The sequence below is a fragment of the Flavobacterium frigidimaris genome (genome assembly GCF_002217275.1).
In the GTDB taxonomy this organism is placed as follows: Bacteria; Bacteroidota; Bacteroidia; order Flavobacteriales; family Flavobacteriaceae; genus Flavobacterium; species Flavobacterium aquidurense.
Map to the genome: position 1 here is coordinate 1 of NZ_MUGV01000031.1, position 57,671 is coordinate 57,671.

Annotated in this window: 42 protein-coding genes (1 of these 42 running past the window's edge); 29 read left to right on the plus strand and 13 right to left on the minus strand. The window is 33.9% G+C overall.

The features are described from left to right. Positions 1 to 169 precede the first annotated feature (169 nt). Positions 170 to 1,183, minus strand: a complete 1,014-nt coding sequence (locus B0A65_RS17130) for an LLM class flavin-dependent oxidoreductase (RefSeq protein ID WP_074659983.1) — start codon at positions 1,181 to 1,183, stop codon at positions 170 to 172. A gap of 96 nt (positions 1,184 to 1,279) precedes the next feature. Then, positions 1,280 to 2,374 (minus strand): polysaccharide deacetylase family protein, encoded by a 1,095-nt coding sequence (locus B0A65_RS17135; RefSeq protein ID WP_207556450.1) that lies wholly within the window; start codon positions 2,372 to 2,374, stop codon positions 1,280 to 1,282. Between the two features lie 360 nt (positions 2,375 to 2,734). Between B0A65_RS17135 and B0A65_RS17140 the strand changes: the two genes are divergently transcribed. Beyond that, positions 2,735 to 3,520, plus strand: a complete 786-nt coding sequence (locus tag B0A65_RS17140) for an alpha/beta hydrolase (protein ID WP_074659981.1) — start codon at positions 2,735 to 2,737, stop codon at positions 3,518 to 3,520. Here the strand turns inward: B0A65_RS17140 and B0A65_RS17145 are convergent. Continuing rightward, complete coding sequence (locus B0A65_RS17145; RefSeq protein WP_074659980.1) at positions 3,517 to 5,490, minus strand: sigma 54-interacting response regulator; 1,974 nt, start codon at positions 5,488 to 5,490, stop codon at positions 3,517 to 3,519. The two genes, B0A65_RS17140 and B0A65_RS17145, sit on opposite strands and share 4 nt — an antisense overlap. 207 nt (positions 5,491 to 5,697) lie before the next feature. Here B0A65_RS17145 and B0A65_RS17150 point away from each other — a divergent pair, with 207 nt between their 5' ends. The 5 genes from B0A65_RS17150 to kdpA all read left to right on the plus strand — a co-directional run bounded on the left by B0A65_RS17150 (position 5,698) and on the right by kdpA (position 12,378). Then, positions 5,698 to 8,139: a tetratricopeptide repeat-containing sensor histidine kinase gene (locus tag B0A65_RS17150; protein WP_074659979.1), complete on the plus strand. Its 2,442-nt coding sequence runs from the start codon at positions 5,698 to 5,700 to the stop codon at positions 8,137 to 8,139. A gap of 51 nt (positions 8,140 to 8,190) precedes the next feature. Further along, positions 8,191 to 9,540 carry a sigma-54-dependent transcriptional regulator gene (locus tag B0A65_RS17155; protein WP_074659978.1) on the plus strand — a complete coding sequence of 450 codons (1,350 nt, stop codon included), beginning with the start codon at positions 8,191 to 8,193 and terminating at the stop codon, positions 9,538 to 9,540. Positions 9,541 to 10,007: 467 nt separating this feature from the next. Further along, entirely contained in the window at positions 10,008 to 10,289 is a 282-nt protein-coding gene (locus B0A65_RS17160) for a DUF7674 family protein (RefSeq protein WP_059116045.1), read from the plus strand. Between the two features lie 190 nt (positions 10,290 to 10,479). Continuing rightward, positions 10,480 to 10,557, plus strand: coding sequence for a K(+)-transporting ATPase subunit F (gene kdpF / locus B0A65_RS17165; protein WP_072975519.1), 78 nt, complete (start codon positions 10,480 to 10,482; stop codon positions 10,555 to 10,557). A gap of 102 nt (positions 10,558 to 10,659) precedes the next feature. Next, on the plus strand, positions 10,660 to 12,378 hold the full coding sequence (kdpA, locus tag B0A65_RS17170; RefSeq protein WP_074659977.1) for a potassium-transporting ATPase subunit KdpA: 1,719 nt from the start codon (positions 10,660 to 10,662) through the stop codon (positions 12,376 to 12,378). Positions 12,379 to 12,449: 71 nt separating this feature from the next. Here kdpA and B0A65_RS17175 read toward each other — a convergent pair whose 3' ends face one another. Then, positions 12,450 to 12,809, minus strand: a complete 360-nt coding sequence (locus B0A65_RS17175) for a four helix bundle protein (RefSeq protein WP_074660000.1) — start codon at positions 12,807 to 12,809, stop codon at positions 12,450 to 12,452. A gap of 67 nt (positions 12,810 to 12,876) precedes the next feature. Here B0A65_RS17175 and kdpB point away from each other — a divergent pair, with 67 nt between their 5' ends. From kdpB to B0A65_RS17205, 6 genes are all read left to right on the plus strand, one after another. Further along, positions 12,877 to 14,934, plus strand: a complete 2,058-nt coding sequence (gene kdpB / locus B0A65_RS17180) for a potassium-transporting ATPase subunit KdpB (protein WP_074659976.1) — start codon at positions 12,877 to 12,879, stop codon at positions 14,932 to 14,934. Between the two features lie 95 nt (positions 14,935 to 15,029). After that, positions 15,030 to 15,581 carry a K(+)-transporting ATPase subunit C gene (locus tag B0A65_RS17185; RefSeq protein WP_074659975.1) on the plus strand — a complete coding sequence of 184 codons (552 nt, stop codon included), beginning with the start codon at positions 15,030 to 15,032 and terminating at the stop codon, positions 15,579 to 15,581. A gap of 333 nt (positions 15,582 to 15,914) precedes the next feature. After that, positions 15,915 to 16,991, plus strand: coding sequence for a porin (locus tag B0A65_RS17190; protein ID WP_074659974.1), 1,077 nt, complete (start codon positions 15,915 to 15,917; stop codon positions 16,989 to 16,991). Positions 16,992 to 17,200: 209 nt separating this feature from the next. Next, entirely contained in the window at positions 17,201 to 18,328 is a 1,128-nt protein-coding gene (locus B0A65_RS17195; RefSeq protein ID WP_074659973.1) for a histidine kinase, read from the plus strand. A gap of 80 nt (positions 18,329 to 18,408) precedes the next feature. Beyond that, a complete protein-coding gene (locus tag B0A65_RS17200; RefSeq protein WP_074659972.1) occupies positions 18,409 to 20,127 on the plus strand; it encodes an ATP-binding protein in 1,719 nt (572 codons plus the stop codon). 444 nt (positions 20,128 to 20,571) lie between these two features. After that, the gene (locus tag B0A65_RS17205; RefSeq protein WP_074659971.1) at positions 20,572 to 21,333 is read left to right on the plus strand and encodes a phosphatase PAP2 family protein; all 762 of its coding nucleotides are present in this window, start codon (positions 20,572 to 20,574) and stop codon (positions 21,331 to 21,333) included. A 385-nt stretch (positions 21,334 to 21,718) separates the two neighbouring features. Here B0A65_RS17205 and B0A65_RS17210 read toward each other — a convergent pair whose 3' ends face one another. Next, positions 21,719 to 22,492 (minus strand): XRE family transcriptional regulator, encoded by a 774-nt coding sequence (locus B0A65_RS17210; protein WP_074659970.1) that lies wholly within the window; start codon positions 22,490 to 22,492, stop codon positions 21,719 to 21,721. An 84-nt stretch (positions 22,493 to 22,576) separates the two neighbouring features. Here B0A65_RS17210 and dinB point away from each other — a divergent pair, with 84 nt between their 5' ends. The 6 genes from dinB (at position 22,577) to B0A65_RS17240 (ending at position 30,351) form a co-directional block, all read left to right on the plus strand. Then, entirely contained in the window at positions 22,577 to 23,758 is a 1,182-nt protein-coding gene (gene dinB, locus B0A65_RS17215; protein WP_074659969.1) for a DNA polymerase IV, read from the plus strand. Positions 23,759 to 23,760: 2 nt separating this feature from the next. Beyond that, positions 23,761 to 26,820 carry a DNA polymerase III subunit alpha gene (locus B0A65_RS17220; RefSeq protein ID WP_074659968.1) on the plus strand — a complete coding sequence of 1,020 codons (3,060 nt, stop codon included), beginning with the start codon at positions 23,761 to 23,763 and terminating at the stop codon, positions 26,818 to 26,820. Between the two features lie 50 nt (positions 26,821 to 26,870). Beyond that, entirely contained in the window at positions 26,871 to 28,250 is a 1,380-nt protein-coding gene (locus tag B0A65_RS17225) for an exonuclease domain-containing protein (protein WP_074659999.1), read from the plus strand. Positions 28,251 to 28,321: 71 nt separating this feature from the next. After that, complete coding sequence (gene xth / locus B0A65_RS17230; RefSeq protein WP_074659967.1) at positions 28,322 to 29,098, plus strand: exodeoxyribonuclease III; 777 nt, start codon at positions 28,322 to 28,324, stop codon at positions 29,096 to 29,098. Positions 29,099 to 29,107: 9 nt separating this feature from the next. Then, a complete protein-coding gene (locus B0A65_RS17235) occupies positions 29,108 to 29,734 on the plus strand; it encodes an alpha-ketoglutarate-dependent dioxygenase AlkB family protein (RefSeq protein ID WP_074659966.1) in 627 nt (208 codons plus the stop codon). A gap of 155 nt (positions 29,735 to 29,889) precedes the next feature. Beyond that, positions 29,890 to 30,351, plus strand: a complete 462-nt coding sequence (locus B0A65_RS17240; protein WP_074659965.1) for a DUF1810 domain-containing protein — start codon at positions 29,890 to 29,892, stop codon at positions 30,349 to 30,351. Positions 30,352 to 30,642: 291 nt separating this feature from the next. Here B0A65_RS17240 and B0A65_RS17245 read toward each other — a convergent pair whose 3' ends face one another. Further along, on the minus strand, positions 30,643 to 32,061 hold the full coding sequence (locus tag B0A65_RS17245; protein WP_074659964.1) for an APC family permease: 1,419 nt from the start codon (positions 32,059 to 32,061) through the stop codon (positions 30,643 to 30,645). Between the two features lie 674 nt (positions 32,062 to 32,735). Here B0A65_RS17245 and B0A65_RS17260 point away from each other — a divergent pair. From B0A65_RS17260 to B0A65_RS17290, 7 genes are all read left to right on the plus strand, one after another. Continuing rightward, positions 32,736 to 33,119 (plus strand): DUF5958 family protein, encoded by a 384-nt coding sequence (locus tag B0A65_RS17260; protein ID WP_074659961.1) that lies wholly within the window; start codon positions 32,736 to 32,738, stop codon positions 33,117 to 33,119. Positions 33,120 to 33,221: 102 nt separating this feature from the next. Next, positions 33,222 to 33,656, plus strand: a complete 435-nt coding sequence (locus B0A65_RS17265; protein ID WP_074659960.1) for a hypothetical protein — start codon at positions 33,222 to 33,224, stop codon at positions 33,654 to 33,656. 204 nt (positions 33,657 to 33,860) lie between these two features. After that, on the plus strand, positions 33,861 to 34,199 hold the full coding sequence (locus B0A65_RS17270; RefSeq protein WP_074659959.1) for a hypothetical protein: 339 nt from the start codon (positions 33,861 to 33,863) through the stop codon (positions 34,197 to 34,199). A gap of 88 nt (positions 34,200 to 34,287) precedes the next feature. Then, complete coding sequence (locus tag B0A65_RS17275) at positions 34,288 to 34,812, plus strand: hypothetical protein (RefSeq protein WP_074659958.1); 525 nt, start codon at positions 34,288 to 34,290, stop codon at positions 34,810 to 34,812. 70 nt (positions 34,813 to 34,882) lie between these two features. Then, entirely contained in the window at positions 34,883 to 35,404 is a 522-nt protein-coding gene (locus tag B0A65_RS17280) for a hypothetical protein (protein ID WP_074659957.1), read from the plus strand. A 517-nt stretch (positions 35,405 to 35,921) separates the two neighbouring features. Beyond that, complete coding sequence (locus tag B0A65_RS17285; protein WP_074659956.1) at positions 35,922 to 37,346, plus strand: sensor histidine kinase; 1,425 nt, start codon at positions 35,922 to 35,924, stop codon at positions 37,344 to 37,346. Next, positions 37,336 to 37,731, plus strand: a complete 396-nt coding sequence (locus tag B0A65_RS17290) for a response regulator (RefSeq protein ID WP_074659955.1) — start codon at positions 37,336 to 37,338, stop codon at positions 37,729 to 37,731. The genes B0A65_RS17285 and B0A65_RS17290 overlap by 11 nt, the downstream gene beginning before the upstream one ends. Here B0A65_RS17290 and B0A65_RS17295 read toward each other — a convergent pair. Next, positions 37,728 to 38,870 carry a C40 family peptidase gene (locus tag B0A65_RS17295; RefSeq protein WP_074659954.1) on the minus strand — a complete coding sequence of 381 codons (1,143 nt, stop codon included), beginning with the start codon at positions 38,868 to 38,870 and terminating at the stop codon, positions 37,728 to 37,730. The two genes, B0A65_RS17290 and B0A65_RS17295, sit on opposite strands and share 4 nt — an antisense overlap. A gap of 243 nt (positions 38,871 to 39,113) precedes the next feature. Between B0A65_RS17295 and B0A65_RS17300 the strand changes: the two genes are divergently transcribed. Continuing rightward, entirely contained in the window at positions 39,114 to 40,508 is a 1,395-nt protein-coding gene (locus tag B0A65_RS17300) for a Kelch repeat-containing protein (RefSeq protein WP_074659953.1), read from the plus strand. 115 nt (positions 40,509 to 40,623) lie between these two features. Here B0A65_RS17300 and B0A65_RS17305 read toward each other — a convergent pair whose 3' ends face one another. Both B0A65_RS17305 and B0A65_RS17310 read right to left on the minus strand, forming a co-directional pair. Continuing rightward, complete coding sequence (locus B0A65_RS17305) at positions 40,624 to 42,888, minus strand: aconitate hydratase (RefSeq protein WP_074659998.1); 2,265 nt, start codon at positions 42,886 to 42,888, stop codon at positions 40,624 to 40,626. Between the two features lie 121 nt (positions 42,889 to 43,009). Continuing rightward, entirely contained in the window at positions 43,010 to 45,781 is a 2,772-nt protein-coding gene (locus tag B0A65_RS17310) for a bifunctional aconitate hydratase 2/2-methylisocitrate dehydratase (protein ID WP_074659952.1), read from the minus strand. Positions 45,782 to 46,214: 433 nt separating this feature from the next. On the opposite strand from B0A65_RS17310, the gene B0A65_RS17315 reads away from it, so the two are divergent. Continuing rightward, a complete protein-coding gene (locus tag B0A65_RS17315; RefSeq protein WP_074659951.1) occupies positions 46,215 to 48,710 on the plus strand; it encodes an XrtN system VIT domain-containing protein in 2,496 nt (831 codons plus the stop codon). A gap of 1 nt (position 48,711) precedes the next feature. After that, positions 48,712 to 49,947, plus strand: coding sequence for an exosortase N (gene xrtN / locus B0A65_RS17320; RefSeq protein ID WP_074659950.1), 1,236 nt, complete (start codon positions 48,712 to 48,714; stop codon positions 49,945 to 49,947). Positions 49,948 to 50,005: 58 nt separating this feature from the next. Here the strand turns inward: xrtN and B0A65_RS17325 are convergent, their stop codons facing one another. Further along, entirely contained in the window at positions 50,006 to 50,959 is a 954-nt protein-coding gene (locus B0A65_RS17325) for an AAA family ATPase (protein ID WP_074659949.1), read from the minus strand. Between the two features lie 78 nt (positions 50,960 to 51,037). Beyond that, positions 51,038 to 52,468 (minus strand): peptidylprolyl isomerase, encoded by a 1,431-nt coding sequence (locus B0A65_RS17330; RefSeq protein ID WP_074659948.1) that lies wholly within the window; start codon positions 52,466 to 52,468, stop codon positions 51,038 to 51,040. A gap of 420 nt (positions 52,469 to 52,888) precedes the next feature. Here B0A65_RS17330 and B0A65_RS17335 point away from each other — a divergent pair, with 420 nt between their 5' ends. Continuing rightward, entirely contained in the window at positions 52,889 to 54,478 is a 1,590-nt protein-coding gene (locus B0A65_RS17335; protein ID WP_056190737.1) for a peptide chain release factor 3, read from the plus strand. Positions 54,479 to 54,726: 248 nt separating this feature from the next. Here B0A65_RS17335 and B0A65_RS17340 read toward each other — a convergent pair whose 3' ends face one another. Next, entirely contained in the window at positions 54,727 to 55,038 is a 312-nt protein-coding gene (locus B0A65_RS17340; RefSeq protein WP_059116017.1) for a DUF3467 domain-containing protein, read from the minus strand. Between the two features lie 10 nt (positions 55,039 to 55,048). Then, positions 55,049 to 57,671 carry the 3' portion of a DNA-directed RNA polymerase subunit beta' gene (rpoC, locus tag B0A65_RS17345; protein WP_074659947.1) on the minus strand. The gene runs 1,688 nt beyond the window's last position, so the window shows 2,623 of its 4,311 coding nt (coding positions 1,689-4,311); its start codon lies beyond the right edge, outside the window; its stop codon occupies positions 55,049 to 55,051.

The following is a 57,671-nucleotide window of genomic DNA, read 5'->3' on the forward strand; positions in this document are numbered from 1 at the left end:
GAAACAGCTCCTTATTAAAACAATGGTTCTTCTTTAAAAAATCCTTCTTATATATTATAGTATAAAACCATCCTTTTTTATATATGTAGAAAAAAGACAAACCCGACAGGTTTTAAAAACTTGCCGGGCTGGAATAATGTACCTTATATATAATAGTAGAAAAATGTACTTATATATGTATACTATTTAAACTATCAATTACCTCTTTTGTGATTTGGATACTTTTTAGCTTGGCCTGATGATCATAGATTGGGCTCGTTACCATCAGTTCATCTATTCTGGCGTAGTTAATAAACTTTTTAAGATCGATTTCTAATTGTTCTTTGTTTCCTGTAAAAGTGCAAGCGGTCATTTGATTGACATGGAAACGTTCTTCTTCGCCCATAATATCATCCAATGACGGAACGGGTGGCTGAAGACCTTTTCTATCTCCGCGAATTAAGTTTAGAAACATTTGATACAAACTGGTTGAAAGTAATTCAGCCTCTTCATTTGTATCTGCAGCAATGATATTAACGCATGCCATTGTCTTTGGTTTATCTAAAACCGTTGATGCCTGGAAATTCTCACGATAGAATTCAAATGCCTGTATCATTTGTCGTGGTGCAAAATGTCCGGCAAAAGCATATGGCAAACCATAAGCAGCGGCCAAAGCAGCACTTTCCATACTTGAACCTAAAATCCAGATTGGAATGTTTGTTCCTTCAGCCGGAAAGGCGCGAACTTTTGCTGTCGCATTTTCTTCTGAAAAATAATCCTGAAGCTTGGTTACGTTTTGAGGAAATCGTTGTGCCTGCTCAAAAAAGTCTTTTCGAATGGCTTCGGCAGTTGGCTGATCTGTCCCGGGTGCTCTACCTAAACCTAAATCGATTCGGTTTGGATAAAGCGTCTCCAAGGTTCCGAATTGCTCAGCAACTATTAAAGGAGAATGATTTGGCAACATGATTCCACCAGAACCTACACGGATGTTTTGAGTCTGACTGGCAATATAACCAATTAATACCACTGTTGCTGTACTTGCAACATGTGCCATATTGTGATGTTCGGCCAGCCAAAATCGCTTATATCCTAATTGGTCAGCGAGTTGGGCGATGTCTTTTGTTTTTTGAAATGTTTCGGTGGGATTGCTACCTTGTGTTATGATAGCGAGTTCTAGTATTGAGACTGAAATTGGATTTTTCATGTAAATAAATGCTTTTTACAAAATTACTTCATTTAAGACAAAGCATAAATTCTTTGATGTTAATAGAATTATAATATTTGTAACTACAAATGTTCCTTACTTCAAATGAATATTAATGAGTTTATGTTTTGTTTTTCCGTCGCTGGAAATTTTAAAATCTGGTGAATTGGATTCAATTTCAAATTTGGAGGAAGTTTCTACCGCTAATGAAATATCCTTATTACGGAAATTTTTCGGAATTTCAGGAACTTCAATCGTTACAATACCTTCTTTATTATTCTGAGTATACTTTATTTTTATTCTATCACGAAGCCAGATATATTCGTAAACTTCCTGCCAGGGTGCCATCCAGATTGAATCATTTCCGTTTGTACCATATTTATTTGCAATTGTAGTCATATAATATTTGAAGTCAGGAAAACGCATACTTAAATTCCAAAGATTTGAATTTCCTACACCATGTGTAAATTCGTTATACCAAATGGGTCCTGATAATTTTGCAACGGAATCAAAAGTTGCCAAAAAACGATCCATAGTTTTAAATCCGACTGTATCTTTTGAGCTTTGAACAAAAGTTCTGGCATAAATCATCTTGTCTAAATTTATTTTATTACCAACTTTAATAACTGGTCCGGCACCAACATAAGATGCTACCGAAAAAGAGCCATTTGCCAAAGCGTCTCTTTCATATTCTAAATGATATCCCGGATCACTTTCTCCGCCAGGCACAACAAAATGCGACATAGTAAAACCTAAATTTTGTTGTATTGAAGTTGTATTCTCCGTTACCTCTGTCAGGAAATTAGTCCCATGTTTGGTAGCGTGATGAAAACCGTGATTCAAAATATCCCAACCTGCGTTGTATAATTCCTTCACTTCTAACCAGGAAAGATGTCCACGATTTGTTGGCAAATCACCAATTGCTCCCCCATTTATTGCTAAACCTAACTTAAAAGGAATTTTACTCTCTAAACCATCTGAATAAAAAAGCCCTTTTGAAATTGTTCCGTCTCCACCCTGATCGTTTTTCCACTCGTTTATCATTGGCGGACTAATTTTTCCTCCATTAAATAATGGAAAAGCTGTTAAATACACCGATCTATAACCGTCATCAACTGTAAAACTGTAGGCTAAATGTTTATTGAATTTTAAATCGGCAGCCTGAATTTTTACTTTCTCTGTTGATTTCAATTTTATTTTAAAAGATATGGTTTTCGTTTTAGACGAATCTATTTTAGAATTATTTCCAAAACAAAACGAGACAGAACTGATTGTAAAAGCAAAAATGAATAAATGCATCTTTATTTGTAAACGTGGTATTTTCATTTGGAGGATCTGATATTGAGATTTTAAAGGTACATCTCTTTGCAAAAAGTCCATTAAAAAAAATGATATTTCAAGAGTCTAAAATAATTTTTAACGAAATATAATAAGTACTGAATCGTCATCCTTTAACAAACGTTTAATATCAAAGGCTTTTACAAAAAGGCACATGCTTTGTGTTTTGAAAGTATTATCATACTATTATTCAAAAAACTCAAACTGCTTTTTATGTACTTGTCTAATACAAAAACCATTGTGTTTATTACGGGAGCATTTGTCAGCCACTCTTGTTGGGAGAAATGGATTGTTTTTTTTGAAAATCAAGGCTACAAAACAGTTGCCCCGCCATGGCCTTACAAAAATGAAAGTGTTGAAACATTACGCAATCAACATCCGGATTCAAAAATTGCACTTCTACGTTTATCCGTTGTACTCGACTATTATGTAGAAATCATAGAGAAACTACCTGAAAAACCCATTTTAATAGGGCATTCATATGGTGGCCTTTTAACGCAATTACTGGTTCAGAAAGAATTGGCTTTTGCCGGAATTTGCATTCATTCTGTTGCTCCAAAAGGTATGTTTACGGCGAAATTCTCTTTTTATAAAGCGATCTGGAAACCTTTAGGCTTTTTTACTTCTGCAAAAAAAACGTATTTGATGACTTTTAAAGAATGGCAAACCGCATTTACAAACGAAATGTCATTTGAAGAACAAAACTATTCTTATGAAAAATTGGTTATTCCGGAATCGAAATCGGCCTTACGAGATATTTTGACTAAAACCGCACGCATCAACTTCAAAAAGAAACACGAACCATTACTGTTTTTATCAGGATCTAACGATACATTTATTCTGACTTCGCTCAATTATTCTAACTTTAAAAGATACACCAACATTCATTCTATAACTTGTTATAAAGAATTTAAAGGTCGTAATCATTTTGTAATAGAGCAATCTGACTGGCCTGAAGTTGCCGCATTTATTGCAAGATGGCTCGAAAAAATCAGTTAATTTAATTCTCTTTTTATTTCCAGTTTTTTAATTTTTGAATTTAAAGTAGAGGGATGTATGTCTAAAATTTCGGCTGCGCCACCTGCTCCGGATATTTTTCCGTTACATTTTTTCAGGATATACAATATATAGTCTCTTTCGTTTTCGAGAATTGTTTTTATAGAGAATGATTCACTTGCTTGTTCTGCATGCATTTTTGATGATGTCGAAAGCTCAATTTCTTTGATTGTATTTCCGTCTGTCAATAAAATGGCACGTTGCATTACATGTTCGAGTTCTCTAATATTTCCCGGCCAATTGTAATTTATAATTTGCTCCAAAGCAAAATCAGAAAGATTTGGTGCTTTTCGGCCCATTTTTTCACTGTATACTTTTATAAAATGATTTGCCAAATCAGGAATATCTTCTTTTCGTTTTTTTAATGATGGAACTAAAATCGGAAAAACATGCAAACGATAATACAAATCCATTCTGAATCTTCCGGCTGCCACTTCTTCTTCAAGATTTTTATTGGTAGCTGCAATAATTCTAACGTCAATTTTCATTGAAGATCTTCCTCCAATGCGTTCAATTTCTCTTTCCTGCAATACACGTAATAATTTTACCTGAAGTTCCAGAGGCATTTCTCCTATTTCATCCAGAAATATTGTCCCTCCGTCAGCCAATTCAAATTTACCAATTCGCTTGTCTACTGCTCCTGTAAAAGCACCTTTTTCATGACCAAAAAGTAAAGATTCAGCCAGATTCTCAGGAATTGCTCCACAATTAATAATAATTAGGGGTTTATCTTTTCTTGGCGATAATGCATGAATCCCCTGGGCGATTTTCTCTTTTCCTGTTCCGCTTTCGCCTAAAACTAAAACTGATGTGTCTGAGGGTGCCACTTTTCTGATATAATCAAATACTGTAATCATTTGCGGACTATTACCAATAATACCTTCAAAACCAACCGATTTATTTAACTGTTTTACCTCTTTAATAATAGTTTCTTTTTGATCTGTATCAGAAGTTGTTTTTGGATACATTTTGGTAACAAATTGTGCAAATGTATTTTCGAGATTAGACAAGAGTTTTAAATTTTCTGCCGAATAGACATTAAAATTTCTGCTATAGAAAGTAAAATAAAATCTTTGAATTGTTTCAATTGAAACCGGAAATACCAAATAGGATTTAATTCCGAAATTATGAGAAATCAGGCTTTTTATTGGCGCTGTCTGAAAGTTGTTTATTAAAGATTCTTCGCTGTAAATAACAGGTTCTAAATCTATTTTTGATTTTCTATAGGTCTCGTTTAATTCTTTAATGGAAATGTCTGCTATTTTCGAGAACTTTTCTGCGCTGATGATTTGATAATCATCAATATTTCTACGCATAATTCCAATGTTCGCATAATGTGTAGTGTTTGCAAAACCAACTTCTGCATAATCAAACGAAATGTAATTTTGTATCATTCTTCCGAATGCCAATAGTGCATTTTCCCACTTAAGATTTGAATTTAAAATCTCATTCATATCTTTTTGCAATTGCATTTGCTGCATTAATTGCGATTCTAAGCTATATTCCTGACGATAAAAAGCGATTTCAAGAGTGGTCAAAACATCCTGCTCTCTAAAAGGCTTCACAATAAATCCGTAAGGTTGTGTAATTTTCGCCTGATCTAAAATCTTTTTGCTGGAATTTGCTGATATAAATATAAAACCGATATAATTTTCTTTGAGAATTTGAGCCAAATCAATTCCGTTACGATTTCCCTTTAGCATAATATCCAGAAAAACTAAATCCGGCTTTTCTACCTCAATTTGTTCCAATGCCTGATCAACTGAACGTGCAATTCCAATCACTTCATAATTTGCTTTTTCAAGAATTAATTGCAAATCATGTGCTTCTATAAATTGATCTTCAACAATTAAAATTCTTTTTTTAGAAACAGATTTAGGGAGAGTAGTTGCATCGTTGGACACGGTTTTCATAATTGTGGTACTTTTACTGTTATAATACTTCTAATAGATTGGTATAAAATTAGTTAATTATTAGAAGTAAAACAGTAAAACTTCAAAATTTAAATCAAAAAAAATCGCTTTTATGTGAATTTTCCTGATATTATTTCAAAAATCAGGAAGTGTTTATTTCTATATTTGTTTACCAAAACACAGTAACCATTTAATTGTAAGTGAAATATGAAAAAATTATACTTTATAGGTTTTATACTTTTCATTGCATTTCAAACATTTGCCCAAACCCCTCCTTCTGTCAGCAAATACGATTTAAAGAAGAAAAGACTTTTGATTCAGGCCTGTTCTATGTATTTATACAATTCTAATCAAGGTGCTATTGATGTTGACAGCTCTGTAGTTTTGGCGTGTAAGGCCTATAAACTGCCCGTTTCATTAGCTTATGATGAAGGATATAATGATGGCGCTGCTTTGATTGGAAAAGATTTGATCGATAAAGGAAATATCGATTCTGTTAAAAAACTTCTGAATAAATCTAAAGAGGAAAATCGGATTAAATTGTTGCTTCAGTTAGGAAATTTTTACCTTTTTAAAACTGGAACAAAACCGGAAGATTTGCAAAATGCATTTTTATCTATTAAAGAAGCGGTTGATTTGAGTAATAAACTCAAAATAAAAAAATGGCAGCATCAAAGTTCATTATTACTTGGCAAATATTATTTTCAGGCTAATAATCCTGTTGAAGGTAAAAAACACTTTTTGCAGGTTATAAACGAATGCCGAAAAGCAAATGACAAACGCGATCTTGCTGATGCTCTGGATGCTTACGCAACACTATTGTCAAATTTAGATCCGGAAAAAGAGAAAATTCTTGAAGAAGCAATTTCTATTTATGCCTCATTAGCATTGGAGGAAAAAAGAATCGAAAACTACATGAAGATTACGACCCTCTATTTTTGGACAGGAAGAATCAATGAAGCTAAAAAAAGACTGTACCAAAATTTGATTGATTTGCGAAAAATTGGCTTTACTCATGAGCAATTTGATGAAACAACTATTTCTTATATTGAATTGAATCAATATAACATAAAAAGTGCCCTTTACTACGCCTTAAAAAGTGTAAAAAGAATGGAAGCCGAAAAGGATTATACGCTGGCTGATGTTTTTTATATACGTTTGGGCAATGTTTACAATGTTATTGGGTATAATGAAGCCGCTTTGGATTTGTACAAAAAAAGTATTCAGTTTGGACAAAAAGGCTTAAACAGCGGTCATTGGTACAAAAGTTTTTTAAGTGCTGTAGGCGCTTTATCTATAAAAGGCAAAAATAAGGAAGCTCTTGATTATATTAATTCAATGACGCTTAATTATCCGCCAACTAATACTTTTGATAAAATGATGCTTGCTTATACAAAAGCGAATTGTTATGCTGCATTAAAGAATTATAATTTAGCCGAAAAAAACTTTAAGGAAATTGGTCTTTATGCAGAAAAACTAATTGCTCCCGAAAGAGTTAAAGAAGTAATCGTTTGTTATCAATCAACAGCTCTTTTTTATGCTAACAGGCATCAGGCAAAAAAAGCTCAATACTATGCAGACAAAGCAGTATCATTATCAAAAAAATACAAAACACAGACTAATACAGATAATCTCCAAATAGCATTATTTTTAATCGATTCTCTTAATGGAAATTACCACTCATCTATAGTACATTTTCAAAACTATAAAAAAATAAGTGATTCCATTCATGACATATCTAAAAACAAACAAATTGAAGAATTAAAAATTCAGTATGAAACTAAAAATAAAGAACAGAAAATTGCACTTTTAAACGATCAATCGAAACTACAGAAAAGTGAATTACAAAAATCAAAACTTCTTAATAATTTAGCGATTGGCAGTTTGGTTTTGCTTTTAATTACGATTAGCTTGCTTTACAATCGTTATCGTTTAAAACAGCGAAATCACACTAAACTTGAACTCAAAGAGAAAGAAATCAATCAAAAAAACCTCAACCTGAGACATTTATTAGATGAGAAAGAATGGCTTTTGAAAGAGATTCATCATCGCGTAAAAAATAATCTTCAAACCGTAATAAGTCTTTTAAATTCACAGTCGGCTTATCTGGATAATGATATGGCTTTGTCAGCGATAAAAAACAGTCAGCACAGAATTCATTCTATGTCCTTGATTCATCAAAAATTATATAATTCTGAGAATATTGCAACGATAAATATGCCGAATTATATTAGGGAATTGGTCGAGTATTTAAAAGATTCTTTCTCGCTTGCGCAAAGAATTCGTTTTGAAATCAAAGTTACACCATTAGAATTAGATGTGGCACAGGCCGTGCCGCTTGGACTTATTTTGAATGAAGCCATTACAAATTCCATTAAATATGCTTTTCCGAATAACCGAACAGGAATGATTTATATAACGCTTGACGGACTTGCTGAAAATCGGTATTTATTGACCATTTCAGATAACGGAATTGGTGCTGAAACTGATTTTACAGAAGCAAAGGCAAACTCATTTGGGATGAGTTTAATAAAAGGTTTGAGTGATGATTTGGAAGGAAAATTCACGATGGAAAATAATAACGGAACGATTTTAAAAATCGAATTTTTGCAAGAATTTCCGATAAATCAAAAAAGACAAATGATTTAAAACCTAAATTTGTATCACGAAAATAAATTTCGATTCTAGCCTTTCCCTCAAATGACACACAAAATTTTAATTATAGACGACGAAGAAAAACTTAGAAGTCTGCTCGCTCGAATCATTAAATCGGAAGGATTTGAAGTTTTTGAAGCCAAAGATTTAAAATCGGGTTTTAAAAAATTAGAACAAACAGAAATTGATGTTGTTCTATGTGATGTGAAACTGCCTGATGGAAATGGTGTTGATTTTCTTCAGAATATAAAAGGAAATTTTCCTTTAGTAGAAGTTGTTCTATTGACCGCTTTCGGAAATATTCCGGATGGCGTTCAGGCCATGAAAAATGGTGCTTTCGATTATATTGTAAAGGGCGACGATAATGATAAAATTATTCCGCTTTTATACAAAGCTGTCGAAAAAGTACAATTGCAGAAAAAGGTACAACAACTCGAAAAACGAATTGGCGATAAATATTCTTTCAATACTATTATTGGAAAATCTAAAGGAATTGAACAAGTAATCGATTTGGCACAAAAAGTTGCCAAAACCGATTCGACTGTTTTATTAACAGGAGAAACCGGAACTGGAAAAGAGGTTTTTGCACAAGCGATACATGAAAATAGTAATCGGGTTGGAAAATCTTTTGTGGCTTTGAACTGCAGTACTTTCAGCAAAGAAATTTTAGAAAGTGAATTGTTCGGTCATAAACAGGGTGCTTTTACGGGAGCTTTAAAAGATAAAAAAGGTTTTATTGAAGAAGCTAATGGAGGAACTTTATTTCTAGATGAAATTGGCGAAATGCCAATCGATCTTCAAGCAAAATTATTACGCGTTTTAGAAACTAGTGAATATATTCCGGTTGGAGATACTACTCCAAAAAAATCAAATTTCAGATTAATTGCTGCTACAAACCGTGATTTAAAAACAGAAAGTGACGAACACCGTTTTCGTTCTGATTTATATTTTCGATTGAATATTTTTGAAATTAAACTGCCGTCTTTACGCGAAAGAATCAAAGATGTTTCAGTATTGGCGCATTATTTCGTCAAGCAATTCTCTGAAAAAACGAATAAAAAAACTCTAAATATTGCCGATGATTTTCTTCAGAAATTAGAAAATTATTCCTGGCCCGGAAATATCCGGGAACTTAAAAATATTATCGAAAGATCCGTTATTTTGAGTAATGGCGATACTTTAACTTCAGATGTTTTGCCTTACGAAATGCAGCATCAGCCTGATAAAACAACAAAATCGATGTCGGCATTTTCTATGCAGAGTATTGAAAAACTGCACATTCAGAAGGTTTTAAATTATACAAAAGGTAATAAAGCTGAAACGGCTAGATTACTTGAAATTGGGATTGCGACTTTGTATCGAAAATTGGAGGAATACGGGATAGAAAAAAATTAAATTCCAAATTTTAAAATTCCAAATTCCAATTTAAAGCTCCATCGGAGCAAAATGTTTATAGAAAATGAAATCGATTTTTAGGTCAAAGCTCCAGCGGAGCGATAATATGGCTTTCCTTTGAATCTAAATATGCCACCCCGATGGGGTTTTATCACAAATCGTGTGTTTTTCTATAAATATGACGTCCCGCTGGGACTGAAATTCTAAAATCAATAATTAAACAACCTTATCATTTCAATAAAAGCTTATCATTTTGATAGGCTTTTTTTATGCCTGATTTTTGGCACAAAACTACATTCCTTTTATTGACAGCACTTTAGCTATACCTCAACTTTTTCGGAACATATTTTGGCATAAGGAGGAAGAACATAAAAATTCATTCTCATGAAATCGGCATGATTCAAATTAAAAAATTGAAGCGAAGAATGACGATACCATATTCCTTTAAAAACAAATATTATCTACGTATGAAAAATCAAGTAACCTCAATCTACAAACAAGCAGAACGCTTTGCTGAGATAACCAAAAAATCTATTATTTCTGGAAATATTGTTCGTGCCAAAAAATGTCTGGCACTTGCTGAACGCTTATTTATTAGTGGAAGTATCGAAACTAAAAATGCTATTTCTAATGTGTATGTTTTCTCCGTTTCTTCTTTTATGGAAGTTCGTCACTGCAACATTTCACATCTTTTTCCTCAAACGCTTAAAGCGGAATATATCAAGCAAATTAATACTTCAGGAGTTTAATTAGTGAAATGTTTTTTGTGAAATGTAAGACGTTCATCGCTTTTCACAAATAACATTTTACTACTCACATTTTACATTTCACAAATCTAAAATCATCTATATGTTAATCACTTTTCTTTTACTCGCATTGGCCGTTGTGCTTTTTGCCATTTGTTTTAAATCAGTTGAATTTTTTGAAAAAATCTAAATCATGACTGCACTATTTATTATTTCCATCGCTGTTTTTGGCTATTTGGTTTATGTATTAATCAAACCTGAAAAATTTTAATGATGTAAAAAGTTATAAGTGAGATGCTAGATGTTATGCGTCAGTCTCCTTTTTCATCCCACATTTTACATCTCACATTTTTACAATTAACAAACACATATTATGAACACAGAGTTATTTGGTGTCATTAGCATTTTTATCATTTCGATAGTTTTAGCCATTCCGATAGGAAAGTATATTGCTAAAGTTTATTTGGGAGACAAAACACTTTTTGACCCGATTTTCAATCCAATTGAAAAATTTATTTTTAAAATCAGCGGAATCAATTCCACTGAAGAGATGAACTGGAAACAGCATTTGAAAGCACTTTTGAGTGTAAATATGATTTGGTTCTTTCTTTGCTTTTTTGTCTTGCTTTTTCAGGGATCACTATTTTTAAATCCTGACAACAATCCGTCAATGACACCCGATTTAGCCTTTAATACGGCTATTTCATTTGTAGTAAACTGTAACTTACAGCACTATTCAGGCGAAACCGGACTTTCCTATTTATCACAAATGGTTTTGATGTTTCTGCAATTTGTTTCTGCTGGTGTCGGAATGGCTGCTGCAGCAATGATTTTTACTGCAATGAAAGAGAGAACAACAGAAAAACTAGGGAATTTCTATAATTATTTCATCAAAAGTTGTACTCGTATTTTATTACCGCTTTCAGCTATTGTGGCAGTTGCACTATTATTTAGCGGAACTCCTATGACGTTTGAAGGAAAAGATACCATCACGACTTTACAAGGCGATTCAGTACAAGTTTCGCGCGGTCCGGCTGCAGCTTTTATTGCTATCAAACATATTGGTACAAACGGTGGTGGATTTTTTGGAGCCAATTCGGCACATCCTTTAGAAAACCCTACTTATTTTACCAATGCTGTTGAACTTTGGGCACAATTGATTATTCCGTTTGCGATGATTTTTGCTCTTGGTTTTTATCTAAAGAAAAAGAAACTAGCTTACGTGATCTTCGGAGTGATGACAGTTGGTTTTTTACTCCTCGTGATTCCAACAGTTATTAGTGAACTTAATGGAAATCCTGCCATAGAAAAAATGGGAATTGCCCAGGCAACCGGAGCAATGGAAGGAAAAGAAGTTCGGTTTGGCCCTGCCATTTCAGGATTCTGGAGTATTGCTACAACCGTAATTTCCACCGGTTCTGTAAACAGTATGCACGATAGTTCGATGCCAATTTCCGGAGCAATGCAATTATTAGCCATGATGGTTAATGCCTTTTACGGAGGCTGTGGCGTCGGAATCTTAAACTTTTATATTTTCATTATTCTGGCAGTATTCATTTCCGGATTAATGGTAGGACGAACTCCTGAATTTTTAGGGAAGAAAATCGAAGCACGGGAAGTTAAAATTGCTGCTTTTATTGCGATTCTTCATCCTTTGTTAATTTTAGCCGGAACAGCGATAGCTTCTTATTTTGCTGCACATGATACCGCAATGGGTTACTGGTTTAGCGGCAATGCAACAGGCTGGCTCAACAATCCGGGTAATCATGGATTCTCAGAAATGTTATACGAATATACTTCGAGCGCTGCCAATAACGGTTCTGGTTTTGAAGGTTTAGGAGATAATAATCCGTTCTGGAATATCACTACAGGAATTGTGTTGCTGTTAAGCCGTTTCATTCCGATTATTGGTCCATTGGCAATTGCCGGATTATTGGCTAACAAAAAATACATTCCGGAAAGTGCAGGAACTTTAAAAACGGACACTTCTATTTTCGGAATAATGGTTTTCGCTGTAATCGCAATTATTGCTGCCTTATCATTCTTTCCAGCTTTGGCTTTAGGTCCATTGGCAGAATATTTTGGAATGTAAAATGTGAAAAAGTAAAATGTGAGATGTAAACTCATCTTACAACTCACATTTCACATCTCACTAATAACAAATCATAAACGTGTTTCAAGATTCTTGATTAATCCATAAATAAGTTTTCCTATGATATCTAATTTTTCAATCAATTGCTCACATTCTTTTTCATTGAGAAAATCTAACTCCCTACTTAATAAAATTAAAGTATCGAGTTCTGATAAAGAACCTAGTGAAATATATAAAAAATGGATAAACTCTTTTGTTCCTTTTCTTGCTGCTCCTTCTGCAATATTAACCGGTACAAAAACAGAAGCTCTTCGGATTTGGGAAGTAATTCCAAACTTTTCCTCAGAAGGGAATTGTCTTGTAGCTAAATAAATTTCTTTAACGAATTCAAAACTTTTAATCCAAGAATTCAATTTTTTGTGTGGTTTCATATTTAAATAATTATTTACAAAAGTAGGAAATTTCACATTTAACATCTAACATTTTACACAAAGAAAAATGACAACTAATAAATCCGCATCATTGTTTGAAAGTAAGCAGGTAAAAGAAGCTCTAGTGCAATCTTTTGTGAAGCTTAATCCAAAATTAATGATCAAAAATCCGGTAATGTTTACCGTAGAAATAGGGACTGCCATTATGTTTGCTGTTTGTATTTCCATTTTAATGGGCGCAACTGACCAAGGCAGTTTTACATATAATTTAATTGTGTTCTTGATTTTACTTGCTACACTTTTGTTTGCCAATTTTGCCGAAGCTATTGCCGAAGCCAGAGGAAAAGCACAGGCGGATAGTTTAAGAAAAACACGTGAAGAAACGCCTGCAAGACAAATTTTACCTAACGGAGAAATCAAAAACATCAGTTCATCTGAATTGAAAAAAGGAGATGTTTTCGTTTGTGAATCAGGCGATTTAATTGCAACTGACGGAGAAATTATTGAAGGTTTAGCCACTATCGACGAAAGTGCTATTACCGGAGAAAGTGCTCCTGTAATTCGGGAAGCCGGCGGTGATAAATCATCTGTAACAGGTGGAACAAAAGTATTGTCTGATAAAATTAAAGTAATCGTAACTTCTGAACCTGGCGAAAGCTTTTTAGATAAAATGATTGCTTTGGTTGAAGGTGCAAGCCGTCAGAAAACGCCAAACGAAATTGCCTTAACCATTTTATTAGCCGCATTTACCTTAATCTTCGTGATTGTGTGCGTTACGCTAAAACCGTTTGCCGACTATGCAAATGCACCCATCACGATTGCGGCTTTTATTGCTTTGTTTGTTTGTTTGATTCCAACCACAATTGGAGGTTTACTTTCTGCTATTGGTATTGCCGGAATGGACAGAGCATTACGTGCCAACGTAATTACAAAATCTGGAAAAGCGGTAGAAACTGCAGGAGATATTGATGTATTGCTTTTGGATAAAACCGGAACCATCACTATCGGAAACAGAAAAGCAACCAGTTTTTATCCTACAAAAGGCGTTTCTGAAGAAGATTTTATAAAATCTGCTGTGTTAAGTTCACTGGCAGATGACACTCCGGAAGGGAAAAGTATACTTGAGTTGAGTGAAATGTTAGATGTAAAAGGTGAAATGAAAGCAAGCATTTCACAACTCACAGATCACATTTCACAAACTATCAAATTTACCGCTGAAACCAGAACTTCCGGAGTTGTTTTAAAAGACGGAACCAATATTCGAAAAGGTGCTCAGGATGCTGCAAAAAATATTGCTGCTCAGGCAGGAAATAATTTTCCTGAAGATACTGCACAAAAAGTAATCGACATTTCTTCAAACGGAGGAACACCATTAGTGGTTATTAAAAACGATCAGGTTCAAGGTGTTATCGAATTACAGGATATCATTAAAACCGGAATGAAAGAACGTTTTGACCGATTGAGAAAAATGGGTGTAAAAACGGTAATGGTTACCGGAGATAATCCACTTACAGCTAAGTTTATTGCCGAGGCTGCGGGAGTTGATGATTTTATTGCCGAAGCGAAACCTGAGGATAAAATGAACTACATCAAAAACGAGCAAAATCTGGGTAAACTGGTTGCCATGATGGGAGACGGAACAAATGACGCTCCTGCCCTAGCCCAAGCCAATGTTGGTGTTGCCATGAACAGTGGAACTCAGGCTGCGAAAGAAGCCGGAAACATGGTCGATCTTGATAATGACCCAACGAAACTTATTGAAATCATCGAAATTGGAAAACAGCTTTTAATGACTCGTGGAACACTTACTACTTTCTCTATTGCAAATGACGTAGCGAAATATTTTGCTATTGTTCCTGCTCTTTTTATTACTGCGATTCCTGCGCTTCAAGGTTTAAACATTATGCATTTGCATAGTCCGGAAAGTGCCATTTTATCAGCGGTAATTTTTAACGCGATTATCATTCCGATCTTGATTCCATTAGCATTGAGAGGTGTTGATTACAAACCAATTGGTGCCAGTGCGATTTTAAAAAGAAATCTTTTAATCTACGGTCTAGGCGGATTGATTGTTCCTTTTATCGGAATTAAACTGATTGATTTACTTGTTGCTTTATTTATGTAAATAAAAGTTGCTAAGGTTCTGAGGTGCTAAGGTGCTAAGTTTTTTTTCTTAGTCCCTCAGAAACTTAGAACCTTAGAACCTCTAAAAAGAAAAAAATGAAAAATATATTCTCACTATTAAAATTGACACTGCTTACTTTAATCTTGTTTGCAGTTATTTATCCTCTTGCAATTTATGGAATTGCACAATTTGCTCCGAATCAGGGAAAAGGAGAAACTATTTCGATTAACGGAAAAGTGGTTGGATACCAAAAAATTGGTCAGAAATTCGATAAGTCAAATTATTTCTGGGGAAGACCTTCGGCTGTCGATTACAACGCTGCAGGAAGTGCAGGAAGTAACAAAGGACCAAGCAACGCTGATTATCTGGCTTTGGTTCAAAAAAGAATTGATACACTTTTACTTGTTCATCCTTATTTGAAAAAATGGGAGATTCCATCCGATATGGTTACCGCTTCCGGAAGTGGATTGGATCCGAATATTTCTCCGCAAGGTGCTTTGATTCAGGTAAAACGTGTTGCCAAAGAACGAAAATTAGCGGAAGATAAAGTAAAAGCTTTGGTTGAATCTAAAATTAATACGGCTGTTGTTGGTCCTGAAACGGTTAATGTTTTGGAATTGAATATGGCGCTTGATGCGCTTCGCTAAAACAAGGTTCTGAGGTTCTGAGTCGCTAAGGTTCTAAGTTTTTTTCCTAACAGGTTTTGGAAACCTGTTAGGTATAACAAAGATCCTCGCAATGACAAACTGGAGCGCAAAACCGAAACTTAAATAATACCTAACAGGTTTTGGAAACCTGTTAGGATAACAAAACGTCCTTTTACCCTGAGTGCCCTAGCCCCGATAGTAGTGGAAATCCTTTTGTGCCGGGGTTCGGCACAAAAGATTGGAACGGATAGCGGGATTAGCTACTAAAAAACCTACTAAGAAAAATTAATAATACCTAAAACGCCTTTTTTACCCCAAATAATAAAAACAAAAATGAAAAAAATAATACTTACTGCTTTAATCGCATTCGGTTTTAGCAATTTACAGGCTCAGGAAGAATCGAAAAGTCCTTTAACGTTTTCAGGATATGTAGAAACTTATTACAGTTACGATTTCGGGAAACCGGATAACCATACACGTCCGGGATTTTTTTACAATTATAACCGAAGCAATGAAGTGAACCTGAATTTGGGTATGGCAAAAGTGAATTATACGAAAGAAAATATTCGCGGGAATTTTGCTTTGATGGCCGGAACTTATGCGCAATACAATATGTCGGCTGAACAAGATTTGTTGAAAAATGTATATGAAGCCAATGTTGGTGTGAAGATTTCGCAAAGCCATAATTTGTGGATTGATGCGGGAATTATGCCGGCGCATATTGGTTTTGAAAGTGCGATTGGAAAAGATTGCCAAACATTGACCCGAAGTATTTTGGCTGAGAATTCTCCTTATTATGAAGCAGGAGTGAAAATTGGCTACACCTCTGAATCTGGAGAATGGTATTTGGCAGGAATGTATTTGAATGGCTGGCAACGTATTCAGAAAGTAGATGGAAATCATACGCCTGCTTTTGGAACGCAAATTACCTATAAACCAACGGATAAAGTGGTTTTGAACTGGAGTACTTATGTTGGAAATGAGCAACCCGATATTGATAAAAAGTGGCGTTATTTCAATAATTTTTACGGACAATTTAAAGTAAGTGAAAAAACAAATATTACAGCTGGTTTTGATGTTGGATCACAACAAGCTGCCAAAAACAGTAACAAATACGACACTTGGTTTTCGCCTGTTTTGATTCTGCAATACAAACCAACAGATAAAATTCAGTTGGCTGCGCGTGGCGAATATTATAGTGATGAAAAAGGCGTAATTATCGCAACTGAAACGCCAAATGGTTTTAAAACTTACGGATTTTCGGCTAACTTTGATTACTTAGTTACTGATAATGTAATGTTTAGAATTGAAGCCAGAAATCTTTCGAGTAAAGATGAAATATTTACAAAAGACAATCTTCCAACGGATACGAATACGTTTGTAACGACTTCGCTGGCGATTTCTTTTTAAAATTATTTTGCCACAGATTTCACAGATTAAAATGATTTTTTTACATCTCTTTGTGTAGATTTATTTGCCACGAATTCACGAATCTAATTTATCCCATTTCTAAATAAAAATTCGTGAATTCGTGGTGAAAAAAAAATCAATTGAATCTGTGAAATCTGTGGCTAAAAAAATAAAAACTTAGTGCCTTAGTGCCTTCGTGGCAAAACCATATGGAACAGAAAAAAGAAAATAACGCACAGCACTTTCTCGATTTAATTCAGAAATCACGAAAAGGAAAGTTTAAAGTCTACATTGGGATGAGCGCCGGTGTGGGGAAGACTTTTCGTATGCTTCAGGAAGCGCATTCGTTGTTGAAAAACGGAATCGATGTGAAAATTGGTTACATCGAAACGCATATGCGGAAGGAAACGCATGAACTTTTAGCTGGTTTGCCTGTGATTCCGCGGCGAACCATTTTCTATAAAGGAAAACAGCTGGAAGAACTCGATGTACAGGCGATTATCAACCTTAGACCTGAAGTTGTAATTGTTGATGAACTGGCTCACACAAACGTTGAAGGAAGTAAAAACGAAAAACGCTGGCAAGATGTTTTAGAAATTTTAGATGCAGGAATTAATGTAATTTCGGCGGTAAATATTCAGCATATTGAAAGCTTGAATGAAGATGTAAAACGCATTACAGGAATTGACGTTCAGGAACGCATTCCGGATAATGTTTTGCGTCTTGCTGATGAAGTAGTCAATATCGATTTGACATCGGAAGATTTGATTGCGCGTTTAAAGGAAGGTAAAATTTATACAACAGATAAAATTCAGACGGCTTTAACGAACTTTTTTAAATCGGAACAAATTTTACAATTGCGTGAATTGGCTCTAAAAGAAGTGGCGAGCCAGGTAGTTCGGAAAGTCGAAAATGAAGTACCTCAACTGCATGCTTTACGCCATGAGAAACTTTTGGCCTGCATTAGCAGTAATGATAAAACGGCTAAAATTGTAATCAGAAAAGCGGCACGTCTGGCGAGTTATTATAACGGAAGCTGGTATGTTTTGTATGTCGAAACACCGAAAGAAAGCAGTACCAAAATTGCGTTAGACAAACAAAGACATTTAATTAATAACTTTAAACTGGCGGTACAATTAGGTGCCGAAGTTATCAAATTAGAAAATAAAAATATTGCTGATGCGATTTTAATGACGGTTGAAGAAAAACAAATTACAACTGTCTGCATTGGGAAACCGCATTTGAATTTATTTAAAGTAATTTTGTCTACAACGATTTTCAGGCGTTTATTAAATCGCCTGTCATTATCTAATGTGGACCTTGTTATACTTTCGTAAAATGTTTTATGTAAAATGTAAAAAGATCTTTGTGAATACACTTTACATCTCACAATAATCATTTTACAAAAATTAAAATTATGAGAATTAAAACCAAATTGAATCTGGGGGTTGGCTTGTTATTTTTGATGATCATCATACTTTCGTTAGTGAGTGGGTATTCTGTTTTTTTGATAAAAGCGGACACGGAGAATATTCTGAAAGCGAATTATAACACGCTGGAATATTCGCGAAATATGATTTTGTCTTTGGATGAAATTAAAGAAAGTCCCAATAATAAAATTCATGTTTTCAAGGAATATCTTGAAAAACAAACGCAAAATGTTACCGAACCCGGTGAAAAAGAAGCGACGTCTAAACTTGAAAATAATTTTTCGCTTTTAGAAAAAAACAGTTCTGATGAAACCATAAAAGCGCAAATCAGACAGGACATTTTTGCGATTATGAAACTAAATCTGGATGCTATAAAACAGAAAAGCGATATTGCCAAACATACCGCCGAAAATGCCAATTTATGGATTGCCATTGTGGGAAGTTTATGCTTTTTGATTGCTTTTAACCTATTGGTTAATCTACCAAATAACATTGCAAACCCTATTAAAGAATTAACGCAAAGTATTAAGGAAATTGCAAACAAGAATTATTCAGAACGCGTCCATTTTACCAGTCACAGCGAATATGGCGATTTGGCAAAATCATTCAATACGATGGCGCAAAAACTTCAGGAATACAACGACAGTAATTTATATAAGTTGTTTTTTGAGAAAAAGCGACTCGAAACGCTTATCAATAATATGAATGATCCTATTATTGGATTGGATAATGACGGAATTATTTTGTTTGTGAATGACGAAGCACTGAAGATTATCGGAATGAAATTGGAAGATGTTGTCGGGAAATCGGCTTCTACTCTAGCCTTGTCGAATGATTTAATTCGTTCTTTGATTGTAAAAAAAGAAAATGATTCTCCAAAGAAACAACCGCTTAAAATTTATGCACACGGAAAGGAAAGTTATTTCGAAAAAGAAATTCTAAATATTACGATAATTCCAACGGGAGAAGAAAAAGAAATCAATATTGGCGATGTGATTATTCTTCGAAATATTACGCTTTTTAAAGAACTCGATTTTGCCAAAACCAATTTTATTGCAACCGTTTCGCACGAATTAAAAACGCCAATTGCATCTATAAAACTGAGTTTGCAATTGCTTGAAAATGTAAAAACCGGCGACATGAACGACGATCAGAAACAATTGGTCGAAAGTATAAAAGATGACAGTCAGCGATTATTAAAAATTACAGGAGAATTGCTGAATTTATCGCAACTGGAAACCGGAAATATTCAGTTGAATATCGAAAAAAGCAATCCACACGAAATTGTAAATTATGCTGTGGAAGCCGTAAAAGTTCAGGCCGATCAAAAGCAGATTAAATTGATTATTCATGCAGATGAAAATCTGAAAGACGTAAAAGCCGACAGCGAAAAAACAGGCTGGGTTTTGATTAATTATTTGTCGAATGCCATAAGATATTCTTCTGAAAAAAGTACCATTGTCATTCAATTAAAAAAAGAAAACAGTCAGATCGTATTTCAGGTTATCGACACCGGAAAAGGAATTGATGCCAGATATAAAGACAAAGTTTTTGATAAATATTTCCAGGTTCCAGGAAGTCAAAAATCCGGAACAGGATTGGGATTAGCGATAAGCAAAGAATTTATTGAAGCGCAAAATGGAAATGTTGGCGTAGAAAGTAATTTAGGATTGGGAAGTACGTTTTGGTTTGCACTAAAAGTGTAAAAAGAGCCATAGGCTCAAATTATATTGTAGGGCTGGACTTCAGTCCAGTTTAGACAAAATATATACATTGCGATAAAATTTCCAAAAAAGCTCCAGCGGAGCATAATGTTTATAGCCAATTACATAGATTTTTCCGAAAGCTCCAACGGAGCGACATTAATCGGGGTTATTAACATGCCACCGCGCAAGGGTTTATTAAATGTGATAATAATTTTCTATAAATATATCGTCCCGCTGGAACTATGTTGTTAATTAGCTTGTTATTTGAATTTTGATATTGAAATTGTCATTGATATTGCGATTTTTACCATCCAATATTTAGCCAATCTTAATCCAATTACATCATTCAAACACAACTGATTAATATTCGCTTAAGGTTCAATTAAGCCAAAAATAGTTAGTTAACACATTCGTTATTATTGCAACTTATAACGATAACGAAAGATGTTTTACAAAACGATTTCTCTGGTATTTCTATTTGTTTTTTTTTCTGCAACTGCACAACAAAATGATTCTATTGCTAAAATTGACAGCACTTCAAATCATTTAAAATTCAGCTACAAGCAATTAATTATTCCCGCCGTATTAATTGGTTACGGTGTAATTGGAATTGGAAATGATCAACTCTTAAGTTTCAATCATCAAATCAAAAATGAAGTAACCGAAGATATTGACGAGAAAATTACCATTGATGATTTCTCGCAATATGCACCTGCAGCCTCTGTTTATGCTCTGAATGCTTTTGGAGTAAAAGGCAAAAATAATATGCGGGATCGTTCGGTAATATTTGTGACTTCGTATGCGATTATGGCGACAACTGTTTTGGGTTTAAAATCTATTGTTCATGAAGAAAGACCTGACGGAAGTTCAAACAATTCCTTCCCATCCGGGCATACTGCAACTGCTTTTGCCGGAGCTGAATTTTTGTGGCAGGAATACAAAGACAAATCGATTTGGTACGGAATTGCGGGTTACGCTGTAGCAACCGGAACTGGGCTTTTCAGAATTTACAACAACCGTCATTGGTTAACGGATGTCGCTGCCGGAGCCGGAATCGGGATTTTGAGTACTAAAATCGCATATTGGATGAATCCCTATATTACCAAAAAATTATTCAAATCGTCTTCTGAGAATAAATCAACTTCTATGATAATGCCTTTTTATAACGGACAGCAATATGGATTGGGGTTTGTGAAGGTTTTTTAGTTTTGTTTGCCACAGATTTCACAGATTAAAAGGATTTTATTTTCTATAGTTAAAGCTCCAGCGGAGCGTAATATTTATAGATAATTATAGATTCCCGATTTAAAGCTCCAGCGGAGCGACATTCATCGTGAATATAAACATATCACCCCGATGGGGTTCATTAAAATGTGATAAAAATTTGCTATAAACATATTGTCCCTCTGGGACATTTTTCATTTGGTTTCATTATTTTTGCTATCAATATTTCTACTAATATTTAACTCCTAAAGGAGTATCTCGTTAGAGATTATATATTGGTAAAAATTATACGAAATCTACATTTTGTCCCCATAGGGACTGTATAAATTTTAATTGATATTGTCATTGATATTTGCCATTGAAACTTCTATGTATTCGAAGTATTATTCTTAATCTCCATAACCTCTCTTTTCACTTCTAAAAGCAAATCCTTCATACTTTGCGATTCTGTCTGTTCATGGCGTCTATCGCTTCTTCCGATGCTGCATTCGTATTCCCAGATTTCTAAAATATCTGAGGCTTTCACTTCGTAATTTGGATAAAAACGATTGTCGGATTCCAGAACTAAAGCATTCTTTTTATTTTTATTGAGACGTTTGTATACCATTCCTTCATTTTTGGTAATCAGGATATAGGTTTTTCCATCCATAACCTCGCCTAGCCTTTCTACATAACGACCAATAATAATTGAACCGTCTTCGTGAGGTGGCATTGAATCACCTTCTACAGGAAAACCTCTGTGTTTGCCTGGCCCTAAAAACGGAAGCGAAACCTGTTGTAAACTTTCAATATATTCCGGATCGGCATATCCGTTTAGGTAGCCTGCTTTTGCTTTTTGGCTTACAATTTCGATAAAATTTTCTCCGAATCGATCGACCTGTATAGGTAAAATGAGTCGGTTTCCTTCTAGTTTTATCAAATTTTCTACATCAATTTTGCGTATATCGACAGACAGTATCAAATCAATACTCATATGAAAATATAAAGCAATCTGCTTTAAAATATCATACGGTGCTTCTGAAGTTCCGTCTTCGTATTTAACGTATCTACCTCTGGTAATTTTTAGGTTTTCAGCTAATTTCTCTTGTGATATTTTATGCTTAACCCTCAATGCTCTGATATTGTCTGAAAATAAGGACATAATTAATTTGTTATAATTTGGAACATCAAATATACAAAAAAATGTTATCATCTGTACTAATTTTGTTGTACAAAAACAAAGGAAATGGCAAGGGCGATTGTACACATGGATTTGGATACCTTTTTTGTATCCTGCGAAAGGCTAACTAACTCAGAATTAAACGGTATTCCGTTAATCATTGGTGGTGGCGATCGCGGTGTTGTAGCCTCTTGTTCGTATGAAGCACGTTACTTTGGAGTGCGTTCTGCGATGCCTATTCACATGGCGATGAAACTTTGTCCGCAAGCCAAAGTAATGAAAGGCGATATGGAATTATACTCTCAATTATCGCATGATGTTACGCAGGTTATTCAGGAAAAAGCACCGATTATGGAAAAAGCCAGCATCGACGAATTCTATCTTGACATTACCGGAATGGATAAATTTCACGGAAGTTATAAATGGACAAATGAACTCGCACAATCTGTTATTAAAGAAACCGGACTGCCAATTAGTTTTTCATTATCCATCAATAAAACTGTTTCTAAAATTGCTACCGGCGAAGGTAAACCAGTAGGGAACTTAGAAATTCCGGAAAATGGCGTACAAGCTTTTTTGAATCCGTTGTCGATTCAAAAAATCCCAATGGTTGGCGCTGTAACTTTTCAGCTTTTATCGCGAATTGGCGTCCGTAAAATTCAAACTTTAGCTGAAATGCCTCCTGAAGTTTTACAACAGATGATTGGCAAAAATGGATTGGATATTTGGAAAAAAGCCAACGGAATCGATAATACACCTGTTGAACCTTATACCGAAAGAAAATCAATTTCGACTGAACATACTTTTTCTCAGGATACTATAGATATAGCAAAACTCAAAAGAGTACTTATAGGCATGGTCGAAAAACTGGCTTTCCAATTGCGATCAGAACAATGGTTAACCTCAACAATTGCGGTTAAAATACGCTACGCCAATTTTGATACCGAAACAAAACAATGTAAAATCGCCTACACTTCAGCAGATCATATTCTGACCAAAAATGTAATGGAGCTTTTTGAAAAAGTATATCAACGCCGTATGCGATTACGCCTGATTGGTATTCGCTTTAGCGGATTGGTTCGCGGTACGTATCAAATTAATCTTTTTGAAGATACTGAAGAAATGTTGTCGCTTTACGCTGCGATGGATAAAATGAAAAGTCGTTATGGTTTTGATGCTGTAATGCGCTGTGCCGGAGCTCATTTTAAACCAAATAATAAAGATGAAATTTTAAAACGTAAAAAATAATCATGTACCTCAACTGTCATTCATACCATTCTTTGCGCTACGGCACGATTTCTCTTGATAAACTTATCGAGGAAGCCGTTTCCTGTGGCATAAAAGCAATGGCACTGACAGATATTAATACCGTAACGGGAATTTATGATTTTATAAGAGCTTGTCAATCCAAAGAAATTAAACCTCTGGTTGGAATGGAGTTTCGTTGCCATCATCAATTTCGATATATTGGTTTGGCTAAAAATGCTGAAGGTTTGGGCGAAATGAATCGCTTTTTAACGGATCATAATTTCAGCGGAGAGCCTTTGCCTTTGATTGCTCCAGAATTCGAATCGGTTTTTGTGATTTATACTTTAGAAAATGCTCCGGAAACGCTTCGTGAAAATGAATTTATCGGAGTTCGTCCAGACGAAGTTTTAAGGCTTTTTACCTCGAAACATGCAACTAAAATTTCGAAAATGGTTGTGCTTCAATCCGTAACTTTTAGCAATAAAAAAGAATTTAACCTGCATAAAATTCTTCGTGCGATTGATACTAATATTATTCTTTCGAGGCTTACAGAAGCAGATTACTGTAAAACTTCTGAAAAAATGTTGCCCTTAGAATCGCTTTTACCATTTTATGAAAATTACCCTGAAATTATTGTCAACACGCAGAGAATAATTGATTCCTGCGATTTTCAATACGCTTTTTCAATTAAAAGAAATAAAAAATTCTTTACCGGAAGTCGTGAGAGTGATCTCAAAAAACTAACAGAATTGGCCGAAAAAGGTTTTGAATGGCGTTATGAAAAAGAAAACACAATTGCCCGAAAACGTGTAGAAAAAGAATTAAAAGTTATTGACGAATTACAATTCAGCGGTTATTTTTTAATCACTTGGGATATTGTCCGATACAGCAATAGTCAGGGATTTATGCACATCGGGCGCGGAAGCGGAGCCAACAGCATTATTGCTTATTGCCTCGGAATTACCGATATCTGTCCAATCGAACTCGATCTGTATTTTGAACGTTTTTTAAATTTAAATCGTAAAAGCCCACCCGATTTTGACATTGACTGGAGCTGGAAAGAACGCAATACCATTTTAGAATATATTTTCGAAACTTATGGTCGTGAGCACGTTGCTTTTTGCGGAACCAATGTCGAATTCAAACATCGATCTATTTACAGGGAAGTCGGGAAAGTGTTTGGCCTTCCAAAAGAAGAATTGGATATGCTGGCTAAAAATCCAAAACAACTACACGAAACCAATTCTATTGTAAAATTCGTTCAGGAATATAGCGACATGATTGTAAAATATCCCAACCAACGCAGTATGCACGCTTGTGGGATTATCATTTCTGAAGAGCCCATTACGAATTACACGCCTCTGGAAATGCCTCCAAAAGGATTTCCAATTGTGCTTTTCGACATGCATATTGCCGAAGAAATTGGTTTTGACAAATTTGATATCCTGAGTCAGCGTGGGATTGGTCATATAGATGATAGCGTAAAACTGATCGAGAAAAACCGCGGAATAAAAGTGGATATTCGAAATACTTCTATTTCTAAAGATGAAGAAGTATGCAATGTTCATCTGGCACAAGGTAAAACGATTGGTTGTTTTTATATCGAAAGTCCCGCCATGCGAGGTTTATTACGCCGATTAAATTGTGATAATTATAAAATTCTGGTTGCCGCGTCTTCCATTATTCGTCCCGGAGTTGCTCAATCCGGAATGATGAAAGAATATATTTTTCGACATAATAATCCGGACCAATTCGAGTATTTCCATGAGGTTTTCAAAGAGCATCTTGGCGAAACTTATGGTATTATGGTCTATCAGGAAGATGTGATTAAAATCGCATTGCATTATGGCGGGCTTCCCGCTGCGGACGGTGATATTTTACGTCGGGCGATGTCCGGAAAAGGACGTTCTATAGAAGCTTTACAAAAGGTAAAAGACAATTTCTTTCTCTGTTGCGCACAAAAAGGACATCCTGAAGCGCTAAGTCAGGAAATTTACCGCCAGATCGAGTCGTTTGCCGGATACTCTTTCTGCAAAGCCCACTCGGCTTCTTATGCGGTAGAAAGTTATCAGAGTTTGTATCTCAAAATTAATTATCCTGTTGAGTTTATGGTTGCTGTAATCAACAATCAGGGTGGGTTTTATCGTACCGAAGTTTATGTGCACGAAGCGCGTATGTCTGGTGGTACAATCCTGAATCCGTGTGTGAATAAAAGCGAATACCAAACTACGGTTTATGGAAATGATATTTATCTAGGGTTTATGCACCTGCAGGGGTTAGAATCTAAAACGGCGAATTTGATTGAATCAGATCGGGAGAAAAACGGTGCTTTTCTTTCTTTGGAAGATTTCATTAATCGTATTCCTATCGGGATTGAGAGCATTAAAATCCTGATTTTTATTGATGCTTTTCGTTTTACAGGAAAAACTAAAAATCAGCTTTTAGTGATTGCGAGTTTGCTTTTAAACAATTTCAAACCCGAAAACAGAAGTTTGATGTTATTACAGGAGCCCGTTAAAGAATATAAACTTCCTACTTTAGAACGTTCTCTGTTTGAAGATGCTTTTGATGAAATCGAATTATTGAGCTTTCCCGTTTCGTGTACTGTTTTTGATTTGCTTCAGATTAAATACCGCGGCGATATTATGGCTAAAGATTTAGTGGCACATCATAAAAAACAAGTTAAAATGCTGGCGTATTTAATCTCCAGAAAACAAGTTCCTACCAAAAAAGGAAACATGTATTTCGGCACCTGGATCGATCACGAAGGTACTTATTTTGATACCGCCCATTTTCCTGATTGTCTGGCGCAATATCCTTTTCAGGGCGGAGGCTGTTATTTGCTTTTGGGAAATGTTGAAGTTGATTATCATTTTCCAACCATTACCATTCTTAAAATGGCAAAAATGCCTTTTATTCCGGATCCGCGTTATATGGATGCGAAAGATCAGTTTAAAACACAGCGTCAAATTAAAGAAGATGTGAGTTCGACACATCGCGAACCGTATCCGCAGGGACATGAAATCAACTTACCAAGACACCGAATGAAATTTCAAAAATAACCACGATGATTTTACAAGAACAAAAAGAGGTTTTGCGTTATAGTAAAGAGATGAAAAAGCAAGAATACGCCATAGTAGATATCGAAACCACCGGTGGTAACGCCAGTGGCAGTCGCATTACAGAAATTGCCATCATTATTCATGATGGCGAAAAAGTAATCGACCGCTACGAAACGCTTGTTAATCCGGAAAGGGAAATTCCTCTTTCTATTTTTGGATTAACCGGCATTAACAATGAAATGGTCGCCAATGCTCCAATTTTCGATGACATTTCAGAGAAAGTACTGGAAATGCTGACGGATCGTATTTTTGTGGCTCATAATGTCAACTTCGATTATTCTTTTGTACGTCATCAATTGGAACAAGCGGGATTTAAATGGACCGCAAGAAAACTGTGTACCGTTCGCGCAGCAAGAAAAATCAAACCTGGGCTGTCCTCCTACAGTTTGGGAAAACTTTGTTATTCGCTAGACATTCCTTTAGAGAATCAACATCGCGCTGGTGGAGATGCAGATGCTACTGCCATATTATTTTCCCGATTACTTGAATGGGACTTTGAAGGCGAAATAGCAAAAATGGTCAAGATGACTTCACAAGATCAGCGCTTACCTCCTAACCTTCCTCCCGAAGATTTTAATAATTTACCCGAAAAACCTGGTGTCTATTATTTTTATAATCAGATGAAAAAGGTAATCTATGTTGGAAAAGCGATCAACTTAAAAAAACGTGTAACTTCTCATTTTAGTGGTCATAAAATCAATCCGCAAAGACAACATTTCTTGCGAGATATCTACGGAATTTCCTTTGAAGTCTGTGCGAACGAATTAATGGCGCTTTTGTTAGAATGTACCGAAATAAAACAGCTTTGGCCAACCTACAATAGAGCATTAAAACGTTTTGAAGCCAAATTCGGCATTTATCAATATGAAGCAAGAAACGGATATAAATATTTGGCCGTTGGAAAATTAACCAAATTTCAGACTTGCATTCATGAATTTAATAGTTTGTATAACGCTATAGATTTACTAAGAAGTCTGTCTGAACAATTTGAAATTGACCAGAGATTCTGCAAGTATTCCAGACCAGAAGAAGGAGCGTTTTTTCAAAATAATGAAGTCAAAAGCCTGCCGGATGTTTTGCTTCACAACGAGCAAGTCGACAATGCCATTGATTTTTTATTACGAAACAGACCTAGTTTTGCCATTATAGACAAAGGCAGATCAAAAGAGGAACGCAGTTGTATCTGGGTTGAAAACGGACACTTTTATGGGATGGGATACATTCCGTCAGATGTTGCGATTACTGACCCATCCGAAGTAAAAAATTATGTGACGCAGTATAAAAGCAATCAATATATGGTGCAATTAATTTTTGCTTACGCAGAAAAATATCCTGGTAAAGTATTCTTTAACAAGCAATTCCTGAAATAAGATTAGGAAACTGTGTAAATATATCTGTTTAAAAAGCTGTAAATTTAATAATACAACTAATTAAATCTACTATGAAAATAGCCACTTATAATGTAAACGGAGTTAACGGACGATTGAATGTATTACTACGCTGGCTTGAAGAAGCAAAACCTGATATTGTTTGTCTGCAAGAATTAAAAGCGCCTCAGGATAAATTTCCCATTAAAGCGATTAATGACGCCGGTTACAACGCCATTTGGCACGGACAAAAACAATGGAACGGCGTTGCAATTCTAGCCCGAAATATGGAAATTGAAGAAATAACACGGACACTTCCAGGCGATGAAGAAGATGCCCAGAGCCGTTATATTGAAGCTTTGATAAACGGAATCGTGATCGCCTGTCTTTATTTACCAAACGGAAATCCTGCGCCGGGACCTAAATTAGAATACAAGTTAAAATGGTTTGATCGTTTGGCAGAACGTGCTGAAACCTTGCTGAGTTTAAATACTCCTGTAATACTTGTTGGCGATTTTAATGTGATGCCAACAGAATTGGATGTTTATAAACCTGAAAAATGGGTTAAGGATGCGCTTTTCCTACCTGAAGTCAGAAAAGCTTTTAAGGACATTGTTTCACAGGGATGGACAGATGCAATTCGTACGCTGTATCCCGATGAGAAAATTTATACGTTTTGGGATTATTTTAGAAATGCTTATGAAAGAGACGCAGGTTTGAGAATTGATCATTTTTTGCTGAGTTCAGAGATAGCAACGAAATTACGCTCCGGCGGTGTTGATCGCCATGTACGAGGCTGGGAAAAAACAAGTGATCATGCGCCTGTTTGGATTGAAATTGACAAAAAATAAAGGAAAACAATGACATTATTTAACGACACCGAATTATTTGCAACTGGTTTGGCAGGAAAAAAAGTATTTGACATTCCTGATTCTGAATTGATTTTGATTGATAATTTCTTCACAAAAGAAGAGTCTGATCGTTTTTATGAACGACTGCTTCGTAAAACCAAATGGAGAGAATATGAAATGGAAATTTATGATAAAGTTTATACCGTGCCGAGAATGATTGCCTGGTACGAAGACAAAGATAATCCGGGAGCTGATCAAAATGGTCCCGACTGGAATTATGAATTACTAAAAATTAGAGGCCGTATAGAAAAAGAAACACAGCTCGATTTTAATACCGTTTTGCTGAATTTGTACCGAGATGGAAATGATGGCGTGGGCTGGCATAGCGACAAAGAACACAATACTGGGCCAAACCCCGTTATTGCTTCGGTAACTTTTGGAGAAACACGAATGTTCAGGCTACGTCATAAATTCAATAAAGAGATTCCACAAGTTGAAATTCCGCTGCATCATGGTTCTTTTTTATTGATGTCCGGCACAACAAATAGTTTTTGGCAGCATCAGGTTCCGAAAACGGCACGAGATGTTTTGCCAAGAATTAATTTAACTTTTAGACAAACACATCGTAGTTTATAATTTTAAATAACTGAAAATGACATTATTTCATATTATATAACCATGAGGAAAATTCTTCCACGAAAAGTTAAATTACTCACTGTGTGAACCTTTTATTAGGCAGACCTTATCTTTTTTACTATTTTTGCAACCCTTTTTTAATATTTAATACCATAATGGCTTACTCAAACAATGATTTATCGCGTTTTTTAGATGCGCAAAATAAACTTTATCTTACTGCTTTTTCTGAAATCAAAAAAGGGAAAAAAGAAACACATTGGATGTGGTTCATTTTTCCGCAGATTAAAGGATTAGGTAGTAGTGATACGGCGAATCTATATGCCATTAATGATCTAAAAGAAGCAACCGAATTTTTAGAACATCCTATTTTAGGAAAACATCTTATCGAAATTTCTGAGCTTTTTTTGACTTTCAAAAGGAAATCTGCTGATGGAATTTTAGGCGATTTAGACGCTCGTAAATTGCGTTCTTCCATGACACTTTTTTCTTTGACAGAAAATACAAATCCTGTATTTCAGGAAATATTAGATGCGTTTTTCTCAGGAGAAACTGATCCTCTTACTTTGAATATTATTAATTCGACTATAAAATCTTCTACGGAAACTGAAATGGTGTAGTACCCAAATTGTTTCCTGGATTATTTAAATCAAAAGACACTGTTAGAAATAAGCAGTGTCTTTTTTTTTGAAATGCACTGAGGATTTAACCGCAAAGGGCGCAAGGGTTTTACGCAAAGTTTTTTTGCCACAAAGTCGCGAAGACACAAAGTTTATTTTTCCTGGCGACTTTGCGAGATTAATTTCTCCCGCAGATTGAGCAGATTACAAAAAAAACGCCTTGCTATATAAGAAGGCGTGTTCTATATTAAAAAATCTTAGAGTCTTAGCATCTCAGAACCTTAGCAACTTCTAAGATTCTTTCGGTTTCGTTAAGTAATATACCGGAATTCCTGTTAGCATAATCAATACTCCCCAACCACAAGTCGAGAATTTTGTCAATAGTAACGAAATACAAATTGCTGTTGCAATAATGATGTACAGCATTGGTAAAAACGGATATCCGAATGCTTTGTATGGTCTTTCTACATCTGGCATTTTTTTGCGTAGAATGAAAATTCCGTAGATCGTTAAAATGTAAAAAATCAATACAATGATGATTACAAAATCCAACAAATCACCATATTTTCCTGTCAAACACAAAGCGGAAGCCCAAATACATTGTGCCCATAAAGCCCATGCAGGAACACTCGATTCATTTAATACAGCTGCTTTTTTAAAGAACAAACCATCTTTTGCCATTGTATAATATACTCTCGCACCCGCCATAATTAATCCGTTATTGCAGGCAAAAGTCGAAATCATAATCATAATCGCTATAATCAGTGTTCCGATATTTCCAAAAATATATTGCGAAGCCACAACTGCTACTCTATCTGATTTTGCTGTTGCAATTTCGTCTAACGGAATTACCGCCAAATACATCAAATTAGTCAAAACATAAATTATCGTTACAATAAAAGTTCCGAGAAATAAACTGAAACCAACATTACGCTTTGGGTTTTTAATTTCTCCGGCAATAAAAGTAACTCCATTCCAGGCATCACTTGAAAATAAGGATCCAACCATCGCTGCTGAAATTCCGGTAATCAAAGCCGTTCCGCTAATTGGAAGCCATGAACCACTATCAGCATTATAAGAGCGTGTTGTCCATGCATCGGCCCAATTGGCATCCCAAATTGAAGCTTTTGCAGCAAGCGTTAATCCGAAAACAATTAAACCAAGCAGTGATAAAATTTTGATAATCGTTAAAACGGTTTGTAGAATCTTTCCGTTTTTCACTCCACGACTATTAATATAAGTCAATAAAATAATAGTAAAAATCGACACTAATTGTGCTGCATTGAGTTTAAAAGAACCCAATTCGAATAAAATATTTTCGTCGCTTAACGGTTCATAAATATAGGCGGCAAATTTTGAGAAAGCCACTCCAACGGCAGCAATTGTTCCTGTTTGAATTACGGCAAAAAAGCTCCAGCCGTACAAAAACGCAATCAGCTTATTATATGCTTCTTTCAGGTAAACGTATTGTCCTCCAGCTTTTGGAAACATGGCACTAAGCTCGCCGTAACTAACAGCAGCAATAATGGTAATTAATCCGGAGATTAGCCAAATTAGAGTAAGCCAGCCCGCAGATCCTACTTGTCTGGCGATATCAGCGCTTACGATAAATATCCCGGAGCCAATCATAGATCCTACGACAAGCATGGTTCCGTCTAGTAATCCGAGTTCTCTTTTAAAATGTTCTTGGTCTTGTTCGTTTTCTTGCATTTTTTTGGTTTTGGGTTGGTTAAAGATATACTTTTTTTAGAAATCTCGTAATTTCAGATTCCAAATTTTAAAAATTCCAATTCCCAATTAATAAAAATGAAATTCCAATTCCGATACTTGGTCAAATTCCTTTTAAAACTTAAATCCCGAATTCCAATTAGCCTTGCTTTTCTAAATAGGGAGATACCGTCTCTATCTCGTGCTAATCTCGTTGTCGTAAGAAGCAATTATTTGAAAAATCAAGAGGATATTTCATACTTTAGCCATAATAAACAAGCAGATAAAAAAGATGAATATTGATATTTTACTTTACCTCATTTTCATAATTCCTCTATTTATTGTGGTATTTCAAATAGAAAAATTAAACACTAAAAAAATATTTATTATCTGGATTTCAATTGCAATATTTTTAATAATAACTGGAATATTGATCGAAAACAATTCTAATAACGAAATGAGATATCTTAGTTATTTTGGTTCACAAATGCTTTTTATTTTTCTAATACTTCAGAAGACTACAAGAAATATTTATTTTAAATTATTTAGGAGAGAACCAGAATTCGGAAAATTTCCAAGACACAAAATTGACAACATTTATACTTTGTTTATATCAATTGGAACGATTGCCTTGCCTTTTCTTATAGACGCTTTTATATTCAAAAAATTTAATTAGGGTGGAAGAAATAATCAATAAAGTAGCACAGGATAAATTAGATTTTAATGTTGGTTTACAGCAATTATTACAATATGATTTTGAATCACTTTTTGTAACTCTCAGTAATTATATAATCAATTCTATTCCAAATAAAACAGATTATAACTCAGAAGCTTATCAAAATGCACTAGCAACAATTCCATTAAAACCAACTTATACTCCACTTATAATTTTAAAAACCTATCCGACTAAAATTGCATTTAATAAGTTACCACTACTTCCTAAAAGTGAAAATGACAAAATAATAATTTCATTGCTGTGGATCTTTAAGATTACAGACACTGAAAGAAGAAATACAGAGTGCAAAAATGGTTGCGGACATTTTTGGCATGAGATTTATTAAATACCAAAAGAGATAAAAAAAATCAATCAATTAATTTACAAAACAATAGAACCAGACGCAACCAATTAAAAACTCTTTCATCTTATAATAAAACCAAAAATCATGAGAAAATTTATTACACTATTAATTGTTGCAATCAGTCTTATTTCTTGTAGTTCTGATGAAGACGATAAGGTTAGAAATTCAGAATTTGTTGGAAAATGGAATTGGATCGGAAGCCATGGAGGTTTTTCTTTCAATATTCATTCAACACCAGAATCAGAAGGATATACTCTTCAATTAAATTTGATGAAAAACTACACTTTTTCTCTACTTAAAGACGGGAAAGAAGTTGGAACTGGAAAATATGATCTTATTATGGTAGAATCGATTAATACCGGAGAAATGGGAAAATATATAACTTGTGATATGAGTACCACCCCACACGACAGATATTTTGTAACAAAAGGCATAATTACAATTTCTGAAGAAGGTAAACTTTCCATTAGCGATAATAATTTTGACGGCATAGGAAGCGGATTTGAAAGAATAAAATAAATAAAATCAAACCAACATAAAACTGCAAATCTAAAAAATTGCAGTTTTTTTTATGCTCAAAAACTACTTCAAACAAAGAGCAAAAACCACTTTAAAAATAAAATTTTAACAGTTTACGTCTTCCCGTAACGTTATACAATTTCAACTATTTATATTTGAAAATCAAATTTACAAAACTTAACCAACCAAAAAACCAACCACTTTATGGAAACCACTAATGTAGAATTTCAGGATGTTTCAAGTCATCATTACAATTTCGCAGCAAATATGCTTTTAAACGAAAACAAATCAGCTTACGAAACTAAAAACCAACTTGTAGAACAAGGATTGAGTACTGATATCGCTGGACTAATCGTAGAAAACGTAGAAATAGAAATACAAGAAGCAAAACACGAAAAAGCCAGAAAAGATATGATATATGGTGCATTGTGGTTTTGTGGCGGTACCATTTTAACTCTTGCTGATATTGGCTTTATATTTTGGGGAGCCATTTTATTTGGTGGAATTCAGTTTTTTAAAGGACTAATTAATTCCAATTCATAATAGTTCAACTAAATCGAAAATGCCCAGTCAAAATAAGCCGAAATAAGACTTTAAAAGTAGTAGGCACTCCAATTTAAAATCAGTAATTATGATAGTTTGGTCAGGAAGAGGATTTCTCTCACTTCTAATTTTATTTATTGCCATTTTTTTGTTCATCCCTATTTTACCAGAAACTTATATTACACAAAGTTTTGTTATTCCGCTTTATATTGCTGCGGTTTTCAGCTTTATATTTGGACTTAAATGGAATAAAACTTTAAGAATATTTATTGATAAAGAAACAGGTAAGGAAATAAATTTCAAAAATAATCATGGCTTATTCTGGATTAACATGGAATATTGGGGAATCATATTTCCTTTATTCGCACTTGTTATATTAATGCAAAGTTTAGACAAACAGGGAGCTGAACTTTACCTGAATATCTTTTTAATCCTAATAGGAATTGGATGCTTACTATATTTCGGCATTACTCTTTTTAAAATTAAAAACTCGACAATTTCGAACTCGGAATTTCAAAAAACTGATGTAGCGCCTCAATTAAGTTTCGTTAAAGAAGAAATGATAATAAATAAATTTAACAACGAAGATCCTAACCAATATTTACCAAAATAGCTCTATAGATATAGCCGCAGAAGGTTACTATTTTTTTATCTAAACATCCTAAATATTAAAATCCAAAAGCATGAAAGAAGTTTTTGAAAAGCTTGTTCAACTCGGCATGATTGCATTATGCCTGGTATTTTGCCAAACCTGCACTAATGATTATATAAAGGGAGGCGATAATAAAGTCATTAGCAATTATCAAAAAATCATTTCAGAGAATACGTTTACCACAGCTACATTTAGTCCTATCTACAAAGAAAACATTATAAAAATAGCGGGCCTTCCAATAAAAACATATGATTTTGAGTATTTTTTTGAAGTCGACAATCAACATTATGAAGGCAAAGAAACATTCAGTAAATTACCGAAAGGCAGTCAGGCAAAAGTTTTCTATTTAAAAGAAAATCCAAACTTTAATACGCTTAATCCACAAAGCGATTTAAAGGCAGAGATTGACAAAAACAATGCAACCGGAAATTTATATTGGGGAATTTTCTGGGGAATTCTAAGCCTTATAATGTTAGGCGGATTTATTATGAATATCCGCGAATTCATCAATAAAAGAAAATTAGAAGATCAGAATCTTTCAACAGATTCTTAACTTAAAAACGTATACTTTGCTTTCAAAGTAATTCTAATCTAAAACCTTTATACCATTTATATAGTAAGAAGATCGTCTCTGTATTTTAAAGAGAACGATCTTCTTTGCGTTAAATCAAACCTTTTTATCAAATACAATGATTAAACAAAAAACAACTATTTTAGATGGTCATTGTCTTAAATCATTGCTCCTTTTCATTTTTACTAAAGTCCTTCTATTTTTAAATATTTTATATTCAAAGCGAAAAATAAAACATAAATATTTATAAATCAATATAATACAAAAATAAAAACTTAAATTAAAAAGAAAATTGATACTATTCAATCAAAATTAATCTTTTTTCATTAAATTTGAAAGAGATGCTAAAAGTTGCAAAAGGAAGCAATTTCATTAACAATTGTTTACTTTTTATATTATAAAAGAAGTACCCTGTCTTATCGATTATTCTCTGGTAATAAAATTGTTAAATGTTCATTAGAATTCACAAAGCAAATTATTAACCTACAAACACGAAACTATGCTTAAGTTCCATTTTTTTAAGAAATTACGCTTTGCGAACGTTTTCATTCTATTATTGATTGTATTTGTTTCTTGTGCCCTATTAATATGTATCAATTTTTTTACTATTAAAACCTTATCAGCAAACAGAGCTTATGTAAATGGCGAATCACATTATTCTAAAGGCCAAAAAGATGCTTCAAGACACCTGATTACCTATCTCTATACAAAAGATCCAGACCAATGGAAATTATATTTAGAAGAATTAAAAGTTCCGCAAGGCGATGGAATTGCAAGAATAACACTTTTAAAAGTTGGAGATAACAAAGCAGCGAGACAAGGATTTTTGACAGGACGAAATCATGAAGATGATTTAGATGATCTTATTTGGTTATTTGACAACTTTAAACACGTTTCATTTCTGGCAAAAGCCATTCATGAATGGGAACAAGGCGACAAATTGATTTTTCAATTATTTATTGTTGGACAACAAATTAATGCTAAAATAAAACAGGATATCCTAACTAGTGGTGATCAACAAAAGTTTCTACAGGAGATCAGCGTAATTAGTGACAAACTTACTGTTAACGAACGAAATTTCTCTAACACCCTGGGCGCAGGAACTCGTCAAATTAAAGACTTACTTATTATAACAAATATCATTTTCATTCTGATTATTGTTTGTAGTGTTTGCTCGTATTATTCTATAATGGTAAAACGACTTATTGTTTCTAAAAAGGAAATTGAAGTTAAGAATGAAAACCTCACGCTTGTTAACCACGAACTTGATCGTTTTGTTTATAGCGCATCACATGACCTCCGCTCCCCTATTACCTCATTAAAAGGACTCATAGAAATAACACAATTAGAAGACGACCCAGATCAAATTAAAAAATATTTGAATTTAATGGACCAAAGCCTTGCTAAGCAGGATCGCTTTATTAATGATATTATTGATTATTCTAAAAACAAGCGATATGAGGTTGTTATGGAACCTGTAAGCCTAATGGAAATATTTGACGAGGCTATTTCTCAGTTGATGCATATTGAAAATGCAAACAGAATCAAGTTCACCAAGGAGCTATTAGTAGATGAGATCCAAAGTGATAACTTACGATTAAAAATCATTATTTCTAATTTAATCTCAAATGCAATCAAATATGCTGACAATAACAAACAGGAAATGTATGTTTCTATCAAAACTTATTTCATAGACGGTTTTCATAAAATTGAAGTAGCTGACAACGGAATTGGAATTAATGATGAATACAAAGACAATATTTTTGAAATGTACTTTGGTACAAATAAAAACAAAGGATCAGGCTTAGGCCTTTACATAGTCAAAGAAGCTGTAGAAAATATTAAAGGAAATATTTCTGTGAGCTCACAAACTAATATTGGAAGTAAATTCATAGTAACAATACCATACGCTTATGCCAGTTAAAAATGTATTTTTATTAATTGAAGATAATCTTATAGATCAGCTTGTCATCAAACAGTTACTGAAAAAAGTGCTTTGTATAGACGAAGTCCATATAACCAATAATGGCAAAGAAGGAATAGAGTGGATTCAGGCTAATAGAAAACTTTATCCATCGATTATTATTATTCTCGATGTACAAATGCCTGTTATGAATGGGTTTGAATTTTTGAATGCTTATACCAAACTAGATAGTGAACTTAAAAATGGCAATCAAATTTATGTACTCTCCTCTACATTAGATCCTGACGAAATAAAACAAATCAGTGAGAGTATATATGTTACCGATTTTTTAGGCAAACCTTTCCCGATTGAAGAATTTAGAAATAAAATTTATCTAAACAACTAAATTTTTTCTAAAACGCGATTTACTTGCGAAAAAGTCCTTTCGTAATAAGGCTCTTTTGTTGAAGAAATCATAACACCACCATGAGTAGAAGAGTGAACAAATTTAATTTCTCCATCGACTACCTCAATTACCATTCCTACATGGTTAATTTGTCGTCTTCCGTTGGTTCTGAAAAAAATAAGATCTCCTTTTTGAGCTTCGTCAGAATTAACTTTTATTCCAATTCGAGACTGTTCAATAGAACTCCTTGGTAGTTTAATGTCAAAATTGCTAAAGGTAGAAATCATTAAACCCGAACAATCAAAACCCGCTTTTGTAGTTCCGCCCGATCGATATCTGATACCAATATTATCAATCGCATTCATCACCAATTGGTTAATTAAATCTGATTGACTACTGATTTTTATAACAGTTGAAGAATCATTTTTAACTTCAGAATTGTCGGCGATCTGAGCATTTTGATTTGGAATCGATAAAGAATCTTTTACTGCTGGATTCATTGGCGGCATTAACGCCTGAGCCGCATCAGCCTTTTCTTTCGAAGTACGAATCTTCAAAACATATCCAACCGGTAATTTCCCTTTTATAAACGGATTTTGTTTTTCCAATTCCGCAACTGTCAATCCATATCTTTTTGCAATTGCGTATTTTGTTTCTTTAGGCTGAACCTCAACAACTACTTCAACATCTGTTACAATTTTAAGATCATCAATTGGCTTTTCTGAAACTTGTACCGACTTTGATGGAATATTAATTTGTTGGCCCAATTTTAATCCTTCCGTTTCTAATAAAGGATTTGCCTTTTTTAAATCATCAACAGAGATATTATATTTTTTTGATATTCCCCAAAGTGTTTCTTTGGCCTGAACTTCATGTAAACCGGGAGTAGCACTTGCTACAATATCTGAAGATTTAATTTCCGGAGTTTGGTTTGCATTAGGAATTAATAAAATTGAATTTAATTTAAGAATTTTAGGAGCATTAGGGTTTGCTTCTGAAATATCTTTCGCTTTTACTCCGTATTTTTTTGCAATTACGGTAAGATTTTCTCCTTTTGAAATTTTATGCTTGATATATTTTTCCTGTGAAAAAGCACCAGCACTAAAAAAAAACAATATAATTATTACTCTAAAAACCATTTTTATTCTATTTTATCTTCGTAATTTATAGTTCAGCCTTTATTTCAAACTAAAAAAACGAATTGTATTTGGGGGTAGGCGAATTTAACTTTTTAAAGTAAAAAAAGCACATTTTTTAACAACTAATTTTGTTGAAATTAACAGACTCGGCACAAAAGTTGATTCAACATTCTTTAAAATACCCTTTTTTATACGAAAAGTTGTATTTTTAAAAACCAAAGCCAAACTTTAATCTGACCATTTATGAAAAAGCTATTTTTACTACTTCTTTTGACGCCTATAATTTCAATTGCCCAGAATATTAAAGGCACAGTTGTTTCTCAAAAAGACCTTCTCCAAATAGAAGATGTAAATATAGCTGCGCTAAATTTTAATGTCACTACATTAACTAATAAAAACGGAGAATTTACCCTAAAATTGCCTTCCAACTTTAAAACAAAAGATAGTATTGAATTTTCTCATGTTGGTTTTACAACTTTAAAAATTAGTCTGGAAGATTTAAACAAAATAAATTACAAAGTTGTTCTTTCCGATCAAATCGAAAATTTATCGGAATTGACGATTAATGCCAATGCCAGGTTAAAATTGAAATCAAAACTTGCTTTCAATAAATTATCCTCTTTAAAAAACCCTATTTCTTCTTTTGGATCTTGCATTAAAGATGATAAAATTTACATCGTAGGAGGATGTGATAGCTATGAATCTAATGCTTTAGATGCTCTAAAAGCAAAAAACATTAACTCAGAAGACCCTAGATTTTTGCAAAAATATCTTGATGAGCTTGCAGCTCAATATTCGTCAACATTTTACAAAGGCGATTTGTTAATTTACGATATTAAAAAAGATTCCTGGACAACTTCTAAATCTAAATTCAAAAAAAGAGCTTTTAATAACCTTAATTATTACGACCATAAGTTTTATGTTTTGGGAGGAAAAAAAGTTTCTAAAAATGGGAGATTTCAATACTTGGAAAATGAAATTGAAGTGTTTGATATTGACAAACAAACCATTACTATCGACAAAACGTATCCGCATCAGGCCTCCAATGCTGCTTCTTTTTCCTATAAAGACAATATTATTGTTTTAGGAGGCTCTATAAAAGCAACAGAAAAAGGGCAAAAGGAATTTACAAATAAAGTACATCTCTACAACATAACTTCAGGCTACTGGTATCAACTTACCGATATGCCAATTGCAAAAGAAACATCTGGAGTAATACTTGATGATAAAATTTATTTAATTGGAGGAAACAACGGAAAGTCGCTATTAGACATTGAAAGCTTTGATTTAACAACTGAAAAATGGCAAACTGAAGGAGAATTATTTTCCGGTTATGAGAATCCTACAGTTACATCCAATAAAGATTTTATCTATTTCTTTGAAGACAGAAAAATGTGTATTTACGATACAAAATCAAAACAGCTTAAAGAATATTTAGTTGAACTAAGTGTAAAATCCTCGACGATGTACTTTTTTGACAATAAATTATACATCATAGGAGGAAGTACATTTATAAATTATGCCACAGCCGCTACTGCGAATGTATACAGCATAAATACGGATGAATTTGACACGACAAAACCAAATCGGATCAAAGTCTTATCAAGAGGATTAAATTTAGCAAAAAACACAAACTAGCTGATCTGTTTTTAAAATTTAAAAAATCCATTTCAATGGTGTTTTATTCAAATTTAGCATTAAAAAAAACGCTCTGTTTTCACAGAGCGTTTTTAGTATAATTGAATCTTAAAAATTAAGCTTTTCCAGCAGCAATTAAGTTTAAAGCAGAACCCGCAACGAACCAGCCGATCTGACCTGCGTTGTATGTATGGTTTGCCAGGATAATATCTTTAGTACCATCTGCGTGAAGAAACTCTAATGTCAATGGTTTTCCCGGAGCGAACTCTGTTAAATCAGTAAAATTAATAGTGTCATTCTCCTGAATTTTATCATAATCTGCTTCGTTAGCAAAAGTCAACCCTAAAAGACCTTGTTTTTTAAGGTTTGTTTCGTGAATACGAGCGAAAGATTTCACTAATACCGCTTTAACTCCTAAGAAACGTGGTTCCATCGCAGCATGCTCACGAGATGAACCTTCACCATAATTATGATCTCCCACAACAATAGAAGGAACTCCAGCCGCTTTATAAGCACGTGCTACAGCAGGAACTGCATCGTAATCACCAGTTAATTGGTTTTTAACTGAGTTTGTTTTTTGGTTGAATGCATTTACAGCACCAATCAACATATTGTTAGAAATATTATCTAAGTGTCCACGGAAACGCAACCATGGTCCAGCCATAGAAATGTGATCGGTAGTACATTTTCCGAATGCTTTGATTAATAATTTAGCACCAGTAATGTTTTTACCATCCCAAGGGTCAAAAGGAGCTAATAATTGCAAACGATCAGATGTTGGACTAACAACTACCTGAACACCTGAACCATCTTCAGCAGGAACTTGAAAACCTGGATCTTTAACATCAAATCCTTTTGGAGGCAATTCATCTCCTGTTGGAGCTTCAAGCATTACTTCTTCTCCATCTTCATTGATTAAAGTATCCGTTAAAGGATTAAAACCTAAATCACCAGCAATAGCCATAGCAGTCACCAATTCCGGAGAACCAACAAAAGCTAAAGTATTTGGGTTACCATCCGCACGTTTTGAGAAATTACGGTTGAAAGAGTGAACAATAGTGTTTCTTTCTTCCTTCTCTGCCCCATCTCTGTCCCACATACCAATACAAGGTCCGCAGGCATTTGCAAAAACAGTCGCACCAATTTTTTCGAAAGTATCGATGAATCCGTCTCTTTCAATTGTATAACGAACAACTTCAGAACCTGGAGTAATGGTGAATTGAGATTTAGTTTTTAAGTTTTTAGCACTTACTTGTCTTGCTAAAGAAGCTGCACGAGAAATATCTTCGTAAGAAGAGTTTGTGCAAGAACCAATTAAACCAACCTGAATTTGCAATGGCCAGTTATTTTTAATTGCTTCTTCTTTCATTTTAGAAATAGGAGTAGCCAAATCCGGAGTAAAAGGACCATTTAGGTGTGGTTCTAATTCAGACAAATTGATTTCGATAACCTGATCAAAATATTGTTCAGGATTATCATAAACTTCAGCATCTCCAGTTAAGTAAGAAGCCACTTTATCTGCAGCATCAGCAACATCAGCTCTGTTTGTAGAACGCAAATAACGACTCATAGAATCATCATAACCAAAAGTTGAAGTTGTAGCTCCAATTTCAGCACCCATGTTACAAATAGTACCTTTTCCTGTACAAGACATAGAAGTTGCGCCTTCACCAAAATATTCAACAATAGCACCAGTTCCACCTTTTACAGTAAGGATACCGGCAACTTTAAGGATAACATCTTTAGGAGCAGTCCATCCTGATAATTTACCAGTTAATTTCACTCCAATTAATTTAGGAAATTTTAATTCCCAAGCCATGCCTGACATAACGTCAACGGCATCAGCTCCACCAACACCAATAGCGACCATTCCTAAACCACCTGCATTTACAGTGTGAGAATCGGTACCAATCATCATTCCGCCCGGGAACGCATAATTTTCAAGTACTACCTGGTGAATAATTCCAGCTCCTGGCTTCCAGAAACCAATTCCGTATTTATTAGAAACTGACGATAAGAAATCGAAAACTTCATTGCTTTGTGTTTTTGCTCTGGCTAAATCGGTTGCCGCATCTACTTTTGCCTGAATAAGGTGATCACAGTGTACTGTTGTAGGAACTGCTACCTTAGGTTTTCCAGCGTGCATAAATTGCAATAATGCCATCTGAGCCGTTGCATCCTGACATGCCACGCGATCCGGTGCAAAATCAACATAATCAACACCTCTTCCAAACGCCTTCGTCGGATTTCCATCCCAAAGGTGATTGTACAAAATTTTCTCCGTTAAGGTAAGTGGACGACCTACAATCTCGCGTGCTTTGTCAACACGACCAGGCATGTTCTCATACACTTTTTTAATCATTTCAATATCAAAAGCCATAAGTATAATTGTTTTTTGTTTTTTTATTTTGAACAGGACAAGATACAAAAAATAGAGTAGCCATAAAAGAAAAAGCCCGAGAATAACTCGGGCTTTTGCATATAATTAACTAATCTTATGACTACATAACTAATAATTTATGAGACGGTGCAAATCTGGTCAAATTGATACCATCTACTGCAGCTGTATACTCCTCTAAAGTAGGAGTTCTTCCAAGAATTGTAGACAATACTACAACTGGTGTAGAAGAAAGCAACGACTCTCCTTTTTTACCTTCAGTATCCTCAACAACTCTTCCCTGGAAAAGACGCGTTGAAGTTGCCATTACAGTATCTCCTTTTGCGGCTTTTTCCTGATTACCCATACAAAGGTTACATCCTGGACGTTCTAAATACAACATTTTCTCATATTCTGTACGTGCAGCACCTTTAGGTGCATTGTCATCAAATTCGAAACCTGAGTATTTCTGTAAAACTTCCCAGTCACCTTCAGCCTTTAACTCATCTACAATGTTATAGGTTGGCGGTGCCACTACAAGTGGCGCTTTAAACTCAACCTTACCATGTAGATTTTCTATATTTTTAAGCATCTGGGCAAGGATTTTCATATCTCCTTTATGAACCATACAAGAACCGATAAATCCAAGATCTACTTTTTTGTCTCCTCCGTAAAAAGATAAAGGTCTGATAGTATCGTGCGTATATCTTTTAGAAACATCAACATTATTTACATCCGGATCAGCAATCATTGGCTCGATAATTTGATCAAGATCAACCACAACCTCAGCGTAATATTTAGCATTTGAGTCTGGAGTCAAGGCCGGTTTCTCTGCCGATTTAATCTCGGTAATTCTCTTATCTGCTTTATTAATCAATCCCTGAAGAACTTGTTTATGATTGTCCATTCCTTTGTCAATCATAATCTGAATTCTGCCCTTTGCAATCTCTAATGATTCAATTAAAGTATCATCTTCAGAAATACAAATCGAAGCTTTTGCTTTCATTTCTGCAGTCCAGTCTGTAAAAGTAAAAGCCTGGTCAGCAGTAAGAGTTCCTAGATGAACCTCAATAATTCTACCCTGGAAAACGTTTTCTCCACCAAATTTTTTAAGCATTTGTGATTGAGTGGCATGAACGACATCACGGAAATCCATGTAACCCTTCATTTCTCCAACAAAAGTCACTTTTACTGATTCCGGAATTGGCATTGAAGCTTCTCCAGTCGCAAGTGCAAGAGCAACAGTTCCTGAGTCAGCACCAAAAGCAACACCTTTAGACATTCTTGTATGAGAGTCACCACCAATAATGATCGCCCACTCGTCTATTGTAATATCATTTAAAACTTTGTGAATTACGTCAGTCATTGCATGATATTCACCTTTCGGGTCACGAGCAGTGATTAATCCGAAATCGTTCATGAATTTCATCAATTTTGGAATATTTGCCTGAGCTTTTTTATCCCATACAGAAGCAGTATGACAACCAGATTGGTAGGCACCGTCAACGATTGGCGAAATAATTGTAGCCGCCATAGATTCTAATTCCTGAGCAGTCATAAGACCAGTCGTATCTTGTGAACCTACAATATTTACTTCTACACGAACATCAGATCCAGCGTGTAATACTTTACCCGGAGCAATTCCAACAGCGTTTTTATTAAAAATTTTCTCTACTGCTGTAAGACCTTGTCCTTCAATAGAAATCTCTTTTGATGGAGCAAATACAAGAGGAGCTTCGATATCTAAAACTTTAGCTGCAAATGTTTGAAGTTTTTTACCAAATACAATTGCATATGATCCGCCAGCTTTTATGAATTCCATTTTTTGAGGCGTGAATGCCTTAGAAATGTCAATCAGCTCTTGGTCGCCGTTATAAAGTTTCTTTGTTTTTGTGTTTATAGTAAGTACAGTTCCGGTAGCAACAGAATAGGCTTCTTCCAGAATTGGCTCGTTATTTTCATTACGAATAACATTACCATCGGCATCAAGTTTTTTAACCCAGTTTTTAAGATCCAAACCAATACCACCTGTAACATCTACAGTTGTTAGGAAAATTGGCGAAATACCATTTGTTCCCGCAACGATTGGAGCAATATTAATAAAAGGAACATAAGGACTTGCTTTTTTACCTGTCCAAAGTGCCACGTTGTTAACACCTGACATTCTTGACGAGCCTACACCCATCGTACCTTTTTCAGCAATCAACATAACGCTAGCGTCAGGATGTTTTGCTTGTAATGCCTGTATTTCTTCTTGTGCCTCAGGAGTAATCATACATTTACCATGAAGTTCACGGTCAGAACGTGAGTGTGCCTGATTACCCGGAGACAATAAATCTGTAGAAATATCACCTTCTCCAGCAATAAAAGCCACTACCTTAATTTCTTCAACTACTTCTGGCAATGCTGTAAAAAATTCTGCTTTGGCATAACTTTCAAGAATTTCTCTAGCGATTGCGTTATCGTTTTTAAATGCCTCTTTTAAACGGTCAGTGTCTGCCTCATAAAGGTAAACTTGCGTTTTAAGAACATCTGCTGCTTGTTTTGCAATAGCAGTATTATTACCAAGCGCCAAGTCAAGCAACACTTCGATAGAAGGCCCACCTTTCATATGTGATAATAATTCAAAAGCAAAAGCAGGTGTTATTTCTTTAACCTCGAATTGACCAAGAATGATTTCTTTTAAAAATTTAGCTTTAAGACCAGCAGCACTAGTAGTTCCTGGTACCACATTATAAATAAAGAAGTTAAGAGAATCCTCTCTGTACTCGTTATTCAAATCTTTAATTTGCGCAATGATGTCACTTAATAATTCTGCACCATCGATTGGCTTTGGGTGAAGCCCTTGTGTTTTTCTTTCTCCAATTTCTTGGATGTAATCCTTATAAATGTTCATAATGGAGGTATTTTCTAGGTATTTTTATTTTTTTGTTCGCAAATTTAGCTATTAAAGCCGAGAATTAAAAAAAATATAATAGAAGTCGCCTTTTCAAAAATTATTATTGTTAAAAAACGATTTTGACCGTCTGTTTTTGCTAAAACATCAATTTTATATTAAAATAATAAATTATTGGTATTTTAAAATCTTTTCTTTAACAAAGTCGAAATTTGTTGTTATAAACGAAGTGAGATTTTACCTCGTTTTTCACGAAGAATCTTTCTAAATAAGAATTTACAACGTTATAGTTGTGTTTTTTCCTTCTTTTAAAACTAAAATCTAAAGAATAGAAGTATCAGAAAAATGACTTCAAAAAAATGAAACAAAAAATCTTGTATTTCAAAATTTCCATTAACTTTGCAATTCAAAGTACTTTTAAATAAATATAACTATGAGACACAAATTAGAAATTTTAAAACAGTATACTCAAAAAAAAGGAGTATCAATTAGTCTGCTTGTAACTGGTTTTAGCACTACCTTACTTATCATTTCTCTTATTGGAATAAAATTAAAATACAGCGATTTTGAATCATTAGCCATAATTAGCCTACTAATTGAATTCGCATACGGAATTATCCTCTCTTCTTTGATTTTAAAAAGCAAAGAAGAATATATTCATTTACTTCCATTTATTATACTGAATTGGTTTATTGGATGTTTTTGCTTAAATACTTTTATTCCTGTTTTTCAGGATCTGCCTGTATGGGTTTATTTGACAACCTTCACATTTTGCATTTCTAATTTTTTCATTTATAAAAACTCAGAAGAAGATTTTAATAACTTAGTCTTCTTCTTTATAAATGGTGCTTCTTTTGGAATAATTTTATACTTTGCCTTTTATCTTATTCCGTTTACCCCCCTTTCAATTGTTGGAATTTTGGCCTTAGGAATGGGTTTTTACGGTTTGGTTCCTGCAATAGTTTTAATCGTCCACACGCTGAGTATTCTAAGGTATTTACAAAGAAATCGATTGTATTTCTTTTCATTCAGTGCCGGAATTTCGACTGTATTTATTGGTTTGTTACTTTTTATAATAGGCTTAACGATCGAAAGCAGAAAAATTGCCGATACCGTTATAATTAAATCTTTTAATAATAATGATGATTTACCGGCTTACATTTCAGTTTCTCAAAATTTAGAACCAAATTTTTTTAATGAAATACTTTTAAAGAAAGACATTGTTTATATGGCACCTGATGATTTCTTTAGCTTTAGGGGCTTTAATTCATTTGGAGGAAAACAATTCAACCAAAGAAAAATAAACAATCCTTTTATAAGTATCGCCTATTTATTTTGTGAAGATCCAGGGTTGAGCAATGATGACAAGATTAACATTCTGAGATCAAATTTCGACAAGAGATTAGAAACTGAGGAACAACTTTGGAATGGTGAAGATTTATTTACCAAAAACATTAAGGAAGATGTCAAAATATATCCAGATTCTCGTTTAGCCTATACCGAAATTACCATGAATATCGCCTGCGAAAAAAAATCATGGGGAGATGAGGAAGCTATTTATTCTTTTCAACTACCAGAAGGATCCGTTGCTACTTCGCTTTCTCTTTGGGTGAACGGTCTTGAGCGAAAAGGTGTTTTAACAACTAAAGAAAAAGCGAAAAAAGCCTACAAGCAGATTGTTGGAGTAGAATACCGTGATCCGTCATTAATGCAATGGAAAGAAGGAAACAAAGTTGTAGTAAGAGTTTTTCCAATAAACAACAAAACACCAAGAACCTTTAAATGTGGTTTTACAACTCCTTTAAAAGTGGAAGATAACGAAATGAACTATCAGAGTCTTTCTATAAAAGGACCAAATATTTCAAAAGCTCAAACAATTTCAAGAATACAGATTGTTGGAAATACAAAAATTGAAACTAGTAAAAATTTTGATCTTAAAAGTGGTTTTTATACAAATGAATCAGAGGGTCTTGACAATTGGCACGCGACTATGCCATTAAACAAAATACATTCTAATTCATTTACATGGAAAAATAAAGTTTATGAAGTCAAAGACATTCAGAAAACAATAATTCCTTTTACTCCTTCTGAAATTATCCTGGATTTAAATAACAATTGGACAAATAAACAAATAGAATCGTTTGTAAACCTAAAGCAAAAAAATATTTATGCTTTTATAAACGGTCGAAAAACAGCTATTACTAATGAAAATTTCAAAGCAATCTTATTGGATTTTGAAGACTTTCATTATTCTTTACTACCTCTTTACAAACTTAGCCAAAACAGTTTAATCATTACAAAATCAGGAACATTTTCGGCAAATTTTGAAGATATAGAAGATTCAAATTATTTAAAAAAAATAAAAAACGGAACAAAACAAAGAAATATAAAAGTCATTAACATTGGCGCAGACATCAATCCGTTTTGGCAAACCGTTAAAGAACAAAAATATGTCGATTACTTTCAGACCAGTTTCAAAAATAGTCTAAAAATGATTGAGAAACATCAGTTTGTTCAATTCAAAACAGATACAAACGCTGTAAATATAGAATCCGCACAAGTCACGATATTAGAAAATCCAAAAAGCAATCTTTCAAAAAGTAATGGCACGAATCATATTTACAGAATGTTTGCATTTGGAAAAGTTTTAGAGGAGCAGGTAAAAATTCAGGCTGATACTTTAGCCAATAATCAATATGTTGACTTAGCGAAAGATGCAAATATTGTTACGCCCATTTCGTCTCTAATCGTTCTCGAAACCGACAATGATTATAAAAAGAATGGTATTGAGAAAAATGTAGACACATTAGGAAATGCTTCAATAAATAATGACGGTGCAGTACCTGAGCCGCATGAATGGTTATTGATTATTATCGGAATTTCAACACTTTATTTCTACCACAGAAAAAACAAAAAACAGACTGTTTAAGATGAATTATGTATTGCAATATAAAAAAACAATTGGCATCCTTATTGCCTGCTGTCTTCTAATTACAAATTATAATATTGTATTATTAGGACTTGATAGCAATTTATTCGGAATTATATTTTCAATCGCATTGTTTTTTATTGGGGGTAGAAAAACGAGTTTAAATCTAAACTACCCCCTCTTTGCGATGATTTTTATTTTGGAGTTTATAAGTTTTCGGCTGTATACTAAATCTGTCCATTTTTTAGCTTTAGCGTTATTCATTTGTCTGTTATATTACAATATAACAAAGAAATTCTCCTTTATTGCTTTCATTTGCATCCTATTATTCTCTTCTCTTTTTAATACTTTTTTTGAATATCTAACCACCGAAATAAAACAATCTCTTTGTTATTATGTATATCTGACTTTAAAAAATTTCATCCCAATTAATAAAATAGAAGGTGTCAATTTTTATATAAACAATGCTAAAATCACTATTGATACCGCTTGCATGGGTTTATCCATGTTTAAAACTGGATTGCTCTCAGGATCTCTTTTGTTGACATTAGAAGAAAAGAAACAACAGAAGTACTTCAGCATTTTACAAATTTTTCTCTTTAGCTGTGTTTTGATTGCATTAAATATTATTTCAAATTATTTCAGAATCATTACTTTGATTTTATTTAATTGTACAGATGAAAATGCATTACATCACAGTATTGGAATACTCTGTTTTCTATTTTACCAAATACTACCTATGCTATTTATAGTCCGATTTTTTAAACCAAAAGAAGAAGAAATTAAAAGAAACAAAAGCCATTATCCAATATTTTTTATCTTCATTGGTAGCTTGGTATTAGTGATAACAAGTGTCGAAATCAAAAAAGAACAACCTTATAATTTACTTGAAAATCTAAGCACTGAATATCCCATTAAAAAAGGCGTTTGGATAAACAAAGAAGTCTTTAAAATTATAACCTCTAAAAAACTTATTTATATTAAAACTCCGGCACACAATCCGTTGATTTGTTGGACAGGCACTGGTTACAAAATCATTGAATCACAAAAAGTAAAAAAAGGAAACAACATAATTTGGCGTGTAAAAATGGAGAAAGACAATACTCAATATTATTCGTATTGGTGGTATGAATGCAACAGAAAGAAATATACTTCCCTAATAGAGGTTCTTTTAATAAAACTATCTTTTAACAAACCGGTGCGACTAATTAACGAAACCAGCAAAATTCAATACTAAAAAAAAGGCCTGGCAAATATTTAATTTGTCAGGCTTTTTTATAAACTTTTATATAGTACTACAACAACTTCTGAATAATAATGTCTTCTGTTATTCCTTCAGCATCTGCTTTATAGTTTTTAATAATTCTGTGTCGTAAAATTCCACTTGCAACAGCCTTTACATCTTCAATATCTGGTGAAAATTTACCATGGAAAGCTGCGTGTGCTTTTGCTGCCAAAATCAAATTCTGAGAAGCCCTAGGTCCAGCACCCCAGTCCAAATAATTTTTCACAAAATCATTAGACAAAGCATTATCCGGACGCGTTTTACTAACTAAAGTCACAGCATATTCAATAACATTGTCAGCCACAGGAATCCTGCGAATTAAATGTTGGAAATCAATAATTTCCTGTGCAGTAAATAATGGATTGATAGTCGTTTTAACATCTGATGTCGTACGTTTTACAACCTGAACTTCTTCTTCAAAAGTTGGATATTCTAATTTTATGGCAAACATAAAACGGTCTAATTGTGCTTCCGGTAACGGATAAGTCCCTTCCTGCTCAATTGGGTTTTGAGTCGCCAATACGAAATACGGTAAATCTAATTTATAGTTTTGACCAGCAATAGTTACGGAACGCTCCTGCATTGCTTCAAGTAAAGCAGCTTGTGTTTTTGGCGGTGTTCTGTTAATCTCATCTGCCAAAATAATATTAGAAAAAATCGGCCCTTTAATGAATTTAAACTGCCTGTTTTCATCAAGAATCTCACTTCCTAAAATATCTGAAGGCATTAAATCCGGAGTAAATTGAATTCTCTTAAAATCTAATCCTAAAGCTTGTGATAACGTATTTATCATTAAAGTTTTTGCCAAACCCGGCACCCCTATTAAAAGAGCGTGTCCTCCTGAAAATATACACAGTAAAATTTGATCTACAACTGCATCCTGGCCTACAATGATTTTTGCTATTTCTGATTTTAATTCGTTTCTCTTTTGAACTAAATTATGAATTGCTGCTACGTCAGACATTTAAGTATGTTTTTAAATTGAAAAAGAGTTAGCTCTATGAATTCATAAAACTAACTCTTTTTATTTATTTAATAAAAATTATTTTTTCAACCAGTTGTTTGCAAAAGCACAATCTCTGTATTCTCCAATAATTTTAATATAAGTATCTTTAATCTTTGTATCAAACCATTTTCCAATTGCTTCAATCTGTTTTTCTTTCAATGCTAAATCTTTAATTTTTGTATAATCTTTAGCATAATCAGCAACGTGTTCATCAATTCTGTTGGTAACAGTAATTAATTTATACGTTTTTTTCCCTTTATCATCTGTACTTAAAAGTGGTTGTGAAATTTCAGTATCTTTTAAATTTGAAACCTGATTGTATAATGTTGGATCCATTTTAGTCAATTCAAAACGGGTGTCCTGCGTATTAGGATTTATAAGGATTCCTCCATTTGCTCTTGTTTCTTTTTCATCAGACTCAGTTCTGGCAGCATCAGCAAAAGTGATTTCTTTAGATTCTATCTTTTTTCTAATGTTGGTAATTCTTTCTTTTGCTTCCTTTAACGCATCTTCAGAAACAGTTGGTGAAATTAAAATATGTCGCAACTCTACTTCCTGACCTTTAATTTTATCAATCATGATAATATGATATCCAAAATTTGTCTTAAAAGGCTCCGAAATTTCACCTTCCTGCAAACTAAATGCTACATCCTTAAATTCTTTTACAAAAGGTGTTTTTCTGGTCATTTTATAATACCCACCGTTTGATGAAGATCCGGGATCTTGCGAATATAAAACTGCTTTTGTAGCAAAACTTGATCCCTCAAGAACATCTTTTCTAATAGCATTTAATCTATCAATTACTTTTTGTTCATCTTCTTTTGAAACTTTTGGCTCAACCACAATCTGTGCTACTTCCATCTCTGCTCCAAAAGTTGGCAAATCCTCTTTTGGTATTTTTTTAAAGAAATTACGAACCTCTTCAGGCGTAATTTGTACACCATCAACAATTTTATCTCTCATTTCTGAAGATAATTTTTGCTCTTTTAAGATATCTGCAAAATAAGTTTTAAACTCCTCAACAGAACTTTTTTTATAGTATTCAACTACTTTATTAATATCACCAACTTGTTTTACCATATAGTTTAGTCGGTCTTCCATCATTCCCCTTACTTCTGCATCACTAACAATGATACTGTCCTGAATGGCCTGGTGTGCATATAGTTTATCTTCTAAAAGCTTACCTAGCATCTGACATCTTGTAATATCTTTTACATTTCCACCTTGAGCTGTAATCTCTAAAAATCCTTTATCAATATCTGAATCTAAAACAATATAATCTCCAACAGTAGCAATAATACCGTCAACTTTTAGCTTCTGTCCAGTAGGAACTTCGACTGGTTTTTGAGCCACAACATCTGGAATAATTTCCTGAGCTGAAACAATTGAGCTGAAAAAAAGTAAAAAACACATTGTTACTACAAGTTTGTAATCAATTGTTTTTAGCTGTAATTTTTTTAATAACATTATTTTAAATTTAATTTGAATGTAAAGATCTTGCCTTCGTACTTCTTTCTTAATAGTAAAAATCACTAAATAATTAAGATCTAGTTCTTTTTAACTTATAACGAACAAAAATAACAATTCAATCACATAATACAACTATCAGCCATACTATTAACAAAAAATTATATGGCTCACATTTCAATTTCACAAATAGAACTGATTTATCGATAATTATTCATTAAAAAGTGGACCAAATCCTGTTTCCCTTTTTTTAGGAATTACTTTATTGAAAAATACAGACAAAAACGTGAACAGCTAAAAAAAGAGTCTTTTTTTACTTAAAAAGTTTCTATTTATAAAGTAACGACTTCTAAATTATAGAAGTGAATATTTTTATTAAGCCGTAATTAATAGTACTTTTGCAACCTATTTATACAAAATATGAGCTTTTTAAAAGAAATACAACGCAGAAGAACATTCGGAATTATATCGCATCCCGATGCCGGTAAAACAACTTTAACTGAAAAGTTATTATTGTTTGGAGGTGCAATTCAGGAAGCTGGTGCAGTAAAAAATAATAAAATCAAAAAAGGAGCAACGAGTGATTTCATGGAAATCGAACGCCAAAGAGGTATTTCGGTTTCTACATCCGTACTTGCTTTTAATTATAAAGACAAAAAAATCAATATTCTTGATACGCCAGGACACAAGGATTTTGCCGAAGATACATTTAGAACTCTAACTGCTGTAGATAGTGTTATTGTCGTTATAGACGTTGCAAAAGGAGTCGAGGAACAAACTGAAAAACTAGTTGCAGTTTGTAGAATGAGAAATATTCCGATGATCGTTTTCATCAATAAATTAGACCGTGAAGGAAAAGATGCTTTTGACTTAATGGATGAAGTTGAACAGAAATTAGGTTTAACAGTTACTCCTTTGAGTTTCCCAATCGGAATGGGTTATGATTTTCAGGGAATTTACAATTTATGGGAACAAAACATCAATCTATTTAGCGGAGACAGCCGTAAAAATATTGAAGAAACTATTGCTTTTTCAGATGTTCAAAATCCTGAATTAGAAAAAATAATTGGTCAAAAACCTGCAGATAAACTACGTGAAGAATTAGAATTAATCGATGAAGTTTATCCAAAATTTGAACGTCAGGATTATTTAGACGGAAAAATCCAACCTGTATTTTTTGGTTCGGCTTTAAATAATTTTGGAGTTCGTGAATTGTTAGATTGTTTTGTAACTATCGCTCCTTCTCCAAGACCAAAAGATTCTGAAACTCGTTTAGTTGATCCAAAAGAAGAAAAAATGACAGGATTTGTGTTTAAAATCCATGCCAATATGGATCCAAAACACAGAGATCGTTTAGCTTTTATCAAAATTGTTTCAGGAACTTTTGAAAGAAACAAACCTTACTATCACGTTCGTCAAAAGAAAAATTTAAAATTCTCCAGTCCAAATGCATTCTTTGCTGAGAAAAAAGAGATTGTAGATATTTCATATCCTGGCGACATCGTTGGTTTGCATGATACAGGAAACTTTAAAATTGGAGATACTTTAACAGAAGGCGAAATAATGAGTTTCAAAGGAATTCCAAGTTTCTCTCCAGAACATTTTAGATACATTAATAATGCTGACCCAATGAAAGCCAAGCAATTGGACAAAGGTGTAGATCAGTTAATGGATGAAGGTGTTGCTCAGTTATTTACATTAGAGATGAACAACCGTAAAGTTATTGGAACTGTTGGAGCACTTCAATATGAAGTAATTCAATACCGTTTAGAACATGAGTATGGTGCAAAATGTACTTATGAAAACTTCCCGGTTCATAAAGCTTGTTGGGTAAAACCTGACGATGCCAAAAATGATGAGTTTAAAGAATTTAAACGAATCAAACAAAAATTCCTGGCACACGATAAATATGGCCAATTGGTATTCTTAGCCGATTCCGATTTTACAATTCAAATGACACAAAGTAAATATCCAAGTGTGAAATTATTTTTCACTTCTGAATTTGACTAAATTCCAATTTCAACATCATAAAAAAAGCGCTAATTATATAATTAGCGCTTTTTTTTAATTTGAATTAAACCAACCTTACTAAGTCATTATATTCCAAAAAATAAATCTTTTCTATTAGGAAATACTAATTTAGAGAAATGTCACGTAAGAAGAAAATTAAGTCGACGAAAGTAAAATTAAATCGGTTAAAGTGCATTTAATTTTAGATTTTGAGCAAAAAAAAGCCCCATTACTGGGGCTTTTCTAATTTATGCTTGTCCTGCCGGACCAAAATTAAGCGGAATTGGTGCTTGTTCAGTGTCTTTAATTTCGCCATGAGCGGCTTCAAAACGATGAATATTTTCACCTATTGCCTTCAATAATCTTTTAGCATGTTGTGGTGTCAAAACAATTCTTGACTTTACCTTGGCTTTAGGAATACCTGGCATAATGCTCACAAAATCTAAAACAAACTCTGATGATGAGTGGTTGATAATGGCAAGATTAGAATAAATTCCTTCTGCAATAGTCTCATCCAACTCAATATTAATTTGCTCCTGTTGTTGTTTCGGATTACTCATAGTTTCCTAATTAATAAATATATTCTTCTTTATTTGCCATCATTTCATTGTAATCGTCTTTAGATCCTACGATAGTGTTATCGTATTCTCTCATACCAGTTCCTGCAGGAATTCTGTGTCCAACAATTACATTTTCTTTTAATCCTTCTAAATCATCTACTTTACCAGCTACAGCAGCTTCGTTAAGTACTTTTGTTGTTTCCTGGAAAGAAGCAGCAGAGATGAATGATTTAGTTTGTAGCGAAGCTCTTGTAATACCTTGTAAAACTGGCGTTGCAGTTGCGGTAATTACATCTCTTGCTACAACAAGGTTTTTATCATTTCGTTTCAACAATGAGTTTTCATCACGTAAGTCACGAGGTGTAATAATTTGACCTGGTTTCAATACAGCAGAATCTCCAGCATCTTCAACTACTTTCATACCATATAATTTATCGTTTTGAACGATAAAATCTTTAGTGTGAATCAATTGATCTTCTAGGAATAATGTATCTCCTGGATCTTGAACTCTTACTTTACGCATCATTTGACGAATAACTACCTCAAAGTGCTTGTCATTAATTTTTACCCCTTGTAAACGGTATACCTCTTGAATTTCATTAACCAAGTATTGTTGAACAGCAGCTGGACCTTGAATTCTTAAAATGTCATCTGGTGTAATTGCACCGTCAGACAATGGTACTCCTGCTCTTACGAAGTCATTTTCCTGTACCAAGATTTGGCTAGAAAGTTTAACTAAATACTTTTTAATCTCACCAAATTTAGATTCGATAACAATTTCACGGTTACCTCTTTTGATTTTTCCAAAAGAAACAACACCGTCAATTTCAGAAACAACTGCTGGGTTTGAAGGGTTACGAGCCTCAAGCAACTCAGTAATTCTTGGTAAACCTCCTGTGATATCGCCCGCTTTAGAAGAACGACGTGGAATTTTAACCAATACTTTACCTGCTTTAATTTTCTCACCATTCTCAACCATAAGGTGTGCTCCTACTGGTAAGTTATACGAACGAATCAATTCACCTTCTTTACCGTAAACCAATAAAGTTGGAATTAATTTTTTATTTCTAGCTTCAGAAATTACTTTTTCCTGGAATCCTGTTTGCTCATCGATTTCAACCATGAATGATTGTCCTTGCTCTAAATCCTCGTAAGCAATTTTACCAGTAAATTCAGAAACAATTACACCATTATATGGATCCCACTTACAGATCACAGATCCTTTAGTAACTGATTCACCATCCTTAACAAAAATACTAGATCCGTAAGGAATATTGTGTGTATTTAAAACGATTCCAGTTTTCTCATCAACTAATTTTAATTCAGTTGAACGTGATACTACGATATCAGTCGCATTACCTTCACTATCCTCACCTTTAACAGTTTTTAAATCTTCAATCTCAAGTCTACCGTTGAATCTTGTAACAATACTAGATTCTTCAGAAATACCTCCAGCAACCCCTCCAACGTGGAACGTACGAAGTGTCAACTGTGTACCCGGCTCACCAATAGACTGAGCTGCAATAACTCCGACAGCTTCACCTCTTTGTGTCATTTTACCAGTAGCTAAGTTTCTACCGTAACATTTAGCACAAATACCTTTTAAAGCTTCACAAGTTAATGGAGATCTAACCTCTACTTTTTCAATTGGAGAAGCTTCGATAGTTCTCATAATTGCTTCAGTAATTTGTTGACCAGATTGAACCATTACTTCATTAGTAAGTGGATTTATAACATCTTGCAATGCAACACGTCCTAAAATTCTTTCTCCTAATGATTCAACGATTTCCTCATTTTTCTTCAAAGCTGAAACTTCAACACCTCTTAAAGTTCCACAATCTTCGATGTTAACAATAACATCTTGTGATACGTCATGAAGTCTTCTTGTCAAGTATCCGGCATCGGCAGTTTTAAGAGCCGTATCCGCAAGTCCTTTACGAGCACCGTGAGTAGAAATAAAGTACTCAAGAATAGAAAGACCTTCCTTAAAGTTAGAAAGAATCGGGTTTTCAATAATTTCTCCACCACCAGCAGTAGATTTTTTAGGCTTAGCCATCAAACCACGCATACCAGTTAACTGACGAATCTGTTCCTTAGAACCCCTCGCTCCAGAGTCAAGCATCATATATACAGAGTTAAAACCTTGTTGGTCTTCTCTAATATTTTTCATTGCTAATTCTGTCAACTGAGCATTTGCTGAAGTCCATACGTCAATAACCTGATTGTAACGTTCGTTATTGGTAATAAGACCCATGTTATAATTCACAGAAATACCTTCAACTTGCTCTCTGGCATCTGCAATTAATTTTGTTTTTTGTTCCGGGATTCTAATATCACCAAGAGAGAATGATAAACCTCCTCTAAATGCGAATTTATAACCCATATCTTTCATATTGTCCAAGAAAGCTGCAGTAGTAGGTACATCAGTCACACTTAAAATGTGTCCGATAATATCTCTAAGGTTTTTCTTAGTCAATACATCATTGATATATCCAGCTGCTTCAGGTACTACTTCATTAAATAATACACGTCCTGCAGTTGTTTGAATAATTTTAAACACTAATTCTCCAGCGTCATTAAAATCTTTTGCTCTGATTCTTACACGAGCATTTAATTCTAATCTTCCTTCGTTT

Bases quoted from the DNA above. Each gene is read 5' to 3' on its own strand.
- B0A65_RS17130 (WP_074659983.1), bottom strand. From the start codon at position 1,183: ATGAAAAATCCAATTTCAGTCTCAATACTAGAACTCGCTATCATAACA.
- B0A65_RS17140 (WP_074659981.1), top strand. From the start codon at position 2,735: ATGTACTTGTCTAATACAAAAACCATTGTGTTTATTACGGGAGCATTT.
- B0A65_RS17145 (WP_074659980.1), bottom strand. From the start codon at position 5,490: ATGAAAACCGTGTCCAACGATGCAACTACTCTCCCTAAATCTGTTTCT.
- B0A65_RS17150 (WP_074659979.1), top strand. From the start codon at position 5,698: ATGAAAAAATTATACTTTATAGGTTTTATACTTTTCATTGCATTTCAA.
- B0A65_RS17155 (WP_074659978.1), top strand. From the start codon at position 8,191: ATGACACACAAAATTTTAATTATAGACGACGAAGAAAAACTTAGAAGT.
- B0A65_RS17160 (WP_059116045.1), top strand. From the start codon at position 10,008: ATGAAAAATCAAGTAACCTCAATCTACAAACAAGCAGAACGCTTTGCT.
- kdpF (WP_072975519.1), top strand. From the start codon at position 10,480: ATGACTGCACTATTTATTATTTCCATCGCTGTTTTTGGCTATTTGGTT.
- kdpA (WP_074659977.1), top strand. From the start codon at position 10,660: ATGAACACAGAGTTATTTGGTGTCATTAGCATTTTTATCATTTCGATA.
- B0A65_RS17175 (WP_074660000.1), bottom strand. From the start codon at position 12,809: ATGAAACCACACAAAAAATTGAATTCTTGGATTAAAAGTTTTGAATTC.
- kdpB (WP_074659976.1), top strand. From the start codon at position 12,877: ATGACAACTAATAAATCCGCATCATTGTTTGAAAGTAAGCAGGTAAAA.
- B0A65_RS17185 (WP_074659975.1), top strand. From the start codon at position 15,030: ATGAAAAATATATTCTCACTATTAAAATTGACACTGCTTACTTTAATC.
- B0A65_RS17190 (WP_074659974.1), top strand. From the start codon at position 15,915: ATGAAAAAAATAATACTTACTGCTTTAATCGCATTCGGTTTTAGCAAT.
- B0A65_RS17195 (WP_074659973.1), top strand. From the start codon at position 17,201: ATGGAACAGAAAAAAGAAAATAACGCACAGCACTTTCTCGATTTAATT.
- B0A65_RS17200 (WP_074659972.1), top strand. From the start codon at position 18,409: ATGAGAATTAAAACCAAATTGAATCTGGGGGTTGGCTTGTTATTTTTG.
- B0A65_RS17205 (WP_074659971.1), top strand. From the start codon at position 20,572: ATGTTTTACAAAACGATTTCTCTGGTATTTCTATTTGTTTTTTTTTCT.
- B0A65_RS17210 (WP_074659970.1), bottom strand. From the start codon at position 22,492: ATGTCCTTATTTTCAGACAATATCAGAGCATTGAGGGTTAAGCATAAA.
- dinB (WP_074659969.1), top strand. From the start codon at position 22,577: ATGGCAAGGGCGATTGTACACATGGATTTGGATACCTTTTTTGTATCC.
- B0A65_RS17220 (WP_074659968.1), top strand. From the start codon at position 23,761: ATGTACCTCAACTGTCATTCATACCATTCTTTGCGCTACGGCACGATT.
- B0A65_RS17225 (WP_074659999.1), top strand. From the start codon at position 26,871: ATGAAAAAGCAAGAATACGCCATAGTAGATATCGAAACCACCGGTGGT.
- xth (WP_074659967.1), top strand. From the start codon at position 28,322: ATGAAAATAGCCACTTATAATGTAAACGGAGTTAACGGACGATTGAAT.
- B0A65_RS17235 (WP_074659966.1), top strand. From the start codon at position 29,108: ATGACATTATTTAACGACACCGAATTATTTGCAACTGGTTTGGCAGGA.
- B0A65_RS17240 (WP_074659965.1), top strand. From the start codon at position 29,890: ATGGCTTACTCAAACAATGATTTATCGCGTTTTTTAGATGCGCAAAAT.
- B0A65_RS17245 (WP_074659964.1), bottom strand. From the start codon at position 32,061: ATGCAAGAAAACGAACAAGACCAAGAACATTTTAAAAGAGAACTCGGA.
- B0A65_RS17265 (WP_074659960.1), top strand. From the start codon at position 33,222: ATGAGAAAATTTATTACACTATTAATTGTTGCAATCAGTCTTATTTCT.
- B0A65_RS17270 (WP_074659959.1), top strand. From the start codon at position 33,861: ATGGAAACCACTAATGTAGAATTTCAGGATGTTTCAAGTCATCATTAC.
- B0A65_RS17275 (WP_074659958.1), top strand. From the start codon at position 34,288: ATGATAGTTTGGTCAGGAAGAGGATTTCTCTCACTTCTAATTTTATTT.
- B0A65_RS17280 (WP_074659957.1), top strand. From the start codon at position 34,883: ATGAAAGAAGTTTTTGAAAAGCTTGTTCAACTCGGCATGATTGCATTA.
- B0A65_RS17285 (WP_074659956.1), top strand. From the start codon at position 35,922: ATGCTTAAGTTCCATTTTTTTAAGAAATTACGCTTTGCGAACGTTTTC.
- B0A65_RS17290 (WP_074659955.1), top strand. From the start codon at position 37,336: ATGCCAGTTAAAAATGTATTTTTATTAATTGAAGATAATCTTATAGAT.
- B0A65_RS17295 (WP_074659954.1), bottom strand. From the start codon at position 38,870: ATGGTTTTTAGAGTAATAATTATATTGTTTTTTTTTAGTGCTGGTGCT.
- B0A65_RS17300 (WP_074659953.1), top strand. From the start codon at position 39,114: ATGAAAAAGCTATTTTTACTACTTCTTTTGACGCCTATAATTTCAATT.
- B0A65_RS17305 (WP_074659998.1), bottom strand. From the start codon at position 42,888: ATGGCTTTTGATATTGAAATGATTAAAAAAGTGTATGAGAACATGCCT.
- B0A65_RS17310 (WP_074659952.1), bottom strand. From the start codon at position 45,781: ATGAACATTTATAAGGATTACATCCAAGAAATTGGAGAAAGAAAAACA.
- B0A65_RS17315 (WP_074659951.1), top strand. From the start codon at position 46,215: ATGAGACACAAATTAGAAATTTTAAAACAGTATACTCAAAAAAAAGGA.
- xrtN (WP_074659950.1), top strand. From the start codon at position 48,712: ATGAATTATGTATTGCAATATAAAAAAACAATTGGCATCCTTATTGCC.
- B0A65_RS17325 (WP_074659949.1), bottom strand. From the start codon at position 50,959: ATGTCTGACGTAGCAGCAATTCATAATTTAGTTCAAAAGAGAAACGAA.
- B0A65_RS17330 (WP_074659948.1), bottom strand. From the start codon at position 52,468: ATGTTATTAAAAAAATTACAGCTAAAAACAATTGATTACAAACTTGTA.
- B0A65_RS17335 (WP_056190737.1), top strand. From the start codon at position 52,889: ATGAGCTTTTTAAAAGAAATACAACGCAGAAGAACATTCGGAATTATA.
- B0A65_RS17340 (WP_059116017.1), bottom strand. From the start codon at position 55,038: ATGAGTAATCCGAAACAACAACAGGAGCAAATTAATATTGAGTTGGAT.